The 56,762-nt window shown below is 61.7% G+C and carries 55 protein-coding genes and 1 tRNA gene (2 of these 56 cut by a window edge); 24 read left to right on the forward strand and 32 right to left on the reverse strand.

Going from position 1 to position 56,762, the window contains the following annotated elements; all coding sequences use genetic code 11:
* The 6 genes from JMY24_RS09240 to JMY24_RS09265 all read right to left on the reverse strand — a co-directional run.
* Positions 1-72, reverse strand: partial view of an ATP-binding cassette domain-containing protein gene (locus JMY24_RS09240; RefSeq protein ID WP_128598291.1) — the start only. It extends 747 nt beyond the left edge of the window; the window shows 72 of its 819 coding nt (coding positions 1-72); the start codon lies at positions 70-72; its stop codon lies beyond the left edge, outside the window.
* Positions 73-89: 17 nt separating this feature from the next.
* Positions 90-1,736 (reverse strand): cyclic peptide export ABC transporter, encoded by a 1,647-nt coding sequence (locus tag JMY24_RS09245; protein ID WP_128598292.1) that lies wholly within the window; start codon positions 1,734-1,736, stop codon positions 90-92.
* A 101-nt stretch (positions 1,737-1,837) separates the two neighbouring features.
* Entirely contained in the window at positions 1,838-2,740 is a 903-nt protein-coding gene (locus JMY24_RS09250; protein ID WP_128598293.1) for a YqcI/YcgG family protein, read from the reverse strand.
* Positions 2,741-2,955: 215 nt separating this feature from the next.
* On the reverse strand, positions 2,956-4,392 hold the full coding sequence (locus JMY24_RS09255; protein WP_201701897.1) for a cupin domain-containing protein: 1,437 nt from the start codon (positions 4,390-4,392) through the stop codon (positions 2,956-2,958).
* Between the two features lie 100 nt (positions 4,393-4,492).
* The gene (locus JMY24_RS09260) at positions 4,493-5,320 is read right to left on the reverse strand and encodes a thioesterase II family protein (protein WP_128597818.1); all 828 of its coding nucleotides are present in this window, start codon (positions 5,318-5,320) and stop codon (positions 4,493-4,495) included.
* Positions 5,321-5,338: 18 nt separating this feature from the next.
* Complete coding sequence (locus JMY24_RS09265; RefSeq protein WP_128597817.1) at positions 5,339-5,572, reverse strand: MbtH family protein; 234 nt, start codon at positions 5,570-5,572, stop codon at positions 5,339-5,341.
* Positions 5,573-5,915: 343 nt separating this feature from the next.
* Between JMY24_RS09265 and JMY24_RS09270 the strand changes: the two genes are divergently transcribed.
* Entirely contained in the window at positions 5,916-6,539 is a 624-nt protein-coding gene (locus JMY24_RS09270; RefSeq protein WP_128597816.1) for a nitroreductase family protein, read from the forward strand.
* Between the two features lie 249 nt (positions 6,540-6,788).
* Positions 6,789-7,304, forward strand: a complete 516-nt coding sequence (locus JMY24_RS09275) for a BLUF domain-containing protein (protein ID WP_128591057.1) — start codon at positions 6,789-6,791, stop codon at positions 7,302-7,304.
* Positions 7,305-7,357: 53 nt separating this feature from the next.
* On the opposite strand, the gene JMY24_RS09280 is transcribed toward JMY24_RS09275, so the two are convergent.
* The 4 genes from JMY24_RS09280 to JMY24_RS09295 all read right to left on the reverse strand — a co-directional run bounded on the left by JMY24_RS09280 (position 7,358) and on the right by JMY24_RS09295 (position 13,552).
* Complete coding sequence (locus JMY24_RS09280; RefSeq protein WP_201701899.1) at positions 7,358-9,010, reverse strand: D-alanyl-D-alanine carboxypeptidase/D-alanyl-D-alanine-endopeptidase; 1,653 nt, start codon at positions 9,008-9,010, stop codon at positions 7,358-7,360.
* Between the two features lie 313 nt (positions 9,011-9,323).
* The gene (locus tag JMY24_RS09285) at positions 9,324-10,799 is read right to left on the reverse strand and encodes an efflux transporter outer membrane subunit (RefSeq protein WP_201701901.1); all 1,476 of its coding nucleotides are present in this window, start codon (positions 10,797-10,799) and stop codon (positions 9,324-9,326) included.
* A gap of 16 nt (positions 10,800-10,815) precedes the next feature.
* On the reverse strand, positions 10,816-12,417 hold the full coding sequence (locus tag JMY24_RS09290) for an MDR family MFS transporter (RefSeq protein WP_128595274.1): 1,602 nt from the start codon (positions 12,415-12,417) through the stop codon (positions 10,816-10,818).
* Positions 12,410-13,552 (reverse strand): HlyD family secretion protein, encoded by a 1,143-nt coding sequence (locus JMY24_RS09295; protein ID WP_236597355.1) that lies wholly within the window; start codon positions 13,550-13,552, stop codon positions 12,410-12,412. Before JMY24_RS09295 ends, JMY24_RS09290 begins: the two co-directional genes overlap by 8 nt.
* A gap of 95 nt (positions 13,553-13,647) precedes the next feature.
* Between JMY24_RS09295 and JMY24_RS09300 the strand changes: the two genes are divergently transcribed.
* Positions 13,648-14,409 carry a CerR family C-terminal domain-containing protein gene (locus JMY24_RS09300; RefSeq protein ID WP_128595272.1) on the forward strand — a complete coding sequence of 254 codons (762 nt, stop codon included), beginning with the start codon at positions 13,648-13,650 and terminating at the stop codon, positions 14,407-14,409.
* A gap of 163 nt (positions 14,410-14,572) precedes the next feature.
* Here the strand turns inward: JMY24_RS09300 and argE are convergent, their stop codons facing one another.
* Genes argE through JMY24_RS09320 form a run of 4 tightly spaced genes read right to left on the reverse strand, consistent with a single transcriptional unit; the run spans position 14,573 to position 18,277 of the window.
* On the reverse strand, positions 14,573-15,736 hold the full coding sequence (gene argE / locus JMY24_RS09305) for an acetylornithine deacetylase (protein ID WP_128595271.1): 1,164 nt from the start codon (positions 15,734-15,736) through the stop codon (positions 14,573-14,575).
* Positions 15,729-16,406, reverse strand: coding sequence for a DUF1028 domain-containing protein (locus JMY24_RS09310; protein WP_128595270.1), 678 nt, complete (start codon positions 16,404-16,406; stop codon positions 15,729-15,731). The genes argE and JMY24_RS09310 overlap by 8 nt, the downstream gene beginning before the upstream one ends.
* Positions 16,407-16,416: 10 nt before the next feature.
* Entirely contained in the window at positions 16,417-16,854 is a 438-nt protein-coding gene (locus tag JMY24_RS09315; protein ID WP_128595269.1) for a RidA family protein, read from the reverse strand.
* A 55-nt stretch (positions 16,855-16,909) separates the two neighbouring features.
* A complete protein-coding gene (locus JMY24_RS09320) occupies positions 16,910-18,277 on the reverse strand; it encodes a flavin-containing monooxygenase (protein WP_201701903.1) in 1,368 nt (455 codons plus the stop codon).
* Positions 18,278-18,485: 208 nt separating this feature from the next.
* Here JMY24_RS09320 and JMY24_RS09325 point away from each other — a divergent pair, with 208 nt between their 5' ends.
* The 6 genes from JMY24_RS09325 to JMY24_RS09350 all read left to right on the forward strand — a co-directional run bounded on the left by JMY24_RS09325 (position 18,486) and on the right by JMY24_RS09350 (position 25,196).
* Entirely contained in the window at positions 18,486-19,412 is a 927-nt protein-coding gene (locus JMY24_RS09325; RefSeq protein WP_128595268.1) for a LysR family transcriptional regulator, read from the forward strand.
* A gap of 181 nt (positions 19,413-19,593) precedes the next feature.
* A complete protein-coding gene (locus tag JMY24_RS09330) occupies positions 19,594-20,757 on the forward strand; it encodes an SRPBCC family protein (RefSeq protein WP_128595267.1) in 1,164 nt (387 codons plus the stop codon).
* Positions 20,758-20,789: 32 nt separating this feature from the next.
* Positions 20,790-21,971 (forward strand): ABC transporter ATP-binding protein, encoded by a 1,182-nt coding sequence (locus JMY24_RS09335; protein WP_128584405.1) that lies wholly within the window; start codon positions 20,790-20,792, stop codon positions 21,969-21,971.
* Position 21,972: 1 nt separating this feature from the next.
* Positions 21,973-23,019, forward strand: a complete 1,047-nt coding sequence (locus JMY24_RS09340; protein ID WP_128584404.1) for an ABC transporter substrate-binding protein — start codon at positions 21,973-21,975, stop codon at positions 23,017-23,019.
* Positions 23,020-23,056: 37 nt separating this feature from the next.
* Positions 23,057-24,310: an ABC transporter permease gene (locus JMY24_RS09345; RefSeq protein ID WP_201701952.1), complete on the forward strand. Its 1,254-nt coding sequence runs from the start codon at positions 23,057-23,059 to the stop codon at positions 24,308-24,310.
* Positions 24,311-24,368: 58 nt separating this feature from the next.
* On the forward strand, positions 24,369-25,196 hold the full coding sequence (locus JMY24_RS09350) for an ABC transporter permease (protein WP_020069962.1): 828 nt from the start codon (positions 24,369-24,371) through the stop codon (positions 25,194-25,196).
* Positions 25,197-25,738: 542 nt separating this feature from the next.
* Here JMY24_RS09350 and JMY24_RS09355 read toward each other — a convergent pair.
* From JMY24_RS09355 to JMY24_RS09405, 11 genes are all read right to left on the reverse strand, one after another.
* Positions 25,739-26,296, reverse strand: a complete 558-nt coding sequence (locus tag JMY24_RS09355) for an antimicrobial peptide resistance and lipid A acylation PagP (protein ID WP_128584403.1) — start codon at positions 26,294-26,296, stop codon at positions 25,739-25,741.
* Positions 26,297-26,316: 20 nt separating this feature from the next.
* Positions 26,317-27,066, reverse strand: coding sequence for a carbonic anhydrase family protein (locus tag JMY24_RS09360; protein WP_128595281.1), 750 nt, complete (start codon positions 27,064-27,066; stop codon positions 26,317-26,319).
* A gap of 104 nt (positions 27,067-27,170) precedes the next feature.
* Positions 27,171-27,560, reverse strand: coding sequence for a BON domain-containing protein (locus JMY24_RS09365; protein WP_128584401.1), 390 nt, complete (start codon positions 27,558-27,560; stop codon positions 27,171-27,173).
* 28 nt (positions 27,561-27,588) lie between these two features.
* A complete protein-coding gene (locus JMY24_RS09370; protein WP_128584400.1) occupies positions 27,589-28,734 on the reverse strand; it encodes a porin in 1,146 nt (381 codons plus the stop codon).
* An 85-nt stretch (positions 28,735-28,819) separates the two neighbouring features.
* Positions 28,820-30,448 carry a 3-(methylthio)propionyl-CoA ligase gene (locus JMY24_RS09375; RefSeq protein WP_128584414.1) on the reverse strand — a complete coding sequence of 543 codons (1,629 nt, stop codon included), beginning with the start codon at positions 30,446-30,448 and terminating at the stop codon, positions 28,820-28,822.
* Between the two features lie 59 nt (positions 30,449-30,507).
* Positions 30,508-30,900, reverse strand: a complete 393-nt coding sequence (locus tag JMY24_RS09380) for a Rieske (2Fe-2S) protein (RefSeq protein WP_413231232.1) — start codon at positions 30,898-30,900, stop codon at positions 30,508-30,510.
* Entirely contained in the window at positions 30,887-31,447 is a 561-nt protein-coding gene (locus JMY24_RS09385; protein WP_128584399.1) for an RBBP9/YdeN family alpha/beta hydrolase, read from the reverse strand. The genes JMY24_RS09380 and JMY24_RS09385 overlap by 14 nt, the downstream gene beginning before the upstream one ends.
* 17 nt (positions 31,448-31,464) lie before the next feature.
* Complete coding sequence (locus tag JMY24_RS09390; protein ID WP_128595280.1) at positions 31,465-32,313, reverse strand: TauD/TfdA dioxygenase family protein; 849 nt, start codon at positions 32,311-32,313, stop codon at positions 31,465-31,467.
* Positions 32,314-32,323: 10 nt separating this feature from the next.
* Positions 32,324-33,304: a quinone oxidoreductase family protein gene (locus JMY24_RS09395; protein ID WP_201701905.1), complete on the reverse strand. Its 981-nt coding sequence runs from the start codon at positions 33,302-33,304 to the stop codon at positions 32,324-32,326.
* Between the two features lie 68 nt (positions 33,305-33,372).
* A complete protein-coding gene (locus JMY24_RS09400; protein ID WP_128584398.1) occupies positions 33,373-34,695 on the reverse strand; it encodes an MFS transporter in 1,323 nt (440 codons plus the stop codon).
* A 152-nt stretch (positions 34,696-34,847) separates the two neighbouring features.
* A complete protein-coding gene (locus JMY24_RS09405) occupies positions 34,848-35,903 on the reverse strand; it encodes a beta-keto acid cleavage family enzyme (protein WP_128584397.1) in 1,056 nt (351 codons plus the stop codon).
* 233 nt (positions 35,904-36,136) lie between these two features.
* Between JMY24_RS09405 and JMY24_RS09410 the strand changes: the two genes are divergently transcribed.
* Entirely contained in the window at positions 36,137-37,147 is a 1,011-nt protein-coding gene (locus JMY24_RS09410; protein ID WP_201701907.1) for an AraC family transcriptional regulator, read from the forward strand.
* Positions 37,148-37,259: 112 nt separating this feature from the next.
* Here the strand turns inward: JMY24_RS09410 and JMY24_RS09415 are convergent, their stop codons facing one another.
* Positions 37,260-37,412: a hypothetical protein gene (locus JMY24_RS09415; RefSeq protein WP_164853523.1), complete on the reverse strand. Its 153-nt coding sequence runs from the start codon at positions 37,410-37,412 to the stop codon at positions 37,260-37,262.
* A 70-nt stretch (positions 37,413-37,482) separates the two neighbouring features.
* Entirely contained in the window at positions 37,483-37,647 is a 165-nt protein-coding gene (locus JMY24_RS09420) for a hypothetical protein (protein ID WP_164853522.1), read from the reverse strand.
* Positions 37,648-37,927: 280 nt separating this feature from the next.
* On the opposite strand from JMY24_RS09420, the gene JMY24_RS09425 reads away from it, so the two are divergent.
* From JMY24_RS09425 to JMY24_RS09440, 4 genes are all read left to right on the forward strand, one after another.
* Positions 37,928-38,998, forward strand: a complete 1,071-nt coding sequence (locus tag JMY24_RS09425) for a phytanoyl-CoA dioxygenase family protein (RefSeq protein WP_201701909.1) — start codon at positions 37,928-37,930, stop codon at positions 38,996-38,998.
* Positions 38,999-39,001: 3 nt separating this feature from the next.
* A complete protein-coding gene (locus JMY24_RS09430; RefSeq protein ID WP_164853521.1) occupies positions 39,002-39,145 on the forward strand; it encodes a hypothetical protein in 144 nt (47 codons plus the stop codon).
* A gap of 78 nt (positions 39,146-39,223) precedes the next feature.
* The gene (locus JMY24_RS09435; RefSeq protein ID WP_128595278.1) at positions 39,224-40,885 is read left to right on the forward strand and encodes a hypothetical protein; all 1,662 of its coding nucleotides are present in this window, start codon (positions 39,224-39,226) and stop codon (positions 40,883-40,885) included.
* Between the two features lie 192 nt (positions 40,886-41,077).
* Entirely contained in the window at positions 41,078-41,548 is a 471-nt protein-coding gene (locus JMY24_RS09440; protein WP_236597356.1) for a tyrosine-type recombinase/integrase, read from the forward strand.
* A gap of 74 nt (positions 41,549-41,622) precedes the next feature.
* Here JMY24_RS09440 and JMY24_RS09445 read toward each other — a convergent pair.
* The 4 genes from JMY24_RS09445 to acs all read right to left on the reverse strand — a co-directional run bounded on the left by JMY24_RS09445 (position 41,623) and on the right by acs (position 46,337).
* Positions 41,623-41,713 (reverse strand) — tRNA-Ser (locus JMY24_RS09445).
* Positions 41,714-41,773: 60 nt separating this feature from the next.
* Positions 41,774-43,792 carry a sodium:solute symporter family protein gene (locus tag JMY24_RS09450; RefSeq protein WP_128595277.1) on the reverse strand — a complete coding sequence of 673 codons (2,019 nt, stop codon included), beginning with the start codon at positions 43,790-43,792 and terminating at the stop codon, positions 41,774-41,776.
* Between the two features lie 4 nt (positions 43,793-43,796).
* Positions 43,797-44,216, reverse strand: coding sequence for a DUF4212 domain-containing protein (locus tag JMY24_RS09455; protein WP_128595276.1), 420 nt, complete (start codon positions 44,214-44,216; stop codon positions 43,797-43,799).
* Between the two features lie 138 nt (positions 44,217-44,354).
* The gene (gene acs, locus JMY24_RS09460) at positions 44,355-46,337 is read right to left on the reverse strand and encodes an acetate--CoA ligase (protein ID WP_128595282.1); all 1,983 of its coding nucleotides are present in this window, start codon (positions 46,335-46,337) and stop codon (positions 44,355-44,357) included.
* 409 nt (positions 46,338-46,746) lie between these two features.
* Between acs and JMY24_RS09465 the strand changes: the two genes are divergently transcribed.
* The 9 genes from JMY24_RS09465 to JMY24_RS09505 all read left to right on the forward strand — a co-directional run bounded on the left by JMY24_RS09465 (position 46,747) and on the right by JMY24_RS09505 (position 54,590).
* Complete coding sequence (locus JMY24_RS09465; RefSeq protein ID WP_128595275.1) at positions 46,747-47,640, forward strand: DMT family transporter; 894 nt, start codon at positions 46,747-46,749, stop codon at positions 47,638-47,640.
* A gap of 442 nt (positions 47,641-48,082) precedes the next feature.
* On the forward strand, positions 48,083-48,649 hold the full coding sequence (locus JMY24_RS09470) for a TIGR00645 family protein (protein ID WP_236597357.1): 567 nt from the start codon (positions 48,083-48,085) through the stop codon (positions 48,647-48,649).
* Between the two features lie 52 nt (positions 48,650-48,701).
* Positions 48,702-50,225: a fumarate hydratase gene (locus tag JMY24_RS09475; RefSeq protein WP_128584388.1), complete on the forward strand. Its 1,524-nt coding sequence runs from the start codon at positions 48,702-48,704 to the stop codon at positions 50,223-50,225.
* Positions 50,226-50,409: 184 nt separating this feature from the next.
* On the forward strand, positions 50,410-50,889 hold the full coding sequence (gene bfr, locus JMY24_RS09480) for a bacterioferritin (RefSeq protein WP_020069969.1): 480 nt from the start codon (positions 50,410-50,412) through the stop codon (positions 50,887-50,889).
* 137 nt (positions 50,890-51,026) lie between these two features.
* Positions 51,027-51,914 (forward strand): glutamate racemase, encoded by an 888-nt coding sequence (gene murI, locus JMY24_RS09485; protein WP_128594757.1) that lies wholly within the window; start codon positions 51,027-51,029, stop codon positions 51,912-51,914.
* A gap of 219 nt (positions 51,915-52,133) precedes the next feature.
* A complete protein-coding gene (locus tag JMY24_RS09490) occupies positions 52,134-52,370 on the forward strand; it encodes a (2Fe-2S)-binding protein (RefSeq protein WP_128584386.1) in 237 nt (78 codons plus the stop codon).
* 282 nt (positions 52,371-52,652) lie between these two features.
* Positions 52,653-53,387, forward strand: coding sequence for an energy transducer TonB (locus JMY24_RS09495; protein WP_201701911.1), 735 nt, complete (start codon positions 52,653-52,655; stop codon positions 53,385-53,387).
* A 26-nt stretch (positions 53,388-53,413) separates the two neighbouring features.
* Positions 53,414-54,145 carry a MotA/TolQ/ExbB proton channel family protein gene (locus tag JMY24_RS09500; protein WP_027779251.1) on the forward strand — a complete coding sequence of 244 codons (732 nt, stop codon included), beginning with the start codon at positions 53,414-53,416 and terminating at the stop codon, positions 54,143-54,145.
* Positions 54,146-54,170: 25 nt separating this feature from the next.
* Complete coding sequence (locus JMY24_RS09505; protein ID WP_020069974.1) at positions 54,171-54,590, forward strand: ExbD/TolR family protein; 420 nt, start codon at positions 54,171-54,173, stop codon at positions 54,588-54,590.
* Positions 54,591-54,974: 384 nt separating this feature from the next.
* On the opposite strand, the gene JMY24_RS09510 is transcribed toward JMY24_RS09505, so the two are convergent.
* Positions 54,975-55,970 (reverse strand): LysR family transcriptional regulator, encoded by a 996-nt coding sequence (locus tag JMY24_RS09510; protein WP_128594755.1) that lies wholly within the window; start codon positions 55,968-55,970, stop codon positions 54,975-54,977.
* 122 nt (positions 55,971-56,092) lie between these two features.
* Here JMY24_RS09510 and JMY24_RS09515 point away from each other — a divergent pair, with 122 nt between their 5' ends.
* Positions 56,093-56,762 carry the 5' portion of a pirin family protein gene (locus tag JMY24_RS09515; RefSeq protein WP_128585444.1) on the forward strand. 209 nt of this gene lie beyond the right edge of the window, so only the first 670 of its 879 coding nucleotides appear in the window; its start codon is at positions 56,093-56,095; its stop codon lies beyond the right edge, outside the window.

Below are 56,762 nucleotides of genomic sequence, written 5' to 3' on the forward strand. Positions count from 1 at the left end.
CACGCCGTCGAGTTCGTACATCGGCTCGGCGTGCGCGACGCGCGCGGAAACAACGGACGGATTGGCATTCATGTGCGTAGGCATCCTGATCAGTTATATGCGGACCTGAGGTTCGCCGCATGCTCGGCGCCGGGGCCATCCTCGACAATCTGGCCGAAATCGAGCTTGATGAAGCGCTCAGCGAGATGGAAATAGCGGTCGTCGTGTGTGATGACGAGTACGGTCTTGCCCTTCGCCTTCAGTTCGGGAAGCAGACGCTTATAGAACACGTCCTTGAAGAGCGGGTCCTGGTCCGCGGCCCATTCGTCGAACACATAGAACGGCCGGTCCTCCAGATATGCGACGACGAGCGCGAGCCGCTTACGCTGCCCTTGCGAGAGATCGAGCGTCGAGAACTTGCCGTCCTTCACGCTTACCTTGTGGTCGAGTTGCAGATCGACAAGCAGTTGCTGGGCGAGCGCGTCGAGTCCTTCAGCGTGCATGCCGAGCAGCGTGTCGAACAGAAAGAAGTCGCTGAACACGACCGAGAAATGCTGACGGTACGCATCGCACCGCGCTTCGTCGATTGGCTCGCCGTTCAGCAATACCCGGCCGCTCTCAGGCACATACAGGCCGACCAGCATCTTTGCGAGCGTGGTCTTGCCGCTGCCGTTGCCGCCGATCAGATAAACGAGTTCGCCGCGCCGGAACGTGAGATCGATCGGCCCGAGCGTGAACACCTCGTTCTCCTTCTCGCGGAAGTAGCGGTGCGTGGCGCCGTCGAGCGCGATGGTGTCGAACGATGCGGCGACGGGCGGCTCGAGCATGACTTCGCGCGGCAGTTCCGCGTTGACCTGCTCGATGCGTTCGAGCGCGACGCGCGCCGAACTGAGGCTCGGAATCGCGGAGAGCACGGCTTCTATCGGCATGATCATGTAGACGAACACGATCGCGTAGCCGGACATCACATGCGGATCGACTTTGATGTAGCGCGCGAACACGAACAGCGTGAGGCCGATGAACGCGAACAGAATGAAGTTGCCCCAACTGGAAGCAGCCGCATACAGCATGTAGCCGCGCGTGCGCTGCACGCGCACCGCCTCGACATTGCTCGCGAGCGTGTCCTCGACGAACGCGTGTTTGCGGGCGCGATGCAGCTTCAGTTCCTTCGCGCCGTCGAAGAGCGCGCGGAAGTGCTTGACGAGATCGTCCTCGCGTTTGCGCGACGCGCGCAGATGGAACATCGCGCGGCCGTGCGCGTAGCGATAGCCGGCCATGCCCAGCACGATAGTCACGATCGCGACCAGCAGAATCGGCCATGACATGTAGCCGAGATAAGCAAGACAACCGACTATCACCGCGCTTTGCATCGCGAGCGACGGCATGCTCACGAAAAACACCACGATGGTGTCGAGATCCTGTGTGAGCACCGCGAGTGATTTCGCCGCGCCCTGCTTCTCCAGCTGCGCGAACGCGGCATCGCCGATACGACGAATCGTGCGCATGCGCAGCGTCGCCTTCGCCTGCTGGCCGAGCCACATGAAGAGCGACTGTGCGAGCGCGCGCATCGCCAGAACGCCGAGGCCGATCGCAAGGAACTGCCAGCCGAGGCGAGCGAGCCCCTCCGGCGTCGCGGCGAGCGCCTGATTGATGAGGGCGAGCAGCGCAGCATTGCCGAGGCCGCCGAGCACGCTCGCGATGAGCGCCGCAGCAATCATCCAGCGCGACTTGCTGACCAGTTGCAAAAGTACGGACATGAATCTCCTTTCGTCGCGGCGTTAGAGCAGGAGGACGACGGGACTGCTCCGGGCAGCGAATGCCGTGAGCGTCATGCAGACATCCTCGTGCGCCGGCCGCATCAGTTATCGGCGCCTCGCGTAGCGTCTTTTTGCGCGAAGCCTCCTTCGTATTCGCTGCGCGCGTCTTGCGGCGCCACCTGACGGCGCGCCTGCGTGGACTGCACTTGCGCTGACGATGCGTCGCGCGCCTGCGCGCGGCGTTTCAGAAACGGGCAGCGCTCCTCGATGGGCGCGTTTGCGTCGTCGAGAAAGTACTGCTTCCATTCGAGATTGCCCGGGTCGCCATAAAAGCCGAGGTCGGGATGCGCGGGAATCTCGTCCCATGTTTCCAGACGCTTGCGCACCTGATTGCGTGCCTCGCGGCCAATCACCTTGTTCGTGATCGTATCGACAAACACGGAACGCGGCTGAAACAGCAGCACCATGCCCGGGCCCAGGTTGCGGCTATGGCGCGCGCGAAACGACGGGCACGCGCACACCACGAACATCTGCACGCCCGCGTACGAGAACTCCCACGCCTCGTCCATCGGGTCCGGCTGCTGGTCGGCCGCCGGATCTGGATCGCCGTCGTGCAACTGCTGCAGGATGCCCCAGAACAGTGTCCGGTAGGCATCGTGCGTAAGCGGCTGCCGGTCCGGCTCGAAAAATACCGCGATGTTGTTTCTCCTGTACTCGGGCTGCACGGCGAGCTCCGCGAAGGTTTGCATCGTCGCGGGCAGATCGCGCAGATCGCGCCCGTTGACGAACGAGTAGAACATCTCGCCGCGCCGCTCGGCCATCGTGCCGAAAAAGCACGGATATGCCGGATCGAGTACCTGCTCGCGCAGCGTTGCATACGAAGCGTCCAGCCACGCGGGCGCGGACACCGCCGCGCCCGTCGCGCTGCCGGCAATGATCCGGCTCTTCCAGTCGCTGACCTCGAACCGATCGGCCTCTGCGATAGCACTGTTGCCTGCTTGCATCGTTCGCTCTCTCTTCCTGACCCAGTGTTGCGCGCGTCGAACGCGCGAGGCATCCCGGCCCGCGTGGCCGGAACGTCGATACTGCTGTCATGGGGAAGAGGCGCATTTGTTGTCGATCTCCGCCGTTAGCGCCTGCATGGTGCCGCCGATTTGTTGCTGGTTTGTTGCTAGCTGGTTGCCGATCTGTTACGGATGTACCGCGCGATCTGCTGCTGTCACGTCGAGGCCGCCGCCGGCTCGTCCAACTCGGCGACGAGGGCCTCGACCCACTCGTTCGGAATGATCGGCTGGTGATACGTGCATTCATTCGATACGACCGTCGAGCCGTGCAGCCGGCCATCCGGAATCAGCACCATGTCACCTTTGTGCATCGAAAGCTGCATGCCGACGTTGCCCCAGAACAGCATGTCGCCCTCTTCGATCGTGACGAGACGGTGATCGTTGTGGACGTGCGTCGTCGAACACATTTCGTGTGGCTCGACGAACGTCTCACGGTCGATGCCGGGACACTCCGCGTCGATGCGCGAGCTGATGCGATGCGCGAAGCTCACATAGTCGCGAATCGACGACAGCCAGCGCAGCTGCTCGCCGAGATCCCAGCGCCCGCGCTCCGCGAGGCGCTGGCCTGCGACAACGCCTTGCACGCATTGAGCGCGCGCCGGGTCGCCGAAGTCCTGGGCAACGCGCCGTAGTGCACGCGCGCAGCGCTGCTCCAGCGCTGCCCTCAATGCGTCGGAATCGGCCGGGCCGCGGCTCGCCGGTTGCAGATGCGCGCAAGCGCGTTCGAGCGCGAGCCCGAACGCAAGCCACTCGGCTTCGGCCGCGAACGCCGCGCCGATAAGCCCGAACGCGCGGTCCGGACGGCGAGCGAGCGTGTACAGCAGATTGCATTTCGCGGTGCTCGTCGGCAGATAGAACTGCCAGTAGGCATGCTGCCGGCGCGTAATGCAGCTTGCCTCGGCGACGCGCTCGAACAGCGCGTCGTCAGGCACTTGACGGTGAAGGCTCGGGCGCTCGTCGGGTGCGAGCATGTCGAAGAAGCCGCTTGCACCGGCCCGCGCGAGCGCGCGGCGCTTCGATACCGCGAGCGCCCAGCGCTGCACCATGATGAAACGCAGTCCTTGTTCGAGGTAGTCGTTGCGCATCAGCCGCTCGAACGTGGCGCTCCAGAATGCGAGTTCCTCGTCGACGATGTGCGTCAAGCGCGCGCTCACGGCGCGCGTGTCTTCGCCGGTATCGACGTCCTTCGTCAGGTATTCGAATGCGTACGCTTCCAGGAACGGCGCGATCTGCGCGCCGAGTTCGCGCGTGTCTTCGCGATAGAAATCGGCAAAGCGCTGCCAGTCAGCCGGCTCGCTACCCGCCGGCGGGCGCGCGACGTCGAGCTCATAGATCGACATCAGCGTGCGCCCGGACGCGAGCGCCGGCAGACGGCTCACGTTGTGTTCGCGCACGGGCTTCATGAACTTGAGGAAGTCGAAGTCCTCGGGCCGCAGCGGGCGCCGATGGAAGTCGTCGTCGAGCAGCAGTTCGTCGACCGTCGCGCTTCGAAACGGCCCGGCCGCCGCGAACTGTTTGATGAGCGCGACGTAGCGCTCGCTGTGGCCAACGAACGGCGAGAAATCGAAGATCGGCAGCGAAGCCTGGCTCATGGTCATTCGGTCCTTATCCGGGTTGCCTCAATACTGCAATTGATGATGACGAAGCGCTTGCCGTCCGCGATTCACGCAACAACTCCGCGCAACGGGTTCGTCATGCCGCGACGCCTCGTGCGTGTTGCACTCGCCGTCCATGCTGCATGAGCGCGTTGGCCACGACTGCGAGCACGGCTTCGCGCGCCGTGTCGATGAAGAAATGCCCGCCGTCGAACCAGTGGACTGCGCATGCGCCGCGCGTTTCCTCCGCCCAGGCATCGACGTCCGCGCGGTTGGCCGTGGCGGGGTCATCGCGGCCGACGAACACGTCGATCGGACAATCGAGCATGGACGATGTCGCCGTAGCTTCAGGCAGCATCGCGCCATAACCAGCGACACGCGTCGCAATGTGGGCCGGATGCACGCCGCACAGGTGGAAGTCGGCGCGCAGCAGCGGCAACATGAAGTCGACGAACTCGGCGTCGTCGAGCAACTCGGCAGGCGTGCCGCCGCGCTCCCGCAGGCAAGCAATCATTTCGTCATGCGAACAATTGAGCCAATGCGTTTCGTGCTTACGACGCGCGGGCGAGATGGTCGCCGACGCACCGAACCAGACAGGAGCACGCTCGCCGCGCTCGCGCAGCGCGTGCATCAATTCGAGTGCGACGAGCGAGCCCATGCTGTGCCCGAACAACGCAAACGGAGCGCTGCCATCGACCAGCGCGAGCAGTTCATCCGCGAGTTGTGCGATGAGCGCCGGCCATTCGGTATGCGGCGATGCGGACCGGCGCCTACCGTGACCAGGCAGCTCGAGCATGCGCACCTGCACAAACGACGGCAACCGAGGCTGCCAGTCCCGGTACAGCGCCACGCTGCCGCCTGCATGCGCGAGACACACGAGCGTGAGCGTGTTCGACGTGCGCGGCAGCCGATTCGGCGGGATCATCGGCTGGACGCCCGTTGATCACGCATTGGTGACGCCTTCGGGCGCAGCGCTCTCGGCCATGGCCTGGCGCAAGCTGAGCGGACGCATATCGGTCCAGACTGCGTCGATCCATTGCAGGCATTCGTCCTTCTTGCCCGACTTGCCGGCTTCACGCCAGCCGGCGGGAATTGCCTTGTAGTCAGGCCAAATCGAATACTGCTCTTCGTGATTTACAACGACAACGAAGTTGGTGTTTTCGTCACCCCAGCTCATCGCGGCTCCTGAATGAAGTTGTGTGCGTCGGTTGAGTGCCGAAGGCGCTGCGCCCCCTTCTGCGGGAGCGCCAGCGCATTGAATCCGGCCGACGTTTGAATCATCACGCATTAAATGCGAATCATTTGCATTTAAATTTACTCGTTGCCGACGGCGCATGTCAAGGACCTCTGCTCCGGCTGTCCTCACTTACCCAGCCTGCAACGACGGCGCGCAGGTGACGTACGGCGACTGAAACGCAGCTTAAGGCAAAACCATTCATCAGACAAGCAAATACGAATCATTTGCATTGCCATCCGTTTGTCGTCATCATCCGTCTGACAGAAAACTCAATCCGACCGTCATGGATACCTCGAAGATCCGTCAGAGCGACCACATCGTTTCGCCGTCGCAACAAGCGTTTCTTGACACGCTGCTCTCGCGCCAATCGTACTGGCCGCTGGCCGAGCCCGGACCAGGCGAGTCCGAGCTAAGCCTGATCTTCGACGCCGCGATGCGAGCGCCGGACCATGGTGCGCTGCGCCCCTGGCGCTTCGTTCTGATCCGCGACGACGCGCGCGCTGATTTTGGCGAATTGCTCGTCGATGTCGCGGCGCGACGCGAGCCGGCAACGCCCCGCGCGGATCACGAGCAACGCCGGCAACTCGCGTACACGGCGCCGCTCGTGATCGTCATAGCCGCGGCTCCGACTGCCGGCTCGCACATTCCGGAGTCGGAGCAACTGCTCGCGGTCGGCGCAGCGGCCATGAACATGCTCAACGCAATTCACGCGCTCGGTTACGGCGGTTTCTGGGCAACGGGCGTCGATGCGTACGACCCGAATCTTCAGGCGGCGCTCGACTTCGAGCCGGTCGAGCGCGTGCTGGGTTTTCTTTTCGTTGGGACACCGAAATCTCGTGAGCATGCGGCGGTTCGGCCGCCGCATTCGCTGTACGTGCGTGAGTGGTTGGGGCGTGCATCGGTGTGAAGATGTCGACATCGATTGAACCGACTACCCTGCTTCACTAGCAGATCCGCGAAACGCGACAGCAAGTGCAATTCCTCAGCAAGCGTTGAAGCACGCGACGCGATCGGCGCCTGCACGATTCGGACAAACGCATAACGTATGCCGTCAATTTCCGCCCTCATGGGCGCAGCCGGCTAACGTTGGTCGATCTTAGACAGCCGGCCCTGTACTAAAGTGGGAAACGCGCAATGTCTTTGCAGAGGTCTCGCTATGTTCTCAGACGAATCCGGACGTCTCGAAACGCGGGACAAAGACGAGACGTTATTCGGCGCGGTATATATCAGCAATGTCGCGTCGGGCGTAGGCATATCGGACGTGGAAGCGATTGTGTCGGTGTCTCGCGTTCTCAATCGCGCCGATGCACTAACCGGCTTTCTCGTGCACGCGGGCCGCAATTTTGTCCAGTACCTCGAAGGCGATCCGGCGGCAGTGAGGGAATGCCTGCGCCGCATCGGCAATGACAGCCGTCACTACGACATGAGGATCGTCGCAATCGGTTCGCTGGAGAACAGGCACTTTGCCGAGTGGTCGATGGGATATTTCACCGGTGACGTTCACGGCTCCGAGCGCATCGAAAATGTGCTGACGAACTGGTCAGGTACGGATCGCTCGCTTCTCGAGGAAGTCTGGCGCATCACCCAGGCTGCGAAAACGTTGCCGGAAGTGAGCGAATCGCATCTCGTAGCAGGCCGGTTCGACGTTCTGCTGCGGCGCGGCGCGAAATGAGCGGCCCCTGCTTTACGCCTCGCATCGTCTGTTCGAAGTACTGACAAGCTCCGTCATTGCATTTTCCATAGCATGGCAGCGATCGTGCCCTCGTCCTGGAACGCGGTCAGCACGTCGGGAATGCCCGTGATCGGCACATTGTTGACCGTCAGGAAGAATACGATGCGGCGGCCGCTCTTTGCGTCGATATAACCGGCGAGCGCCTGCCCTTTCAGGAGCGGCATGCCCGGCGCGGCCGGATTTTCGGCGACGTACGTGCCCGTCTTCGCGTGCACCTGGCCTTTCGCTCCCGCTAATGTCGAGTCGGCTTCGAAGTTTGTGATGGTGGCGAGCGATCCGTCCACGCCGAGCACCGGCATCGAATCGAAGTACGGCACGAAGGCAGGCTTCACGCTCATGCCGCGCAGCATCGCAATGACGGCTTTGCCGTTGGCCGTGGTCTCGCCGCCGCCGCTGCCGTCGATGAAGTGATATTGGCCCGGCGAAATGTTGAATGCCGTGGACAGCTCGCTCTGTTCCGCCGCAAGCGAACCGGCCATGGTGGTCGATCCGTTGTGCGCGAGGCCGAACTGCATCAGCGTCACGTCAGCGCCAATGTTGTAGCTGATTTTATTGACGTATCGGACGTGCTGCGCATACGGCGCCGACGTCAGTTGCGCAACCTGTTGCGCGCTCGAATACGAGCCCTTCGCGGGCAGCAACTGCACAGGATTCACCGCGACGGGCGCAGCCGTTACCGTCACGCCCGAGCGCGCGAGTGCTTCGATAAAGATCGTGCGCGCGTAGTTCGACGGCTTGCTCACGCGGAACGTGCGGATCAGCGGATACGCGTTGGTCAGAATGGGCACGTAACCCGCCGGCACGGTGCCGCTGACAATGCCCACACAATTAGCCGCGCCGATGCACTGCGGCGGCTCGGGTTGGAGCCCGATGGCGAGCGTCGACGTCGCGCTGCCGGTCTTCAGCGTCGATTGCACGGAGAAAGCCGCCGACTTCGGCCGCCAGTCGAACGGCACCGCGGCGCCTTCCGCGCTCTGCGAAAGAGTGACGTCGACGAGGTCGTCATTGACGAAGATCGGCCGCACGTCGAATTCACCGCGGAAATTAAACGGCTCGAAAAGACGGTCGTCGATCACGACATTGCCATTGACCGCAGTGATGCCGGCGGCCGCTACCTGCGCCGCCAGCGCGTTGTATCCCGCGAGCGGGTCCGGCGCCGACAGCACTGCATTGCCGAGCGAGTTCGCTTCGTTGTGGTCGAAGTCGGTGAGCGCTATCGTTCCATCGGGATTGGCGCGCCCGCCCATCGTCAGATCGCCGCTCGCAACCAGGACCAGATTGCCGTTGAGCGTGCCGTTCGGCGCGACACTGCCCTGCCGATAGACTGGCGTGACGAACTTGTGTTGTGCGCCGAGCGCGTTGAGCGCGTTGCCGGTCGAGAAGACTTTACGCACCGAGGCAATGAACATCTGCGAGTTGGAGTCGAGGTCGTAGATGACTCGCCCGGACTCGAGATCGACCACCAGCATCGACCAGCTCGCACTTTTATAGGCGGGCTTTTGCATCACCTGCATAATGGACGCAGGCACAGACGTATTCGACTCGATAGACCCGCCGCACGAGGCCAGCAAAAATGCACTTGCAATCACGGCGCAGTGTTTGGACGCTCCGCGGATTGTCCCCATTGTTGCGATCGTCGCGTTCATCGCAGGTCTCCAGATTCGATTTGTCTTTGCGAACTGAATGGCTCGGATCAACGCATTGCGCGCCGATGACGACGATTGTTCGCGCCGACAGACCCAAGACCCTGCCCACTATATTCCGCCGATAGCAGGCGCATTCGTCTTTTTGCAGCCAAAATCCAGAAAGCCGGCCCTGTCCGGCGTGAGGCGCTGCCGCTCGCGCGCGAACTGGGAAGTCAGGCAGCGCACCGTGCAAAAGTGACGCACCGCAATAAAGACTCGCGCTTTTGCGCCACTATGAAAGCCTCGCACCAACCAGGCGAGTCGCGCGGCCGCACTACCCCTGCGGCCCTTGCCAGCCGATGCCAAGGCTCTTCTGCAGCGACACGAAGTCCTTGAGCAATTCGGCCTGCCCTGCCACGACATTCTGCTGCGCGCTGAATTCCTGGCGCTGCGTGTCGAGCAAATCGATCAACGTCGCGACACCCGCCGAGTAGCGCTGCCGCATCAGCGTGGCGGAGTGGGTCGCGGACGCCTCCACTTTTAGCAACGTTACGACATGCTCACGCTGATGCCCATAGCGCGATAACGAAGAGTTCGCGTCCTGTAGCGCGCCGAGCACCGTCTTCGTGTAACGAGCCTCGGCTTCGTCTCGCGACGCCTCGGCGGCGTGTACGCTGCCGAGCGTGCGACCAAAATCGAATGCGTTCCATTGCAGATACGGTGCAGTAATCCAGCTGAAGTTGCTCTTACGTATGAGATGGCCCGGATCGCTCGCGCTGAAACCGATATCGCCGAACAGTGTCACTTTCGGGAAAAAGTCCGCCACGTGTTCGCCGATCTGCGCGTTGCTCGATGCAAGGCGCCGCTCGGCGGCTCGGATGTCGGGACGCCGCTGCAACATCGCCGACGGATCGCCAATGGCTACTGTCTCAGGCATAGCGGGCAGCGGCCGGGCGGGTGCCAGTTGCTGATCCAGCGCGCCGGGTGCGCGCCCCGTCAGCACGGCGAGGCGGTCGAGCGAATCGCTCATTTGCGCGTCGAGCGGAATCAGCGTCGAACGCGTGTTTTCGACCTGCGTGGTGAGACGTTCGACATCGATATCCGCAGCCGTGCCGCGCTCACGGCGCTGCTGCGTCAGCGTCAACATTTTCTGTTCGGTGTCCGCCTGACGCCGCGCGATTTCAAGTCGCGTCTGCTGGTCGCGCAGGTCGATGTAGGTCTGCACCACTTCCGCGGCAAGCGACACCTGGGTGTCGGCGAGATCCGCGTCGACAGCTTCAGCATTGGCCGATGCCGCTTCGATCGCGCGCCGCGTGCCGCCAAACAGGTCGATTTCCCATGTGGCGTCGAAACCCGCCGTGTAAAGCTGCAGCGGCCCCCTTCCCGACGACGCCGAACCGCTACCGGACGAGCCTGCCGAATTGAGCGCGCTCAGATCGGGTTCGCGCATGCGCAGCGCAGCCGCGTTGGCCGAAACCTTCGGCAGAGCGTCTGCGCGCTGCGACTGCAGCTGCGCGCGCGACTCGCGCAGGCGCGCCTGCGCAATATGCACGTCCGGGCTATGTGCGAGCGCGGCGTCGATCAGATCGTTCAGTTGCGGGTCGTTCAGTGCGAGCCACCATTCACGAGGCGCCGGCGTCGCGGTCGTGCCGGCCGTAGGCGTGCGCACGAACGCGGCGCCGCGAGCATCCTGCGCGAGCGGCGGCGCACCGTGATAGTCGGGACCGACTGTGCAGCCCGGCAAGACGGACAACGAAGATAGAAGCGCCGCGGCGGCCAGGGCGAAACTCGAGGGACGGTTGAACATCATGTGAGATCAGAAAACATTAGTGTCCGGCGGACGGAGGCGCCGGCGCGTTCCTGCGCGGCGTCTTCAGAAGCAACGCAAGCGGAATACAGGCGACGAGCGCGATGGCGAGCAGATAGAAAGTTTCCGAATAGGTCATCACGATCGCCTGCTGCTGGATCTGCACGCCGAGCTGCCCGAGCGCGCGCATCCGCGAGTACGCCATGTCCCCGGTATGGGTGAACCAGTTCGCCGCGTTGGCCGCAATGCTGTCTTGACCGATCAGTGAATTCGCACTGACCGATTCACGGATCATTGCCGTATGAAACGTCGTGCGCCGGTCGATTACAGTGCCGATGATCGCGAGACCGATCGACCCGCCGAGATTGCGTGCCATGTTGTAGAGCCCCGCGGCGTCGCCGGAATCTTCGCGCGACACGGCAGCCATGGACGCCTGATTGAGCGGCATGATTGCAAGCATCTGTGCGGTGCCGCGTATCAGTTGCGACCAGACGAAATCGTGCCCGACGCTTTGCGCCGTCAGGCTGATGTCCAGCATGCAACTGATCGCGTACAACACGAGCCCGGTGATGACCAGAAGCCGGAAATCGAATTTGCCAAGCAGGCGCGGCAACACCGGCATGATCAGAAAAGCCGGCAGCCCCGAGAGCAGCATGATCGCGCCCGACTGCTCCGCGTTATAGCCCGCGACCACGCCAAGAAACTGCGGCAGCAGATACGACACGCCATAGAGCGCGGCGCCGACCGCCGACACGATCACGATCACGCTCGCATAGTTAGGATTGCGCATCAGGCCGAGGCGCACGATCGGCTTCTTTGCCGTCATTTGCGAGGCTGCGATCAGGATCATCCCCATAACCGATACACAGGTGAGCGCGACGATTGTCGACGACTCGAACCAGCGCTCACGCTGCCCTTCCTCCAGCACCACCGTGAGCGAACTGAGCCCAATCGCGAGCCCGACGATGCCGAGCCAGTCCGCCTTGAAAAAAGCTTCCCAGTGCGGCCTGTCCGACGGCAGGCCGACGATCAGCAGTGTCATCAGCGCAAGGCAGATCGGCAGGTTCATGAAGAAGCACCAGCTCCAGCTGACGTTCTCCGCGAGCCAGCCGCCGACCACCGGCCCCAGCAGCGGCCCGAGCAGCACGATCAGGCCGAACATCGTCATGCCGACCGGCAACTGCGAAAGCGGCAGCCGCGTGCGGATGATGGTCTGAGCAGTGGGAATCAGCGCGCCGCCAGTGAAGCCCTGGCCGATGCGGCCGGCGATCATCATGGGCAGCGTGTGCGACCAGCCGCACATCATCGAAAATGCAATGAAGAGCGCTGAGTTGGTCAGCAGGAAGTTGCGCAGGCCGAAGACGCGCGTGAGCCACGCCGCGAGCGGAATCATCACGATCTCGGACATCAGATAGCCGGTGGAAATCCACGTGCCCTCCGTTCCCGTCGCGCCGATTTCGCCCTGGATTTGCGGCAGCGCGGAGTTGGTGATGGAGATGTCGAGCGTCGCCATCAATGCGCCGAGCGCGCCGGCGGCGACGGCGATCCAGTCGCCGACGCTCGCCCGCTCTTCACCGTGCGGTGCGGTAGGTGCGGCAGGCGCCGCAGTCGAGTCAGCCACGATGGTTCTCGGCATCGATGCGTGCATCGCGCTCACGCGCAGACCGCGTGTCGACATCGACCGTCACGGACAGACCGGGCAACAACACGCTGCGCGTCTCCGCCCCGGTGTCGATACGAATCCGCACGGGCACACGCTGCACGATCTTCGTGAAGTTGCCGGTCGCATTCTCCGGCGGCAGCAATGCGAACTGCGAGCCGGTGCCGGGCGAAAAACTGTCGACCACACCATGCAGCGTATGACCAGGCAACGCGTCGACATGCATTTCCACGGGCTGGCCGACACGCATGCGGCCCACCTGCGTTTCCTTGAAATTGGCCAGCAAATAGGTGCTCTGTACGGGAACGACCGTCAGCATCCGCGTGCCCGGTTGCACGTATTGACCGACGCGCACGGTGCGGTCCCCGACCTTGCCGCCCAGCGCGCTGCGCACCACGGTGTTCTCGAGATCGAGCCGCGATTGTTGTGCGCTTGCCTCGGCGGCTTCGAGTTGCGCGCGCGCCTGTGCGAGCTGCGCGGTGGCAGAGCCGATCTGCGAACGTGCGGCGTCGACCGCGGCTGCGTTTGCGGCAAGTGTCGCATTCGCCTGATCGCGCGTGCTGGTCAGCTCGGCCATGCGTTCACTGCTTTCAGCGCCGGTTGCGATGAGCGGAGCGTAACGCCGCACTTCGTCGCTCGCATGCTGTGCACTCACGCGAGCCACCCGCTCTTGCGCCTGTGCCTGAGCAATGTTGGACTGCTGCTGTTTGATCTCGGCCTGTGCTCGTTCTATGTCCGCCTTGCGCGCGTCGATGGTGGCAAGCGCCTGGTCGAGCGCAACCTGGTACTGGCGCACGTCGAGATGCACGAGCGGGTCGCCCGGCTTCACCATCTGATTGTCCGCGACATAAACTTCCGTCACATAGCCAGACACCTTGGGAGCGACCGTGACGCTGTCAGCCTGCAGATAGGCGTCGTCGGTGCTTTCGATAAAGCGGCCCACGGTCCACCAGCGCGCGAGCCAGAGACCTCCGGCAAGCAACGCGACGATGCCGAGCGCGATCAATACCGTGCGCCTGCTGGGACGGCGCGTGCCTGAAGGCTGCGACTCTTCAGCGGGTCGGGGACGGGAGGGGGAACCTGCGGTCGTTGACATCTCAATGGTCCAATTCTTTCCAGTTGGCAGAATTATTCCAGTCGATAGATTTGTGTCAAGTGATATATTTGTGTGGAAGTAATGGAGAGAAATGCATGAACCCCGCACAGAAAGTGCGTCGGTCGCCGGAAGGCGGCTACGCGCGCGGTGACGAGACGCGTCAGCGAATCATCGAAGCAGCGATCCAGCTGTTCGGCGAACACGGATTCGAAGGCGCGTCGACGCGCGAGATCGCGGCTTGCGCCGGCGTCAACGCGCCCGCGCTGCAGTACTACTTCGAGAACAAGGAAGGGGTGTATCGCGCGTGCGTCGAAGCACTCGCCGACGACGCATGGAGAACCTTCGGCCCGGCCATCGAACATGCACAAGCCGTGTTGCGCGAAAACGCCGGGACGGAAGTGTTGATCGACGCTTTTATCCGCATTCAGGAAGCAATGGCGGACGGCGCGTTCACGAAAGCAAGCAAACCGGGCCGGCGGATGTTCTTTGCACGCGAGCAGGCCGGCTACGAGCCCGAGAGCGCCACGCAGATTCTCGCGTGCCGGATCCGTCAGCCTTTGAACGACGCGAGCGCCGCGCTGGTGGCGCGCATCTGCGGACTAGCAGCCGACGACCCCGTCACGCAGATTCGCACTTTCAGCCTGCATGGGCAGCTGGTGATCTTTCACCTCGCGCATCGCTCGACGCTGTCGGTCCTCGGTTGGAAAAGCATCGATGCAGAGAAGGCCGAGCAGTTGAAGTCCACGGTACGCGATCAGACACGCATATTGCTCGAACACTGGAGCCGGGAACGCGACGCGCGGCAAGCGACAGGTGCGAAAGTCGCGAGCAAAGCGCGCTCGCGCAAGCAGGTCTGAGGCGATGGCGATGGCACCTGAAGCGCGGCCCGCGAATCAACCGGAACCGGATATGACGCGGCGAGCGCCGCGAGTCCTCTGTGCGACCGCGACCGCGACCGAGGCTTCAGCGCCAGGAACAAAGGCCCGCATCGCGACGCGCGCCCTCCCCGGTGCATCCGTTTCAACCAGTAGCCGAAAGGTAATCCGCCAGACGAGCGAGCATTGCATCGCAATCGCTCAATTGCTCGCTGGTGAGAAACTCATCCGGCTTATGCCCCTGGTCCATACTGCCTGGTCCGCAGACCACGGTGGGAATGCCCGCCTTCTCGAAGAGCCCGCCTTCGGTGCCGAACGCCACCGTGCCGAACTCATTTGAACCGGTCAGCAACGTCAGAAGACGCGCCGCTTCGCTGTCGGGCGACGTAGCCAGTCCCGGATAGGCGGAGAGCGACTGAAAACGGATGTCGGCGTCGGACTTCACGGCGCGCATCCTGGGCAGCAGCTCGGCTTCGGCATACGTTTGCAACTCGTCGGCGACCTGACCGGCATCGAAACCCGGCAGCGCCCGCACTTCGAAATCGAACTCACATTCTGCGGGCACGATGTTCAGCGCACGCCCGCCTCTGATCACCCCAGTCTGCACGGTCGAAAACGGCGGATCGAACCGTTCGTCGCGATACTCGGGCTGCGCGAGATGTTCGCCAATTTCCTCCAGACGGCTGATCATTCGCGCCGCGTACTGAATGGCGTTGACACCATACGGCGCATAGGCCGAATGGCAGGCAGCACCCTTGACCTGACAGCGCATCGCCAGTTTGCCCTTGTGTCCGAGCACCGGCTTGAGTTCGGTCGGCTCGCCGATCATACACAGCACCGGCTTATGCGGACGCCGTTCCAGTTCAGCGAGCATAGGCCGCACGCCGAGGCACCCCACTTCCTCGTCGTATGAAAAGGCGAGATGCACCGGGAGCTTCAAATCGCGTTCGACGAAGCCCGGCACCGCCGCGAGCACCGATGCGATAAAGCCCTTCATGTCGGCCGTACCGCGGCCATACAGCCGCCCGTCGCGTTCGGTGAGACGGAATGCGTCGACACTCCACGCCTGGCCTTCGACCGGCACCACGTCGGTATGGCCTGACAGCACAATGCCGCCTCGCTCACGCGGACCGATGGTCGCAAACAGATTCGCTTTGGTACGCTCGGCGTTGTAGAACAGTTCGCTCTCTACACCCAGTTCGTTCAGGTAATGTCGAATGAACTCGATCATGTCCAGATTCGACTCGCGGCTGACCGTGGCAAAGCCGATCAGCGTGGCGAGCAGCGCGCGGCTGGACCTGTCACTCATTGCCGGGCACCCCGTAGCTGGGCGCGGCGGTCGGATTCAATGCGCGCGTCAGATAGTCCTGCATCTGCGGCTGATACGCGCGCCACAAACCGTCGAGTTGGCCGATGGGATCGTCGTCCGCCCAATCGACCCGCAAATCGACGATCGGCCAGCTCACGTCACCCGCGATTCTGAGCGCCGCCGAATGCACGGGCCCCGCCTCACCGCCCGCGGCCATCGCCGCATGCATGGCCGCGAGGAGCCGATCGGCAAGCGGGCCTGCGGCCTGCTCGAACGCAGGGACCATTGCCTCGATCACTTCGGCGCCGGCGAGCATATTGCCCGCCGCCACGCATTGGCTGCCCGCGACGGCGTGATACGTGCCCAACGCTTCCTTGCCGCTGAAGAACGCCGTACGGCCCTGGCTGTCGACCACCGTGACCTGCCGATATTCGCTCCACTCGTTCGCGCCCAGCGCACGGTCCAACGCGGCGGCGGGATCGAATTGCCCGCTTTCGATAAGATCGAGAATCTGCGGGCCCAGTGCCGGCAGTGTGACGTTTTGCGTCGCGACCACGCCGACGCGTGCACGCACCCAGGGGCAGCGGGCGCCCACTGCAATGCTCGAAGAACTGATCGCAATACCAAGCTGCCCCGACTGCGCGCAGCGTCCGACAATAGAGAATGTCATGTCCCGCTCCTTAGGCTTGCGGCCGCGTCCATCCATCCGGAATGACGGCGATCACGTCGATCTCCATCAGCCATTGAGGCTGACCCAGCGCAACCACGACCAGGCCAGTGGAAATGGGAAATACGCCCTTTAGCCACTTGCCGACTTCCTGATAAACGGGCTCGCGATAACGGACGTCGGTCAGATACGTTGTCGTCTTGACGACGTGAGACAAGTCGCTGCCCGCCTCTTCGAGCAGTTGCTTGAGGTTCTTCATCGCCTGCTCGGCCTGGGCGCGCGGATCGCCCAGGCCGACCAGACGGCCATCGAAATCGGTCCCCACCTGGCCGCGTACATACACCGTATTGCCTGCTCGCACGGCCTGACAGAGGTCGTTGTCGAGCGTCTGGTTTGGATACGTGTCCTTCGTGTTGAACATGCGAATACGGGTATGCGTAGGTTGGCTCATCAGTGCACCTTTTAATATGGGGAGAAGTGGATCGCGGATCGAAGAGACGCGTGAATCAGTTCACGCCCATTTCGCTGACTTTGTGAACCCTGGAACTGGCGGATGCGCCGTCGGCGCTTTCAGTACTTCCTGTGCTTTCGTCGCCGCGGCTCGCTGCGTTGGATTGCGATCCATCGTAATACGCCAGATATTTGCGCTGGGTGGCGATGTGATCGGCGACGTGCTTCGCGTCGTGCCACACCCCCCAGATAAATGCAGAGCCGCGACGCGACAACCACGGCAGTCCGAGAAAATAGATGCCCGGCTCCTTCGATACGCCGCGCTGATGCGCCGGCTTACCTTTTTCGTCGAAGGCGTTCACGTTCAGCCAGCCGAAATCGACTGCATAACCGGTTGCCCAGACAATCGACGTCACACCGGCTTCTGCCAGGTCGAGATCGCGAAGCGGATGCGTGACGCACTCGGGGTCGGCGGGAATGACGCGCGCCTCCGGCTCTTGCGGAAGATCGAGACCGTTGCGCTCGGCATACGCGTCGGCCGCATCCAGCAGCGACAGATAGTTCTCGTCGCCGCGCGCAATGTTCGCCGCCAGATCGTCTTCAAAGACAGCGACGCCATTGTCGAAAGACTTCGTGAGACCCACGAGCGTAATGCCCTGATGCGCGAGACGCCGGAAGTCCACCGTATGACCGCCGCGCGAGCCGCTTACCGCAATCGTCACGTGTTCCCTGCCCGGCTTCATGACCTCCGCGTCCCATTCGCCGAGCACGCCGAGCCACCAGCAAAAATCGCGACCGCGATAAGCGCGCGGCGGACGATCGTGCGCGCCGACCGACAGATAAACACGCTTGCCCGCGCGTTGCAATTCGTCCGCGATCTGCACACCGGACGATCCAGCGCCGACCACCAGCACGCCTCCTTCCGGCAATTGCCCCGGATTGCGATAGTCGGCGGAATGAATTTGCGTCAGACGCGTGTCTTGCGGCGCGATCGGCGGAATGACGGGGCGCTGGAAAGGTCCTGTCGCGACGACCACGCGATTAGCCTCGATCGTGCCCTCCGACGTTTCGACCGTGAAGCCCGGCCGCCCCGCATTGCGCACGACGTGCTTCACCTCGACGCCAGTGCGGATCGGCGCATCGAACTTTCTTGCGTAGGCGACAAAGTAATCCGCAACCTGCTCCTTCGGCGCGAACGCGTCCGGGTGGACGTCCGCGAACTCCAGGTTGGGGAAACGATCGTGCCATGCGGGACCGTTCGCAACCAGCGAATCCCAGCGCCCGGTACGCCAGCGCTCGGCGATACGGGCGCGCTCCAGCACGAGGTGCGGCACGCCGAGCCTTGTCAGGTGTTCGCTCATGGCGACGCCGGCCTGGCCTGCGCCGACCACCAGCGTATCGATCGACGTTGTTTGGAGTGTCATGACGGTGTCCTTCAGAAGAGGCTATAGCGAATCGTGCTTGCCGATGGCGTGTGCCGCCGGGCCGTTCGTCTCCCGTCAAAATCTACCCGCCCGTTCCGAATCCGAAAAACATATTAAAAAAATGCAGCGCATCGGTTTTTCCTATGCAGCACTTTTTGACCGCCTCACAATGCCGCCCATTGAAGACCTTGAAGATGGAGTGTCGTCGATGGAAAGTCACCCGTTGCGCTACTCATTGCGCCAGTTGCGCTATTTCGTCGTGACGGCGGAAGCGCTGTCTTTCACGGCGGCGGCAAAGCGTCTGCATATCTCGCAACCGTCGATCTCGACGGCGCTTGCGGATCTCGAAGTCTCGTTCGGCGTGCAACTCTTCATACGACATCATGCGAGCGGTCTCTCGCTCACGCAGGCCGGACGCGATCTGCTCGGCCAGGCGCGCAATCTGCTGAAGATCGCGGAGGAACTGCAAACGACCGCGAAGGAAATGGACGGCGGCATGACGGGCGCCATTGCGCTCGGCTGTCTCGTCTCGCTCGCGCCGCCGCTCATGCCGGGTCTGATCAGCCGCTTCACGGGCGAGAACGCGGGCATTTCGTTTCGCACCGTCGAGGCGCATCAGGACGGCCTTTTGCGCGGCCTGCACGATGGCTCGCTCGACATCGCCCTCACCTACAGCCTCGACCTCACCGAGGACATCGCCTTCACGCCGCTGCTCTCGCTGCCGCCTTACGCGATCCTGCCGCGGACGCATCGGCTCGCCCGCGCGCGCAAGGTATCGCTCGCCGACCTTTTGCCCGAGCCTTATGTCATGCTCGACTTGCCGCACAGCCGCGAGTATTTCGCCGCGCTTTTCGATGCGGTAGGCAGCCGGCCGGTGCCCGCGTTCCGTTCGTCGCAGCCGGAGGTCGTGCGCGGCATGGTGGCGAACGGTCTCGGCTATAGCCTGCTCAACTTTCCGCTCAAGTCCAATCGCACGGTGGATGGCGAAGAGTTCGTCATTAAACGCTTCAAAGACAACGTCAACGCAACGATGCTAGGCATCGCGCAATCGCGCACGATGAAGCCTCGCCAGGTGGTGCATCGTTTTGCGTCGTTCTGCGAGAACTACATCCGCCGACTGCACATCGACGCGTGATTCAAAGCGGTCAATCGTCTGCTTTCAGATTGCGTTCGCTGCATAGACAAAACCTTTGCTTTGTATCTGAAAACAATATTTTGGCTTGCAAATTGGCTTGATAGATTGATGGCCATGTTGAGCGCCACGTCGCGAGGCTTCACGTCGGCTCGCTCTTACCGTCACGAATCGAGGGGGACGCATGACCGACCTGCCAACGACGAGCGCAGTGCATGCACTGGTCGAAGACCTGCAGACGGGTTGCGAACGGCCATTCGGCGATGCGCATGCAATGCCGCCCGGTGTCTATACGTCGCCCGAATTCCTCGCGCTGGAAGAGCGCACCATCTTCGCGCGGGAATGGCAATGCGTCGGCCGCGCGAGCGCGCTCAAGGCAACCGGCGATTACCTGAGCGCGCGCATCGGCGCGCAACCCGTCGTGGTTCTGCGCGACGAACAGATGCAGCTCAGGGCGATGTCGAATGTGTGCCTGCATCGCATGTCGGTGTTACTCGAAGGGCGCGGCAACGTGCGCCGCATCGTCTGCCCGTATCACGCATGGAATTACTCACTGGACGGCGCACTGCAAGGCGCGCCGCTCATGGACAGGCAACAGGGCTTCTGCAAGGAAAACTACCGGCTGCCCACAGTGCGTTGCGAAGAATGGCAAGGCTGGCTCTACGTGACGCTCGACGAAAACGCGCCGCCCGTGCGCGAGCAGCTCGCCGATTTGAGCAAGCTGATCAGCGCATACGGCATGTCGGACTACATCGAAACGTTCTATGAAGAGCACGTGTGGGACACGAACTGGAAGATCCTCGCGGAGAACTTCATGGAAAGCTATCACCTGCCCATGCTGCATCGCGCGACGGTAGGACCGCATTCGCGGCTCGAAGAAATGGAATGCCCGCCGGGTTATCCCGCGTTCAACTATCACTGGATCACGAAGGAAGCGTCTTTGCCGATCGGCAACGCGCATCCGGGGAACACGCGTCTTACCGGGCATTGGCGCAAGACCACCGCGCTGCTCGCTATCTACCCGACGCATCTGGTCACGCTTACCCCAGGTTACTTCTGGTATCTCGTGCTGCAACCTCAGGGCGTGGGGCGCGTGCATATCCGCTTCGGCGGCGGGCTTGCGCCGGAGTTCATCGCGGACCCCGAGGCGAACGCGCACATGGCGACGCTAAAGAAACTGCTGGACGACGTGAACGCCGAAGACAAACGCGGCGTGGAAGCGGTCTTTCGCGGCGTGCATGCGCCGCTCGCGAAACCGGGCCATCTGAGCCATCTCGAACGACCTAACTATGACTTCGCGCGCTACATTGCCAGCAAGATCGCCGCGACGCAGCCCGGTACACATTGATTACGACGCACCATCGACAGGACGCGATCACGATGTCAAACCCTTCCTTCATTTCGCTCTCGCGCGTGAGCAAATCGTATGACGGCGCCCAATATGTCGTCGATGACTTGAATCTCGAGGTGGGCAAGGGAGAATTTCTGTCGCTGCTCGGGCCCTCCGGCTCGGGCAAGACAACCACGCTGATGATGCTCGCGGGATTCGAAACGCCCACTCACGGCGAGATCCGCCTCGACGGCCGCCGCCTCGACGACAAGCCGCCGCATCAGCGCGACATCGGCATGGTGTTTCAAAACTACGCGCTCTTTCCGCATCTGACCATTGCGGAGAACGTCGCCTTTCCGCTTTCCGTGCGGCACGTGAGCCGCTCCGAGCAGAAGGCGCGAGTGAAGCGTGCGCTCGACATGATCGAACTGCCGCATCTGGCGAACCGGCGTCCTGCGCAACTCTCCGGCGGACAGCAGCAGCGCGTCGCGCTCGCACGTGCGCTCGTGTTCGAGCCGAGTGTCGTGCTAATGGACGAGCCGCTCGGCGCCCTCGACAAGCGCCTGCGCGAAACCATGCAGTACGAAATCATGCGCCTGCATCGTGAACTGTCGCTCACGATCGTCTACGTGACGCACGATCAGGCTGAGGCGCTGACCATGTCGAACCGTGTGGCCGTGTTTTCCGATGGCCGTATCCAGCAGGCCGCCACACCGAGCGAGCTCTACGAAAACGCACAGAACGCGTTCGTCGCCAACTTCGTCGGCGAGAACAACGGACTGACGGGGCGCGTCGCGAATACGGGCGAAGGTTCGGCAACGCTTGCGCTTTCGGACGGGAGCATGATTCGAGGCCGTTGCGAAGAGGGCCTGCGCGCCGGCGACGAAGCGATGCTCGCGTTGCGCCCGGAACGCGCGCATATCCCGAGCGCGGAAGGCACGCTCGCCGCCGAACACGACAACGTAGTGCGTGCGCGCGTCGACGAACTGGTGTATTGCGGCGATCATCACCGTGTACACCTGACGCTCGGCTCGCGCGATTCGATCGTCGTGAAAGTGCCCAACACCCAGCGCCATGCGCTGCCCTCACCCGGCAGCACCATCGACGTCGCGTGGCGCCACGACGACTGCAAGATCCTCGCCGCACCTGCGCCGCGAAGCGCGCCCGCGATCCACGTATCCACACCGCCCTCACCTTCCATAATCACGACCGCACCAGCAGGAGCCAACTGACATGCGCACCCTCATCAAAGCACAATGCGCTGCACTCGCCGTAGCCGCATTCGCCACCGTAACCACCCAGGCAGCGGAGACCCTCTCCGTCGTGACCTTCGGCGGCGCGTACGAAGCGGCGGCCAAGAAGGCCTACTTCGAACCGTTTACGCAGGCCACGGGCATCGGCTTCTCGACCGAATCGTATGACGGCGGTCTCGCCAAGCTTTCCGCGATGGAGCAGGCCAAAAACACCACGTGGGATCTGATCGACCTCGAAACCAACGATGAGATCACCGCCTGCGAGGAAGGCCTCCTGCAGAAGTTCGACAAGAAGACAATCGGCAAGACGAGCGACTTCATTCCCGGCTCGATCAGCGATTGCGCGGTCGCGAGCATGGTCTGGTCGACAGTCTATGCGTACGACGCGAGCAAGCTCAAGACAGCGCCGACCACCGTCAACGATTTCTTCGATTTGCAGAAATTCCCGGGCAAGCGCGGCTTGCGCAAGTCGCCGAAGGTGTCGATGGAATGGGCGTTGATCGCGGACGGCGTCGATCCGAAGGACGTCTACAAGGTGCTCGGCACGCCCGCCGGCGTGGACCGCGCGTTCAAGAAGCTCGACACGATCAAGAAGAGCATTGTGTGGTGGGAGTCGGGCGCGCAGGCGCCGCAGTTGCTCGCAGACGGCGCGGTCGTCATGACACAGGCCTACAACGGCCGCATCTCCGATGCCGCGAAGAAGGACAACAAGCCATTCAAGGCGGTCTGGGACGCGCAGGTCTACGACTTCGACTGGTGGGGCGTTCCGACGGGCGCGAAGCACGCGGACGCGGCGGCAAAATTCATCGTCTCCGCTTCGCAGCCCAAAGCCTACGCGGACCTGTCGAAGTACATCGCATACGCGCCGCCGCGCAAGGACGCAATTGCGCTCATCGACAAGCAGCGTCTTGCCGATCTGCCGACCGCACCCGAGAACTTCAAGCGCGCGCTGCAGATCAACGCGAACTTCTGGGCCGACAACGCGGACCAGATCAACAAGCGCTTCCAGGTGTGGCTGACGCAGTAACGCCATCGTTCGACGAGAGCCCAACTTGACTACCAGCATGCCCGCTTCCGCCCAAGGCACGGTCCCGGGCTCTCCGACGAGAGCCGAAGGCCGCGCGTCGTTTCAGAAGGCACGCCGCCGCGCATCTTTGCAGGCGCTGCTGCTTGCGCTGCCGTTGCTCGTGTTTCTGCTTTCGACGTTCATTGCGCCGATCATGTTGCTGCTCGCGCGCAGCGTCGAGAACCGCGAAGTGCCGGACAGCATGCCTGCACTGACGCGTGCGCTCGATGCGTGGGACGGCCGCGGCGTGCCGGACGAAGCCACGTTCGCGCTGCTGGCTGCGGGGCTCAAGGAGGCGCAGCAAAGCGGACAGCTCGGCACCGTCGCGCGGCGGCTGAATTTCGCGCAGCCGGAGTTTCGCAGCCTGCTCATGCGCACCGCGCGCCAGCTGTCGGGCGATGCGCCGCCGGCGTGGAAGCCGGCGCTCGTCGAACTCGACGAACGCTGGAACTCGCCCGAGACCTGGCGCTTGCTGAAGCGAGGCGCAGCGTCGCCGACGCCTGACTATCTGCTCGCCGCAGTCGATGCGCAGGTGACGCCCCAGGGCACGCTCGCGTTCGTCGCGGACAACGCTTCGGTCTATCGGCAAGCGTTCGTGCGGACCATCTCCATCAGCGCGACGGTCACGTTGCTGTGCCTCCTGCTCGGCTACCCTGTCGCGTGGCTGCTCGCAAACTTGCCTGCGAAAAGCAGCAACCGGCTGATGCTTCTCGTGATCGTGCCGTTCTGGACTTCGCTGCTCGTGCGCACGACAGCATGGTATGTGTTGCTGCAACCGGGCGGCGTCATCAATAGCCTGGTGATGGGTCTCGGCCTCGCCACTCACCCGCTGCCGCTCATCTTCAATCGTGCAGGCGTTCTGATCGGCATGACACACGTGCTGCTGCCGTACATGATTCTCGCGATCTACTCGGTCATGAAAAGCGTGTCGCCTGTGTACATGCGCGCCGCGCAATCGCTCGGCGCACATCCGTTCACCGCGTTCGTGCGGATCTATGTGCCGCAGACGCTGCCGGGCGTCGGCGCAGGCTGCTTCCTCGTATTCGTGCTCGCGCTCGGCTACTACATCACACCTGCGCTGCTCGGTGGCGCCGGCGACGAGATGATCAGCCAGCTCATTGCCATGCAGACGAACACGCAGCTCAACTGGGGCCTCGCCGGCGCGCTCTCGGCCTATCTCGTGATCTTTACGGCGATCTTCTATTTCATCTTTAACCGCGTCGTCGGCATCGACCGCTTGCGCTTCGGTTGAGCACCGTTCGAATACGCGCGCGACGAAACACGACGAAGGGACACGACGAAGGAACGATATGCAAGATCAACGCAACAAGATGCTGACCGAACGCGTGGCCGCGCGCTGGGTGCGGCTGCATACCGCGCTCGTGCTGTTCTTCCTGATTGCGCCGATCCTCGCGATCATCCCGCTCTCGTTCAATTCGGGTTCCTACTTTTCGTACCCGATGCAAGGCTTTTCGCTGCGCTGGTATGAGCAGGCGCTCACGAGCGCGGACTGGCAACGCTCGCTGCTGAATAGCCTCGGCATCGGCGCGGCTTCGACGGTGATCGCGACATGTCTCGGCACCCTCGCCGCACTGGGGCTCTCGCGCTCGCAGTTTCCGCTGCGCTCGCTGATCATGCCGCTCATCATCTCGCCGATGATCGTACCCATCGTCGTGGTCGCCGCAGGCTTCTATCTGATCTTCGCGCCGCTCGGACTCGTGAACTCGTATCCCGGCGTGGTGCTCGCGCACGCAGCTCTCGGCACGCCATTCGTCGTGATCACCGTGACCGCGTCGTTGCTTTCGTTCGACCACAGCCTGTTGCGTGCCGCTTCAGGGCTCGGCGCGCCGCCGTGGGTGACATTCAGGCGCGTGACCTTGCCGCTCATCATGCCGGCGATCGCCACCGGCAGCGTCTTCGCTTTCGCGACGTCATTCGACGAGGTGATTGTCATTCTGTTCATCGGCGGCCCGGATCAGACAACCGTGCCGCGGCAGATGTGGAGTGGAATTCGCGACTCGATCGACCCGTCGATCCTCGCCGTGGCGACAATGCTGATCGTGTTCGCAGTGCTGCTCTTTGCGAGCATCACCTGGCTGCGCGGCCGCGCGGCCGCCGCCAGCAATGCTCTTGTTTGACGCAGTGGAAGCGGCGCACGCCGTCCGTCGAAATGTTCGCGAGGATAGAACATGAGACGCAGCCATGGTATCGGACCAAAGGCTCATTGCTTGCACTCACGCGCCCGCATACTCTGGTTATTCATCTGATGTGGCCGTGGCGGCGCTCGCTTTTCGAGCCGGCTAACCGAAGCTGCACCATCGGCGATGGAGATAGCGATGCGTTATGAGGCGAGTACTTTGCGCTCGCTGGTCGAAAAGTGGCTTTCGCCGGTACCGATCATGCCGGTCCAGGTCACGCGATTCGGAGCGGCGGGAAAAGGCCAACACCGCTACGTGTATGTAAAAGCAGGCGACGCGGTCTGCTCTCACGCGTTGTTCTTCTTTCGAAGCGATGACGGATCGTGGAGTGTCTTTCCTCCTGACGACCTTCGACCACCCGCGCTGCAAGCCCGAAGCGATGAACGGCAAGTCTCTGCTGATGCAGCGACTCATTGACGTTATTTCCGCGAGCCGAAGGGGCGTCCATAGCGCTCATGCGGTGTAGACAGAAGAGTGGGCACTCAGAACTGGTAGCGTGCCCAAAAGAACACGACGTCGCCTTTGCTGACTCCGGGAACACGGGGAATAAATGTGGCCATGATCGAAGCCTTCTGATAGCGCAGCGACCCTATCGGCAACACCAGCGGAACGGGCACATAGTGCGCGATGTCTTCACGCGCGGTGAATCCCGCGAAGAACCCGCCGCCAAGAGACAATCCACCTAGAACCGGATCTGTGAACCATTGCCGGGCGTACCCGCCAAGCGGTTCAAGATGCTTGTGCGAGTCGAGAAAGACCACCAGGAACAGGTTGTCCTCGTTGCCGTTGTGATCCGTGAAGTGCTTCCCTGCGCCGCCTCCCCATGAATTGGAATTGATCTCGCTCTCCGAGTATCCGTCGACATGCCATCCGTATCCTGTGAGATACATATCCCACGTGCCGTACGTCGTGATATTGGTTAGCCGTGTACAGAAGGAGGTCATCCATTGCGATGAAAAATCGCAATTCGCCGATGCCGCTTGCAGCGACACCATCACCGTACACAACGCAAGAAGATTCTTCAGAGCGCCATTTTTCATGGTTCAGGCAAGACCGGCAGTCAGCCAAAGAACTCCACTTCGCCGGTCTTCAGGTTATACATCGCGCCCGCTATCTTGATCGCCCCCTTGGTTTCAAGCTCTGCCAGCACCGGGCTACCGCTACGAATGTTCGCTAAAGTCATCGCGACGTTCTTGCGTGCGACGGCGTCCACGAACGTGTAATTCGATGCTGAGCGCTCGCCGCTGTAGGCCGTTGCCTCCACCGCCGGCTTGATCTTGCCCAGCAATCCGGTCAGATTGCCCAACTCTGCGTTGTCAATCGCTCCCTTGATCGCGCCACAGGATGTGTGGCCCATCACGAGTACTACCTTGGCACCAGACAGTGCACACGCGAACTCCATGCTGCCGAGGATGTCGTCGTTCGCGACGTTGCCTGCCACACGACAATTGAAAATATCGCCGATGCCGAGATCCATGATCACCTCGGCCGGCGCGCGCGAGTCGATACAGCTAAGCAGTACTGCCGCGGGATACTGACCACTCGCGCTTGCCTTCTGCTCGCCCAGGTAATTACGGGCTTTCCTCTCGCCCCTCCGGAAACGCGCGTTACCTCGCTTCATCGCCTTGATGATCTGGTCCGGCGTCATGCTGTCGCGCTGCTCTTTGGTCAGCGCGTCGGCGCGTGCGGGACTCGCGACGAGCGCGCCGCCCGCAGCCGAGCCAACCATGGCCGCAGCGCTGGTCAATTTAAGGAAGAGGCGACGACCTGTACCGTTGCCTCGCCGGGCAGATTCACATGTTTCGCACATGACCCGAGTTCCTTTTTTGAGTGGAACGAGATCCTCTCCAATAGCTTATTCGTCGTGGGGTTCTTGCGGTATCGGACTTTGGTCCAATACCGCAAGACCGCGACTTACATGCCGCCAAACGGTTTCTTGACCACCAGTTTGTTGGTTACTGAAGCAACTCCAGAAACGCTCTTTGCGATGTCCGCCACTGCACTGATCTGGGCGGCATCCGTGACCGTCCCATTGAGCGTCACTGCACCGTCTTTCGCGATCACACTGATGTTTCCCGCGTCGATTTCCTTGTGCTTTGCAATCGCCGCATAGACCTTGCGGCGCAGCGCGCGATCTGCTTTCCTGCCAGTCGCCGGCGACGTTGCGCTCGACGCTGTCATCGCGGATGAACCCGTTGCACCCGCGGGCGCGCTGGCCATGCCGTTCGTCTGCGACCATGCGCTCATGGACGTCGCGATGATCGCCGCTGCCACGGCGGATTGAAATACCGGATTGATTTTCATGAATTGTTCTACTCGATGATTGACGGAATCAGAAGGTATGGCGAATGCCGACCATGGCGGCAGTCGTGGACACGCCGGGCGCGACCGGTGCGCCATAAATGATCGTCTGGTTCATGGTCCCCTTGTTGTCGACATACCCGACTTGCGCATACGCACGGGTTCTCTGCGACACGTTGTATTCGGCGCCCACCGCAAATTCCGTGGAATGATTAGCCGAACGATTCCGGTCCTTCAGATAGTAGACGCCGGACGTGATCTTGAAACGCGGATTGAATTGATAACCGATGCCGCCCGATGCCATTTCGAAATCCGCAGTGTTGCTATTGGCCGGATTCTTGCCGATGCCGTATGAGCCGGACACCGAAAAGCCGGCGATCGTGTACATCGCGCCGAGGTAATAGAAACGATTGTTCGCCACACCTGTCGCGGGCGCCGCCGGTGCTGCCGGGTAGTTGATCGGATACGGATTGGTGTCGTGTCCGTTGTAGTACACGGCGGACACATTCAAGCCGTAGTTCGAATACTTGAGCACCGCCGATTCGCGCGTGCCCCCTTGGAAGTGGCCGGCGACGCCGCCCGGCGCGTACTCGAGCGCAAGCGATGCGCCGTAGAATTTCGGCGAGTTGTAGACGAGCGCGTTGCTGTCGTAGAGGGCACCGATCGGCGCGTTCGTGCTGGTGCCGGGCCAGCCCGCCGCCTGATTCATGCCGAGCCACGCGGTCAGGATACTGCCGAAATACTGCGCACTGCGGACGTCGGTTTCCGCCATCGCGTAGATCATCGGGATGATCTGCCGGCCGGCATCGACTGAACCAAACGGTCCGGACGCTCCGATCGTCGCGAACTGGTTGAAGATCGCGGTAGTGCCCGGCGTGTCCGACAGGCCGAACTTGCCGTTAGTGACGTTGAAGGTTCCTTGCAGCTTGAAGTTGATCCTATATCCGCCGCCGATGTCTTCGCCTCCCTTGAGGCCCCAGAAGCTGGAATAGATGCCGCCGTCCTTCAACTGATAGACATGTCCCAGGTTCGGCGCCGTGCGCTGGAACGTTGCTGCGGAGGTGCTTTGATACAACAGCCCATTATCGAGCACGCCATACAGCGTGACCGACGATTGGCCGTGGGCGGCGGCGGCGAACATCAGCAGCACCGCGGTGCCGCTCAACTTCAGTTTCATTCTGTGTCTCCAATGTGTACCGGGCGAGCCGGCGTTTCTTTTCTCTTTTTTGCTTCGATAAAGCTCTTTGCTGCACGTCGGCGTGTCAGGTCGACAGATAGTGGTTTCCGAACTGCTCGCGCAACTGGTGCTTGAGCACCTTGCCGGTCGCGCCAAGCGGAACCGATTCGACAAAGATCACCGCATCGGGCTTCCACCACTTCGCGATCCGGCCGTCGAGGAAGTCAAGCAGTTCAACACCTGTTAGCTCGCTGTCCGGCTTTTTCACGATCAGCAACAGCGGCCGTTCGTCCCATTTCGGATGCCGCGCTGCGATACAGACCGCGGCCGTGACGTCCGGATGCAGATATGCGATGTTTTCGATGTCGGTGGAACTGATCCATTCGCCACCGGACTTGATGACGTCCTTGCTGCGATCGGTGATCTGCATGAAGCCATCGGGATCGATCTTCGCCACGTCGCCGGTCGGGAACCAGCCGTCGCACAACGGCGACGCGTCGTCGTTGCCAAAGTACTGCCGTGTAACCCAGTGACCGCGCACCATCAGGTCGCCCGCCGCGTTGCCGTCCCACGGCAACTCGGCTCCGTTAGCGTCCACGATCTTCATGTCGACGCCGAAGAGCGCCCGCCCCTGCTTCGCCTGAACCGCATATTGGTCGGTCATGGGTAGCGACAACTGAGCCGTTTTGAAACTGCAGACAGTGCCGACCGGGCTCAACTCCGTCATGCCCCATGCGTGCAGCACGTCGACCCGATGGCGCTGCTGGAACGCTGCCGTCATCGCCGTGGGACAGGGAGCGCCGCCGATCACCGTGCGCCGCATCGACGAAAACGTCGCGCCAGTCGCATCCGCATGCGTAAGCAATCCTTGCCACACAGTCGGAACGCCAGCCGACAGCGTCACCTGTTCCGCCTCGATCAATTCGTAGAGCGACTTGCCATCAAGCGCCGGCCCCGGAAACACCAGCTTCGCGCCAACCATGCAGGCGATATACGGCAGCCCCCACGCGTTCACATGGAACATGGGTACGACCGGCAAAATCACGTCGCGCGCCGAACAGTTCAGCGAATCGGGCAGCGCTGCACCATAGGTATGCAGTACCGTCGAGCGGTGGCTATACAGCACACCTTTCGGATTCCCCGTGGTGCCCGACGTGTAGCACAGCGACGATGCACTGTTCTCGTCGAACAGCGGCCAGTCGAAAGCATCGTCGTGAAGATCGATGAGATCCTCGTAGCACATCAACTCGACAGACAGGCCGTGAACCTGCGGCATGTGCGCTCGATCCGTCATTGCCACGAAAACCTTCGGGCTTTTAACGCGCGGCGCCACGCTCTCGATCAGCGGCAGAAACGTGAGATCGAAGAACACGACGCGATCTTGCGCATGCTCGATGATGTATGCCAACTGGTCGACGTGCAGCCGGGGATTGAGCGTATGCAGCACAGACCCGGACCCCGACACCGCGAAGTACAGCTCCATGTGCCGATAACCATTCCATGCCAGCGTCCCTACGCGCTCGCCCTTTTCTATGCCAAGGCCGGCGAGCGCGTTTGCCATGCGGCGCGCGCGTTGCGCAAGGTCGCGGTAGCGATACCGGTGAATGTCCCCTTCGACTCGCCGTGATACGATTTCCTGAGTGCCGTGATGGCGCTCGGCGTGCATCAGCAACGAAGCTACCAGCAGCGGTTGCTGCATCATCAAACCTTCCATCTTTACTTCTCCTGAATCGTTGCTGGACGCAGCGCGCTGCATGACGTCGTTGAACCGGTCTACGCGCCTGTGGAATTCGCGGACAGGCTCTCAAGGCTGACAAGCAGATTCCCGTCGACTGTCTGGACGGGGATAGTCGTCAAAGTCAACCCGCTGCCTCCCGGCATGCAACCGGTTCGCACGTCGAAGCGCAGCCCGTGCGCCGGACAGCGCAGCACGCACCCTTCCAGTTGACCGCTGGCGAGCGAGGCGCCGTTGTGCGGACATGAGTTTTCAATTGCGTGGACCATGCCGTCGATGTTGAAGAGCACAATGCTGCGGCCGCCGATAAAGGCCAGCTTGCGCTGACCGGGTGTAAGCTCAGCGGCGGCGCCGACCGCGATCCAATGCGATGTCGCGGTTCCCGTTCTATCGGATCGACCCGGGCCGCGTTCGAAGTCAGAACAGCTCACGAATTAGCCGCTCGCCCATCGGCCATTCACCGAACCCAGAGGTCGGATTCAGGTGCCCCACTTCGCCCAGGTCGACGAGGCGGCTGCGCCAGTCTTGCGCCATTGCGGACACACGGTGGAAGCGCGCCAGCGGATCGTTGCGGCTCGCACCGACGATGCTGCGAAACGGCAACGGATCGCGCGGGGCCGGAAGCCAGCCGTTGCGCGCGAGCAAATCGATGCTCGGGTAGCCTGCCGGCAGGGGCGTATCGAGGTCGGCCGGAGTCACGAGCAGCGCACCATGAATCTTGCGCTTGTGCTGCCTTGCCCAGTGCACGGTGATCATCACGCCAGCGCTGTGCGCGACCAGGATCACGGGGCCGTCGATCGTCGCGAGAGCGGCATCGAGCGCCGCCACGCGTGCCGCGCAACTGAGCTTGTCGTTCTCCAGCGGCGGCACGGAGGCGGCTTTTGGCAGCTTATCCTGCAGCAGGGTTTGCCAGTGCTGTGCAACGTGGTCGCGCAAGCCGGGCACCATCAGAATGGTCGGATTTGTATCGAGAGTCACGACGGTTTCCTGAGCGGTTAATACGGCTTGCTGCCGACGATGCCGGCGCGTTCCATCTTGCGATGGCACGGCGGGTAGTCCATCACTGCGTAGTGCTGCGTGCTCCGGTTATCCCAGATCGCGATGCTGTTCTTCTGCCAGCGCCAGCGCACCTGATACTCGGGGATATACGCCTGGCTGATGAGATAGCGCAGCAGATCGCCGGCGCCGGGATTGGCGTCCTGTCCGAAGCGCACCCGAGCCGGCGTGTGATAGTTGGTGAAATGGGTGGTGAAGGCGCTCACGAACAGCACTTTCTCGCCGGTCTCCGGATGCGTGCGCACCACCGGGTGCTCCGCGTCCGGAAACTGAGCCTTCAGCGTGAGACGTTTCTCGATATGCATCGCCGCGCCGAAGCTCGCCTCGATACTATGGCGGCCGCGCAGATCGGCAATCTGGGCCTTGACATGCTCCGGCAGGTTCTCGTACGCGAGGACCATGTTCGCCCACATCGTGTCGCCTCCAACCGGCGGGCATTCCACGCAGCGCAGAACCGCGCCGAACTGCGGCACTTCGCGCCAGGTCGCATCCGCGTGCCACGCGTTCTCGTACCGGTCGTTGGGCTGATCCGGGGTCTTGTAGATGCGCACGAGCCCCGGATGTTCCGGATCGCTGCCCGCCACCGGATGATCTTCGAGTTCCCCGAAGCGGCGCGCAAATGCCACATGCTCCGCGCGCGAGATCTCCTGGTCGCGCAGGAACAGCACGCGGTGCTGAAGCAGTGCCGTCCGGATCTCGCTAAAGAGGCCATCGTCGTGGATTGCATCGGCCAGATTCACGCCGATCAGTTCAGCGCCGAGCGCACACGTCAATTGTTCGACTCGCATGGCTTGCTCCTCAGATAACGAAGACCGACGAACCGGTCGTCTTGCGCGATTCGAGATCGCGGTGCGCTTGCACCGCATCCTCGAGTGCATAACGCTGGTTCAGTTCGATTTTGATTCGACCCGCTGCTACATGCCCGAATATCTCGTCGGCCAGTTCTTTCTTCTCGGCGGGGTCGGCAACGTAGTCCGCGAGCGCCGGACGCGTCAGGTAAAGCGAGCCCTTCATCGCGAGAATCTGCGGATTGAATGGAGGCACCGGACCTGACGCCGTGCCGACGCAGACCATCAGGCCACGGCGCTTGAGCGAGTCGAGCGACGCGTCGAAGGTGTCCTTGCCCACGCTGTCGAACACCACATTCACGCCAACCCCGTCGGTCAATTCGCGCACGCGCTTCGCAACGTCTTCGCGGCTGTAGTAGACGATGTGATCGCAGCCATGCGCGCGCGCCACTTCGCCCTTGGCTTCGCTCGAAACCGTGCCGATCACGGTGAGACCGAGCAGCTTCGCCCATTGCGAGACGATCAAACCGACGCCGCCAGCGGCTGCATGCAGAAGGAGTGTGTCGCCCTTTTTGAAGTCGTAAATACGACGCATCAGATAGGACGAGGTCAGGCCCCGCATGGTCATGCCGGCCGCCGTTTCGCACGAGATCGCATCGGGCAGCTTGATGAGCGGCGCGGCGGGAATCAGACGCTCGGTGCTGTATGCCCCCAGCGTGTTGACAAAGCCGGTGTAGGTCACGCGGTCGCCGGGCGCGACGTTCGTGACATCCGGGCCGATAGCCTCGACCACGCCCGCGGCTTCGACGCCCATGCCTGCAGGCATCGGGATCGGGTACAAGCCGCTGCGAAAATAAGTGTCCGCAAAGTTCAGCCCGACTGCCTCATGGCGCAGGCGGACCTGACCGGGCCCCGGGTTGCCCACTTCGACGTCCTCGTAACGCAACACGTCGGGACCGCCCGTTTCGTGGAAGCGAACTGCTTTGGCCATGTCAAATCTCCTATCCGTTACTCAAACTGCAAAATTGATTGGGTGTGCCGCGGAGTTGCTATCCGCGCTCAACGCATAGCCTGCTCGCGCAGCGCGTTCAGACGATCGAGGTCGCCGGCGTAGTTCCGCTTGCCGATCACAAACGCGATAGCCGCGATGAGTGGAGCGAAAGGCACAAGTTGCAACGCGCCGAGCAAGCCGATCCGGTCGGCGATGATTCCCGTCAGAACGGCAGCGGGCGCGAGCCCTAGCAGATTATTTGCGAGCGTCAGGGTTGCAAACGCCGACGCATGGATCGATGGCGGCGTCAGGTTCGCGACCATCGCACCCGAGGGACCGCTTGCGCCAGCGCTAAAAAACATGCCGGCGCCGATCACGATGAGTTGCAGCGGACCCGCCGGCATGCGCAAACCAACTGCAAGCAGCACGAAGCACAGCAGGCAGAAGGCGATTGCGCTGCCCCACTTTCTTTCGCGTGCATTTTTGCTGAGCCGGTCGGCGAGATTCCCGCATACCACCATGCCGAGGCCCGTCACCAGCACGAACACTGCTCCGCCCATTGCCGCCTTGCCGGGCGCCATGCCGTAATAGCGATTAAGGAAGCTCGGCATCCACGCCCAGATTGCTGCCGGAACGAGCAGATGAATACCGCTGCCGACGTACGCGCATACGACGGACTTCGTCGAAAAGAGTCCTCTCATCAGCGCCCGCAGCGTCATGCGTACACCGAGTCCCTCTGCGTGCTTGCCGGCACCTGCCGGTTGCAGCGGCGCGAGACGCTTCTCGGTCACCACGAGCCTGTAAAGGATCACCAGCACGAGCCCCACGGCCGCCATTGCGCCAAACGCCGGACGCCAGCCGAGGCGAGTGGCGATCGCACCGCCGAGCGCCATGCCCAGCACCGAGCCAAGCGCTCCGCCTGCCATGAAGCTGCCGGCGAGCGTCGAGCGCAGGCGCGCCGGAAAAATGCTCAGGACAACTGCGATGCCGACGCTGCCATACGCCGCTTCGCCGATGCCGACGAACGCACGCGCAAGCAGCATCTCGCCGTAATTCGTCGCGATCGCGCAGCCGAGCGTCGCGACACTCCACATGGCCGCCATCAGCACGATGCTCTTTACACGGCCCCAACGGTCGGCGAGCACGGACAGCGGAAAGGTCAGGACGCCGACCATCAACGCGACGACACTGCTAAGCGACCCCAGGCGTGTGTCGGAAAGACCCCATGCGGATTTGAGCAGCGGAAACACCGCATTGAGCACCTGACGCGACATGTAATCGGACAGAAGCAGCCCAACCGTCAACGCAAACACGACCCAGGCATAGGGGCGCACGTCCGCTTGGGTCACCGCGACGTTGCCCGTCACGGGCTCGGCATGCTGCATCAACATAATTGGTCTCCTTCACATCTCATTCGTTAGCGGTGATCTTTCCCGCGCGGCAATGGCCGATCATGGTTGGCTCATCACCGTTTTCCGGCGCACGCCGCTCAACATCACTTTCGAAGCCCGGCGCAGTCGCAGCGTCGACCGGGCTCGCTGCTTCACGCCGCTCGAAGCGGCAGATTCCTGACACCGGCCTGACGGTTCGGCGCCATACCGTTGGCGGCTAGCGTTTCGTCGACCGTTTCATACTGCACACCGATACGGTAGATCTCGCGTGCTTCTTTCCCGGTGGCAATTTCCCGACCGAGTTCGCGCGCGAGACGCACGCATTGTTCGATCTGCTGCACCGATGTGAAGCGAGCGCCGCGCTGGTCGATGATCGTGTCCTCGATGCCGCAACGCGGATGCAGGCCCATTGCCATCGCCATCATGTTGAACGGCAGCACGTTCTTGAGCAGCGATTCCGCCGTGAGCGTGCAGCCGTCCGGCGCGCGATGGACGAAGTTGAAGAAGTTAAACGGATTCGGGCCGTCAAAGCCCCCGCCAATGCCGATCCACGTCAGATTCAACGGGCCCTTGTAAGCGCCCTTGCGCACCAGGCGGTCGAGCGTTTCCAGTGCGTGTATGCCTGTCAGCTGAAAGTGCGGCTGGATGCCAGCGGCCTGCAGGCGGCGCAGATGCTCTTCGACCCAGGCCGGTCCTGCGGGCACCGTCATTTCACTATAGGCCGCCATGAACGCGGGATTGGATAAAGAGGTGCCTTCCAGGTATTCCGGATAGAGCAGCTCCATGATGTTCATCTGCGTGGTGTTGATCGCAACCGTCACCTGATCCGGCTTCGGTTGCAGGTCGGCCAACATGTGACGCGTGTCATCGGAGAGCCATTTCGCGCTCTGGCCGTCGTCTTCCGGTGCAAACGAAATCGAGCCGCCGACCTGGATGATCATGTCGGGCACAGCGGCGCGCACGCCGGCGATCAGTTCGTTGAATTTCGACAGGCGTTTCGATCCCTTGCCGTCCAGTTCACGCACGTGCAGGTGCAGCACGGTGGCGCCTGCGTTATAGCAGTCGACGGCCTTCTGGATCTGCTCGTCCATGGTCACAGGAATGTCTGCGGGGAAGTCTTCCGGCATCCATTCGGGGCCGTACGGGGCGGTCGTGATGACGACCTTGTCCTGGTTCTCGGGGTGCAGCGAATCGTCGAGAAATTGCATGTTTGTCTCCGGCAGGGTGATGGTGTTGCGGGCCGCGAGTTCGCGTGAGAACTCGAGGCAAGATAACGAATCGTTAGTCGCACAATACGGCAATCGCGCGCTACACTTTTATGATTGGGCGCCGTTGTTTTAGCAATCCATGCCACTGCGTGTTAACACCAGGATTTGTGCGCGGTAGGCGTTTCATTAGCGAAAAGCGGCGGCGTCCTTATGGAACCTGAGAAGGGCTTGCGATGGAAACGATGCTGCGATCAGTAGCCATGAGCGGCTATTTCGATGTGACGCGGCGGCTCGGACTCAATCCGGCCGCGCTTGCGCAGCAAGCCGGAATAGATGCCGCCGCATTAGCGAATTCGGACGATCGCGTGCCGGCCGCCGCTTGTTGCCGGCTGCTCGAACTCACGGCTGAAAAGGCGGCGTGCCCGACTTTTGCGCTGCTCATGGCAGAGACGCGTCAGAAGTTCGGGACCGGCGTGGTGAACGTGCTGCTTTCACATAAGCGGACTCTGCGCGAGGTGTTGCTGGCCGCAGTCGAATACCGGCATCTGCTTAACGAAGCCCTGGCCGTCTACGTGGAAAATGCCGGGGAGACCGTCACCATTCGCGAGGAGCTCGTGGTTGAGCCTGGTACTCCTACGAAGCAGGCAATCGAACTTGCGCTCGGCGTCCTCGCTCGCCACTCGAGTGCCCTGCTCGCCGATCACTGGAAGCCGCGCGCGGTCCATTTCACTCATGCGGCGCATGCGGACCTGACGTTTCATCGGCGTTTTTTCGGCTGTCCATTGGAATTTGGCAGCGATTTCAACGGCTTCGTTTGCGCAGCGGCGGATCTCGACTACCCGAATCCGGCCGCCGACCCCGAACTGGTTCGATATGCCGAGAGTCTTGTCGCCCCACTCGATCCGATGGGTACGGATTCCACCGCGCTCGAAGTGCGCAAGGCGATCTATCTGCTGCTGCCCCTTGAACAGGCTACGGTCGAGCCCGTTGCCCGCCATTTGCGACTGAGCGTGCGCACCATGCAGCGCCAGCTCGAGTTGGCCGATACCAGCTTCTCGGCGCTGGTCGAGGAAGTCCGGCGTGAACTTGCCGTGCGCTATATGAGCAACCCGCGTTATCCGATTGGACGGGTCGCGGCGCTACTGGGCTACGCGCAGCAGGGGTCGTTCACAAACTGGTTCGCGTTGCGATTCGGCATGACGCCGCGCGATTGGCGCAATTCGGTTGATCGGCGGGGTAAGTAGGTGGATTTTTTTCTGCGGATGGTTCGGGGGGTTATCGGGGATGTGCGGGATTGGATGTGGATTGCAAACCCACTAACGAGCAACTGCCGTGACGGGATCTTTGCGCGCCCGGTTAGAACATGGAATCGTCAGGGTCACGACCGTAGCCCATGACCGGGCCGAATGCAGAGATAGCGGCGAGCGCGCTCGACAGGATCACCGTGCCTAGCTCGTGAAGCTGCTGCCAGCCATCGGCCAGCGTGATTTTGAGTTTTATTTCGTCCATCCTCGCGTTTCCGGACGCACGCCCGCGCGGTCATAAGAGGCCGGTCCAGCTTCTCGTTGGTCGCCTTGAGTTACTCCTTGTTGTCCGACTTCTGTTCGCCCTGGTCTTTCTCCGCGTGGCTCGCCCGGTCCTCAAGACTGTTGATGCGCCGGTCGAAACTGAGGTAGAGGCCGAAGCCCGAGCCCAGACAGCCGGCCAACAACGCGACCAACGTCATGAGCGTCGGAATGTTCACCGACCTGTCGAACCACCATTGCCGCCCTCCTGCCTGCAGCGCCGCCCCGCTTGCCGTTCTTGCGTCATGCGCCTCTCCTTTTAAAAATGCGCGGCCATAAAAAACCGCCCGAAGGCGACCAATAGAAAAACAGCTCAAAGGCTGGCTACTTCCACTTCTATCTCTGTCCTTACGCCTACTGCGTATGAATGTCCGGCGCACAACTTGGGGCATCCACCTTTACTGTAGAATTCCCCGGCCCGTTTTTGCGCCCTGCGATGTCCATAGAGGTAAAAAAAGAATGTCAGGAAAATTCACGAACTTGCTCCCTGGTGTGCCCAGCGTTGAAAGCCCCTTTTTCAAGCAGATTTTTGCGGACCCGTCGATCGACGCTGAAACGCTGAGGGTCGCCACTGACTTGAATCGCGATGGCTATGCAATTATCAAATTCCCCGACGACGACTTTGATGCGATCGCAGCAGGCATTAAGTCAAGTCTCCACGATCAGTACGATTGGGCGACGTGGCGCGAAAAGTGGTACGACGCAAAAGTCGGCCTGAGAGTCCTCGATGCATGGAAGACCGACGAAAACGTTCGTCGGATCGCCACGAACGCGAAAGTGATCGACTTGCTGTCGAAGCTTTTCGGACGCCAAGCCTGGCCGTTCCAAACCCTAAATTTCCCTGTCGGCACGCAGCAGCATGTCCACTCTGACTCGATTCACTTCAGTTCAGTGCCGGAGCGCTTCATGTGCGGCGTATGGACCGCTCTCGAAGACATTGGTGAAGATGCCGGCCCGCTTCTCTACTATCCCGGCTCACACAAATGGCCCGTCTACACGAACGAACACATCGGCTATTGCGCCACAGAGCCAGTCACAGAAACAAACAAGATGGACTACGAGACGATGTGGGACGCATTGATCGAAGCCCATGGAGCAACGCCGGCCATCTTCACGCCTAAAAAAGGCGAGAGCGTCATCTGGCTCTCAAACTTGTTGCATGGCGGTCTTGAGCACAACAACAAAGAAAAGACTCGCTGGTCCCAAGTGACACACTACTACTTCGAAGGCTGCGCCTACTATCGCCCGTTCAGATCCGACCCATTCTATGGCTCGATCTATTTTTCGAAAATGAACGACATGATCATCGGCAAGCCGGTGAAACACCAATACAGCGGCTTCGATATTCCTGAGAGCTTCATAGACTCGTCTTTCAACAACTGCAGCGCACAAAAAGCGGTGATCCCCGCAGACTTTGACCCGCAGCAGTACCTGCTAGCCAATCCCGACGTCTTTGAGGCCGGAGAAGATCCAGTCTTGCACTACCGGCTGCATGGTTGGCGCGAAGGGCGGCGGCTCAGGCCAGAATGACCGGTGGCAGACGCACCTCAGACGACGATGGTGGATGCCCCGCTCGTTGTCGCTCTGTACCTATGCGCGCCGATCGGAGCCAAGGAAGGGAAGAACGTCCCCGCTGGCATCAAGGGCGAGTGGGTGCTGTCCATCAATTACGCCTAGTAAAGCAGAGACGTCGGGGGTGCCGAACTGGACCTCCGCGTGCGCTACACTCTCGGCTCGAAAAGGAGACTGCCGCCAGTGCATGCAATTGAATCGAGAGGCCGAAAGGTAGAAATACTGTCATTTCTCGTTTTTCTCATTGGCGCGATGGCAGCGGTTGTCACGCTTGCGGAAATAATTGGAACTCACGTTCCGCTCTTTTCGGGCGATTATGAGCAGGTGTTCTTTAGAGCCGCCCAACTGAAGCACGGGGAGATCAGCGTCGCCGATTTCATCCTTCGTCGGCAGGTCGATCATCCACACCTCCTCGTCTTCGGACTTGCGTATCTGGACGTCACATTCTTCAGCGGCCACACATGGCTACTGTATGCGGCAAGCTTTTTATTCTGCGGTGCCATGATCGTCACGTTTGCATTGACCGTGCGCCGATCTCAATTGGATCGCAGCACATCAGTGGTCGTGGTGGGGATCGCAGTTTTTCTACTGTGCGGCCCTCAGAACCTAGGCGTTCTTTCTTGGCCCTTCCAGGTTACATTGGTGGGCACCGCGTCGCTAGTGGTGGTCGCATCCTATCTGCTGGCAAACGCCAGTCACATGCGAGGTCTGATCGCCGCTTGGCTATTGCTGGCCGTTGCTGTCATCAGTCACGGAGCCGGAGTTCTGGTAATTCCTGTCCTCTGTGCGTTCTTCCTGCTGACGCGCCGTAAACGCTACGGCATCCTCGCACTCCTGCTCGTCGCCGAATTCACGCTCTACGCTGCCCACTATCCGACGACCCCTCACATCCGGCTATCGGCACTTATCACGAAGATGGTTCACGCGCCATCGGAGTGGATCGGTATTCCAGCATACGTCGCATACTTGCTCGGACACGGCATCACCTTTGGCCTAGTCGGAAACATCGTCGACGCGCTCCTTGGTGCCATGGGGCTTTTTGCATACGCATATTCAGTTGTTCAGTTCGTGCGCTTCAGAAAGGGAAGTCCCAGCCTCGTATTTCTTTCGACCTTCGGGCTACTCGCCTGCTTGACGAGCATCACACTGAACATCGCCTACGAGGATCTCCGTAAGGCTACCGTGAACCTCAATTATTTTTTCGCTGACCGGTACCTGCCTTGGACCGCTTTTTTCTGGATTGGCACCTTCACGAACATGCTTGGCATCGTTCGCATCGGGCGCGCCTCGGTATCGATAGTCGGGGCAGCAACAGCCGTGTTTCTGGTAGTCGCATCGGTGCCTGCAATTCAGAAAAACAACTCCATCTTGCTGTCTCGCGTTGCTGTCACGGACAACTTCGGCTGCCTGGGGAAGGTATCTGCCTGCATGCTTTCCAGGGCGGTCGGACTGCCTGTGGATTCGGTACGCCCTTGGAGCACTCTCGTCTTCGGCTGGCAGAGGGAAGTGGGAGCCCTGCACATCTCTAACCCGAAGGCCTGCGTCGGCGGCGCACAAACGCTCTTCAAACGAGACTCAATGCTGGACCAAGTCAGTCGGTTACAGGCCGCTGATTTTACGGACGTGAACTGGGACGAAGGCATTTCGCGAACGCGTGCTGGTTTCTTTGTGACCGACGCATCGACGATCGCGACGTTGAGTCAGTGCGACGCGGTCAAGCTTGCCGATGGAAGCGTCCGCGGAGTGACGGAGATCGATGGGAGAAACGTATATCTTGAAGGATCTCCTCTGTCGTCTGCATCTGGATACCCATCACACATCGAAGTCGTGCATCACTGGCGATGACGGCGAACCGGTCACTCCGCTACAGGAGCCGGCAGAAATTGTGGCATGAAGGCATCCTGCTCTTCATAGTAAGCCTTCCAGATTTGGTCGCTTGAATTGAGCGTCCCATAGTTAGGCCAAGTGTCGGGGTCCTGAGGGCTGCTGAAATACGAAACGATGGTCTGTTTCGTCGAGTTCGCAAACTGTACGTATATGCGAATCAAGCTGCTGACCGGGCTGCGTCGCGGCGACCTGCTGCGCCTGACGATGTCCGACCTTAAAGACGATGGGATTCACGTCACGCCCGGCAAGACCGAGAACACGACAGGCAAGCGCCTGTTCTACGAATGGACCGACGAGTTACGCGAAGCTGTCGCGCTCGCTAAGGGCGCGCGGCCAGTGTCTATCGCCCCCTGGCTGTTCTGCAATCGTCGCGGCGAATGCTACTTCAGCGAGCAGACCGGCCGCGCCGGCGGGTGGGACACGATGTGGCGCACCTTCATGGAGCGCGTGCTGGAAGAGACGAAGGTCAAGGAGCACTTCACCGAGCACGATCTACGGGCGAAATGCGCCAGTGACGCAGAGACGTTGGAGCATGCGCAAGCGCTTCTGGCGCACGCCGACGGCAAAGTCACGGAGAGGATTTATCGGCGGAAACCGGAACGCGTGAGGCCGCTTCGTTGAACAAGCTATGGCACAACCCCGATTCTATGGCACAGCTCGGAAATTGGATCGGCTGGAAAGCCTTATGGGAAGGGTGGCGGAGAGACGGGGATTCGAACCCCGGATAGGCTATTAACCTATACACGCTTTCCAGGCGTGCGACTTAAACCGCTCATCCATCTCTCCGGCGGGGAGCCGAATTATAGCAAACTTCGAGCCGTTCGCTACACCCTCGCGCAAACCCCTCTATGGATGCCGGATATAGTCCACCAGCGCCACCGTATAAGCATCCGGTTTGCGGTCGAAAAGGCTTACGCCGATCGCCACCAGAAAGCCCGCCGGCACGCCGAACACGCCCGAGCTGATCGGCTCGATGCCGAACCACCGCGGTCCCGCGAAGCCCGTCATCTGCGTGAAGAAGGGATAGGTCGAGACGATGTAGTAAATGCACACGAGTAGCCCCGCCAGCATGCCGGCCACCGCGCCGAGCCGCGTCGTCCGCTTCCAGAACACGCCGAGCACCAGCACCGGAAACAGGCTCGACGCCGCCAGTGAAAATGCCGCGCCGACAAGAAACAGAATGTTGCCCGTGTTGAGCGACGCCACATACGACGCGAACAGCGCCACCCCGAGCAGCAGAATCTTCGAAATGGTCACGCGCCGCTGGCTCGACGCTCCCGGGTCGACCATGTGGTAATACACGTCGTGCGATAAGGCGTTCGCAATCGTGAGCAGCAAACCGTCAGCCGTGGAAAGCGCCGCGGCCAATGCGCCCGCCGCGATCAGGCCTGACATCACGTACGGCAGTCCCGCAATCTCCGGCGCGGCAAGCACCACCATGTCGGGCTGCATCTGGATCTCGCTCCATCGCACGATGCCGTCGCCGTTGGTATCCGCGAGAGTGATCAGGCTCGGCTCCACCTTGCGCCATTGCGTGAGCCATTGCGGCAAATCGGAAAAGTGATGACCGACCAGGTTCGTCAAGATCTCGTATTTGATCAGCACCGCGAGCACCGGCACGGTCACATAAAACAGTGCGACGAAAAAGAGCGTCCAGCCGACCGAGCGTCGCGCGGAAGCCACCGACGTCGTCGTGTTATAGCGCGTCAAAATATGCGGCAAGCTCGCCGTGCCGAGCGACAGGCACAGCAGCAACGAAAGAAAGTTGCGCTCGTGCATGCGCCGGTCTTCGTCGCTCGCTGTGGGGAACGGCTCGTGCATCGGCAACGGCGCGGAGGCGCGCATCAGCATCTCGTCGCGCTGCTGGGTCCAAACGATCTGCGCGGCGGCGGCATCGCGCGGAAACTGCTCGAGCGCTTTCTCGCGCTCCTTGATCTCGCGCAGCGGACCATTGCGTCGGCGCAGATCGGCCACTTCCTGTGTGAGCCTCAGCTTCTGCGCGACGAACGAATGCGGCAGCATGTCGAGCCGCTGCTGCATCAGCGCGGCTCGGCGGCGATAATCGTCGCGCACGGTCTGCTCGAGCGGCTCGTCGCGCACCTGCTTCTCGAGGCTCTCCATACGCTCCATCAAACGGCCGTAACTGAATTGCGGCACCCAGCCGAGGCCGTCCTTATGCGCGATCATCGAAACAGGAATCAGGATCGCCGCAATCAGGATGATGTATTGCGCAACCTGAGTCCAAGTCACCGCGCGCATGCCGCCGAGAAACGAACACACCAGAATGCCCGCGAGTCCGCAGAAAATGCCGACGGCAAAGTCGACGCCAATGAAGCGCGTCGCAATCAGACCGACGCCCTGAATCTGCGCGACCAGATAAACGAACGAACACAGAATCGCCGACAACGCCGCGAGGCCGCGCACGGCGTTGCTCGAAAAACGTGTGCCGAGGAAATCGGGAATCGTGTAGCGGGCGAGCTTGCGCACGTATGGCGCGAGCAAAAACGCAACGAGGCAATAGCCGCCTGTCCAGCCCATCAGATAGGCCAGACCGTCATAGCCGGTTGCGTAGATCGAACCAGCCAGGCCGATGAACGAAGCCGCCGAAAGCCAGTCCGCCGCCGTCGCCATGCCGTTGAACGCGGACGGCACGCGCCGCCCCGCCACATAATATTCGACGAGATCCGAAGTGCGCGACAGCAAGCCGATCACCGCGTACACGGCAATCGGCACGAACAGGAACACATAGCCGATCCACATGCCCGGCCCGGTCGTGCGCTCGATGCGCCACATCACATAGATGAAAAGCAGGAAGCCGAGCGTGTAAAACGCATATGAGCGGATCAGCCTGTTCGTGAGCTTCATCGGCTCAGGTTCCGCGCACGCCGGCATCGGCGGCGGCAGTCGGGCTTGCAGCGACACTTGCGCTTAAAGCGGCATCGGTATCGCCAGCGGTATGAGTGTCGGCCTCGAACGCGCGTTGCAAATGGCGGTCGGCCCGCTGCATCGACACGATGTACACGACGATCAGCGCGAGATAGATCAGGATCGCACCCTGTGCGCCGAAGTAAAACGGCAACCTGAAGCCGGCAAAACGCAGATGCGCGAGAGCGGGTGCCGCGAGCGGCAACAGGAACGATACCGCGAAGCCCACCGTCATCAAGGCCGCGATGAGCGCGAGATTGAAGCGCCAGTACTTCCGATGTGTGCGAGCAAGCGCCGCCGACACCGCTGGCGGTTCGGGCGCGGGATTCTGCGTAGCGTGAGAGGAGTGGTGAGGCGCGGCCATGCGCCTATGTATCAAAAAGGCACCGGGCAGGCAATCGGGATTGTCCGTGCGAGGGCCGAAACTGGCATCCGGCGAGGAGCGCATCCTTCGATACGCTCCTGCCTTTTCACCTGCAACGTGCAGGCAAACGCATGCCTTTTAGAGCGACTCGCCAAGCTGATCGAGGATCGCCGGGTTCTCCAGCGTCGACACGTCTTGCGTGATGGCCTCGCCCTTTGCAAGCGAACGCAACAGACGGCGCATGATCTTGCCCGAACGCGTCTTCGGCAGATTCTCGCCAAAGCGGATGTCCTTCGGCTTCGCGATCGGACCGATTTCCTTGCCGACCCAGTTGCGCAATTCGTTGGCTAGCTTGACCGCCTCTTCGCCTTCCGGACGCGCGCGCTTCAACACGACGAATGCGCATACCGCTTCACCGGTCGTTGCATCGGGACGCCCCACCACCGCCGCCTCGGCGACGATCGGGTTCGATACCAGCGCCGACTCGATCTCCATCGTGCCGAGACGGTGACCCGACACATTGAGCACGTCGTCAATGCGGCCCATGATCGTGAAGTAGCCGGTTTCCTTGTCGCGCACCGCCCCGTCACCGGCGAGATACAGCTTGCCGCCGAGTTCCTCGGGGAAATAGCTCTTCTTGTAACGGTCCGGATCGCCCCACACGTTACGCAACATGGAAGGCCAAGGCCGCTTCACCACCAGAATGCCGCCCTGCCCGTTCGGCACGTCCTGGCCGGTTTCGTCGACGACCGCCGCCATGATGCCGGGCAAGGGCAGCGTGCACGAGCCCGGCACGAGCGGCGTTGCGCCCGGCAGCGGCGTGATCATGTGGCCGCCGGTTTCCGTTTGCCACCACGTATCGACAATCGGGCAGCGCCCGCCGCCGACGTTCTCGTAGTACCACACCCACGCTTCGGGATTGATCGGCTCGCCGACCGTACCGATGATGCGCAGCGTCGACAGGTCGTAGCTCTTTGGATGCACTTTCGCGTCGGCTTCCGCGGCCTTGATCAGCGAGCGGATCGCGGTCGGCGCGGTATAGAACAGCGTTACCTTGTGCTTCGCGATCATGTCCCAGAAGCGGCCGGCGTTCGGATAGGTCGGCACGCCTTCGAACACGACCTGGGTGCCGCCGAGCGTCAGCGGACCATAAGTAATGTAGCTGTGACCCGTGATCCAGCCGATGTCCGCGGTACACCAGAACACGTCGGTGGACTTCCAGTCGAAGGTCCACTTCATGGTCTGCGCGGCCCACAACAGGTAGCCGCCCGTGCTGTGCTGAACGCCCTTCGGCTTGCCCGTCGAACCCGATGTGTAGAGGATGAAAAGCGGATGCTCGGCGCCGACCCACTCCGGCACGCATTGATCCGACTCGGCTTGCGCGATCTCGTGCATCCACAGATCGCGGCTTTCGTTCCACGCAATCTTGCCGCCGGTCCGCTTGTAGACGATCACGCTCTTGACCGCGTCGCAGCCGCCCATTGCGAGCGCTTCGTCGGCGATGTTCTTCAACGGCAGCGCCTTGCCGCCGCGCATCTGTTCGTCCGAAGTGACGAGCGCGACCGCGCCCACGTCGACGAGCCGCTCGTTGAGCGACTTCGACGAGAAGCCGCCGAACACCACCGAGTGCGTCGCGCCGATCCGCGCGCATGCCTGCATTGCGACAATGCCTTCAATCGACATCGGCATATAGATCACCACGCGGTCGCCCTTCTTCACGCCGCGCGTCTTCAGCGCATTCGCAAAGCGCGACACACGTTGCAGCAGATCCTGATAGGTGACGTTGGTGACGGTGCCGTCGTCGGCTTCGAAAATGATCGCGACGCGCTCGCCGTTGCCCGCCTCCACGTGACGGTCGATGCTGTTGTACGACGCATTCAACTGGCCGTCTTCGAACCACGTGTAGAACGGCGCTTTCGATTCGTCGAGCACCTTCGTGAAGGGCTTGTTCCAGCTTAGCGTCTCGCGAGCGAGGCGCCCCCAGAAGCCTTCGTAGTCTCGTTCCGCCTCGGCGGTCAGCGCATGGTAAGCGTCCATGCCGGAGATCGTGGCACCGGCCGCTGCTTCGGCGGAGGGCGGGAAAACACGGCGTTCCTGAAGAACCGATTCAATCGCAGACATCGACAACCCCTTGGTGAAGATGAAACGTAAAACCTGTGCCGGCGCGCCGTTGGCGCGCCATGTCATGTTGACGCCGCAATCAGACGCGATTGCACGCGCGTGTCTCCCGCCTCGCGCACCGGCCGTTTGAGGCCGCTGCGCCGCGGACCGTGCCGTCAGCCTGTGCCTATGCCGCAACGCAACATAAACACAAACGAGACAACGTCCGCTCTCGTGTTCAACCATAAGCGGTGCAACTTACCGGCCACTTACGCGAGCGGCATCGGCTTGCCCGCACAAACCCTTACGCGATTCGTACGACGCTTTCAACGAGCCACGCAATGCTGCGCCATTCGCGCACGTTACGCAGGTTACGCTGCGTTGCGAGCCCTAATACAATGCTAACTGAACTAGCTGCCCGGATTCCAGTTTGAATCGCTACTCCCTGCTTCTTATTACCTCGATGCTGCTCGTCGGCAGCAATGTCGGTATCGGCAAATCGATTGTCGAGTACGTCCCTGTTCCGCTGTTCGCGCTGCTGCGCTTCGTGATCGCAATGGCCGTGCTGTGGCCGCTTCTGCGCATCGCGAAACTGCGTCGCGTGAAGCGCGATGAATGGCTCAATCTGTTTTTGCAGGCGCTCTTCGGCACCTTCGGGTTTACGCTGTTGATGCTAAACGGCGTGCAGCGCACGAGTGCGGTGGCGGCTGGCGTCATCACGAGCACGATTCCGGCGGTCGTCGCGCTGCTGTCGTGGCTTATTCTCAAGGAGCGTCCCAACGGGCGCGCGCTTGCGTCGATCGCACTGGCCATTGCGGGCGTGGTCGTCATCAATCTCGCACATGTCAATGCGAGCGCGCACGGCGAAACATCGTTCACCGGCAATCTGATGGTGCTCGGTGCCGTGTGCTGCGAGTCGCTCTACATCATCCTCTCGCGACGCCTCACGCAAACGCTGGCACCTATCGACATCTGTGCATACACGCATATGTTCGGCCTGCTGTTGATGCTGCCGTTGGGCGCGACCGCGCTCGTCGATTTCGACTATCGCGCGGTGCCGCCCGGCGTGTGGACGCTGGTGCTGTGGTACGGACTGTCCGCAAGCATCTTCTCTTTCTGGCTCTGGATGAAGGGCATCCGCCACGTCCCGGGCAGTCTTGCGGGCGTATTCAGCGCCGTGCTGCCAGTCGCGGCGGCCATCTACGGCATTACGTTTCTCGGTGAGCGCCCGACGCTTGCGCACGGCGTCGCGCTTGCGTGCGTGATTGCGGGCATTGGACTCGCGAGTTTGAAAGTGAAGCGCGTACCGCCGGTCGCATCGTAAGCGTTGTGTCTATACGCTGGCGGCTGCGGCGCGGTGATGCACAGGACTCACGCAGCCGTTGCGTTGCGCAGGCCAGCGATTGCGCGCGCGCGCAATCGCCACCAGCTATGCTGCGCGGCCGCCCGTGCGTCTATGCTGGCGCCGCGGCCCCGCCCACGGGCATTGACGCTCGCGCCTCGACCGTGCCCGCCGCGGCGCAGCAAATCCGCCCAACGCTGTACAATAGCGCGCGCTGATGCGTGCGTTGCCGGCCCGCTGCCGACCCATAATGGGCTTGCTTCCCGCCCGTGCCGCGCCTTGCGCACCTCGCTTTGCGTGCCCGATCCGCGCGCGTGATTCGCACGCTGTCCGGCGCATTTGGTCCACGTTCCGTCACCTGCGTTCGATCCGATTCCTGCCTATGTCCGCTTCGCGAATCAATTCCCCGCGCCAACGCCGCCCCATGCGGCCGCTGCCCGTCATCATCTTCATGAGTCGCTGGCTGCAGGTGCCGCTCTATCTCGGGTTGATCGTCGCGCAGGCCGTGTACGTGGTGCTGTTCCTGAAGGAAGTCTGGCATCTTGTCACAGCGTCGATGACGCTCGACGAAACCAACATCATGCTGGTCGTGCTCGGTCTGATCGACGTGGTCATGATCTCGAACCTGCTGATCATGGTGATCATCGGCGGGTATGAAACGTTCGTGTCGCGCCTCGGTGTGGAGGGCCATCCCGACGAACCGGAATGGCTCGACCACGTGAACGCCGGCGTGCTGAAAGTGAAGCTCTCCATGGCGCTCATCAGCATCTCGTCGATCCATCTGCTGAAAACGTTCATCAGCCCGGACCAGAACTCGACGCACACCATCATGTGGCAGGTCATCATCCACGTCGCGTTCCTCCTCTCGGCACTGATCATGGCCTTCGTCGACCGGCTGACCACGCACACGCATCCGACTCATTTTCAGGAACCCGCGGATTTGCAGCCGCTGGGTTCCAGCGGTTCCACTCCCCTGAAAGCGCACGACTGACCGCACTGCCTGCGAACAGAAAAAAGCGCTACCGTCCCCACCGAGCTTAGCCATGACCGTCATCAAACAGGAAGATCTGATTCAGAGCATTGCTGATTCGTTGCAATACATCAGCTACTACCATCCGCTCGACTACATCCAGGCCTTGGGCCGCGCGTACGAACTCGAACAGAGCCCGGCCGCGAAAGATGCAATTGCGCAGATTCTCACCAACAGCCGCATGTGCGCCGAAGGCAAGCGTCCGATCTGTCAGGACACGGGCATCGTTACGGTGTTCGTGAAGGTCGGCATGGACGTGCGTTGGGACGGTGCGACGATGGGCGTCACCGACATGATCAACGAAGGCGTGCGCCGCGGTTACCTGAACCCGGACAACGTGCTGCGCGCGTCGATCGTGAGCCCGCCGGAAGGTGCGCGCAAGAATACGAAAGACAACACGCCGGCCGTGATTCACTACGAGATCGTGCCGGGCGATAAAGTCGACGTGCAAGTCGCGGCCAAGGGCGGCGGCTCGGAAAACAAGTCGAAGTTCGCGATGCTGAATCCGTCGGACTCGATCGTCGACTGGATTCTGAAGACCGTGCCGACCATGGGCGCGGGCTGGTGCCCGCCGGGCATGCTCGGCATCGGCATCGGCGGCACGGCTGAGAAAGCGATGGTGATGGCGAAAGAATCGCTGATGGACCCGATCGACATTCAGGACGTAATCGCACGCGGCCCGAAAGACTGGATCGAAGAACTGCGCGTCGAACTGCACGAGAAGGTCAACGCGCTCGGCATCGGCGCCCAAGGTTTGGGCGGCCTCGCCACCGTGCTCGACGTGAAGATCATGGCCGCCCCGACGCACGCCGCGTCCAAGCCGATCGCGATCATCCCGAACTGCGCGGCCACGCGTCACGCGCACTTCACGCTCGACGGCTCGGGCGTCGCCAAGCTCGAAGCGCCGTCGCTCGACGCATGGCCGAAGGTGCAATGGGAACCGAACACGGAGACCAGCAAACGCGTCGATCTGAACACGCTGACGCCGGAAGAAGTCGCTGCGTGGAAGCCGGGCCAGACGCTGCTGCTGTCGGGCAAGATGTTGACGGGCCGCGACGCCGCGCACAAGCGCATCGCGGACATGCTGGCCAAGGGCGAGAAGTTGCCGGTCGACTTCACGAACCGCGTGATCTACTACGTCGGCCCGGTCGATCCGGTGCGCGACGAAGCTGTCGGCCCCGCAGGCCCGACCACCGCAACGCGCATGGACAAATTCACCGAGACCATGTTGTCGCAAACGGGTCTCATCTCGATGATCGGCAAGGCCGAGCGCGGACCGGTCGCGATCGAGGCGATCAGGAAGCACAAGGCCGCGTATCTGATGGCCGTGGGCGGCGCGGCCTACCTCGTGTCGAAGGCGATTCGCAGCGCAAAGGTGCTTGCATTCGAAGACCTCGGCATGGAAGCGATCTACGAGTTCGACGTGCAGGACATGCCGGTCACGGTGGCGGTCGATTCGAGCGGCACCTCGGTGCACCAGACTGGCCCGAAGGAATGGCAGGCAAAGATCGGCAAGATTCCGGTCGCGACCGTCTGATTCGCCGCTGACGCGCATAGCGTGTCTTGAGAAGCCGGGGCCACGGTCCCGGCTTTTTTCATGGATGGCGCGCATCACGCGCATGCCCGGGACCGACGTCGAAAGATGTTCTGTTCTCTTGGCTTTTTAAGGCATGGCGTTTATTGTTGTTGGAAATTTGAAGTCCCCCCAAAAAGGAAAGATCATGCAAGGCGACAAGAAAGTTATCGAGTATCTCAACGCGCAGTTAAAAAACGAACTGACCGCGATCAACCAATACTTCCTGCACGCGCGGATGTATAAGCATTGGGGCCTCGAGAAACTCGGCAAGCATGAATACGATGAGTCGATCGGCGAAATGAAGCACGCCGACTGGCTGATCGAACGCGTTTTCATGCTCGACGGTCTGCCGAACCTGCAAGACCTGCACAAGCTGCTGATCGGCGAGGAAACGAAAGAAATTCTCGAATGCGATTTGAAGCTGGAGCAGATTTCGCAGAGCACCTGCAAGGAAGCCATTGCGTATTGCGAATCGGTTCGCGATTTCATCTCGCGTGAAATCTTCGTGAAGATTCTCGACGACACTGAAGAGCACATCGACTGGCTCGAAACGCAACTGGACCTGATCGACAAAGTCGGCATTCAGAACTACCAGCAAACCGCCATGGGCTCGGTTGAGTCCTGAGCGGACCGCGCGGGCACGCTCACGCGCTGGCGCACGTCCCAGCGCATACGAGATAGCATGCGCCGCCCTGACGATATACTTGCTCGCTCGCTTTCCCCAACTCTTCCTGAACGCCGCGCCGCCTGCCCCGATCGCCTATGCCCGAAGAATCGTCGTCTCTCAATGCGTCAATTGGCTCCCTGAGAGCAGATTCGCGCGCGCCGGTCGGCATTTTCGACTCGGGCCTCGGCGGGCTGTCGGTGTTGCGAGCGGTTCGGGCGCAGTTGCCTGACGAGGCGTTGCTGTACGTTGCCGATTCGCTTTATGCGCCGTACGGCGAGCGCGACGACGACTTCATCGCCGACCGCACGCTGGCTATCGGCGAGTGGCTCGTCAAACGGGGCGCGAAAGCGCTAGTCGTGGCCTGCAACACGGCGACCGCGCAGTCCATCGCGCTGGTTCGCGAGAAACTGCCCATTCCGCTCGTCGGCGTCGAGCCGGGCATCAAGCCCGCAGCGCTCCAATCGAAAACGCGGGTCGCCGGCGTGCTCGCCACGCAAGTCACATTACGCAGCGCGCGCTTTCAGGCGCTGCTCGAACGCTACGCCGCCGATTGCCGCTTTCTGTGCCAGCCCGGCCACGGGCTCGTGCAGGCTGTCGAGCGCTGCGACGTCGGTTCAGCGGAGCTGCGCGCGCTGCTGCGCGGCTATCTTCAGCCGATGCTGGACGCGGGCGCCGATACGCTCGTGCTTGGCTGCACGCACTATCCATTCTTCGACGCCGCGATTCGCGACATCGTCGGCGACCGGCTCGCGCTTATCGACACCAGCGTGGCTATTGCTCGCCAGTTGGAGCGCGTGCTCGAACAACACGGCATGCGCGCCGCGCGGCATACGGCGGACGCCGCGCTGCCGCGCTTCTATTCCACGGGCGACGGCACGCATCTGCGGCAACTTGTCGCCACGCTGTTGCACATTGACGCAGACGTCGAGCGCGTGCTAATTCCCTCGCGCCGTACGGTGGCGCTGTCCTCGCAACCGGCCTGAAAGCCTCCCCGGGCGCCGGTTCCAAAGCCTTCCTCGCGCTTTATGCGCCGCCTCGATCCCGTGTTTGGCGCCGCCAGACGCTCCTGCCTGGCCGCCGTCCGCATAGTCGAAACCCTTCTAAGAGTCTGGTTTTGTTACAAAAAACCGTTGGAGACGCTTGCCAAACTGCCCAAACAAAATGATAATAATTCGCATTAACGTTAGCTATGACGCCCTGCCATGATTGTCTGTGTCTGCAAGTCTGTTTCTGACCGAAAGATCCGTGCCTCGATCGCGGAAGGCGTCGATTCGTTCGACGAATTGCAATTCGAACTCGGCGTCGCCTCCTGCTGCGGCAAGTGCGCGGATTCGGTGCGCGACGTGATGATGCAAAGCGGCGTGTGCGCAAGCCGCTGCGGCTTCGAGCACCAACCGCAAGCCATGCCGATGACGTTTTACGAGCGCAAGGCGGCGTAACGTACCGTTCGAAGCGCGGCGCGGGCCATCTATCGGTGCCTGCGCCGTGTCGTTAGCCGCTGCTCACGCTGTTTCCGGTGCCGATTCAGCGCTTTTAGTTAATCCCACTGCCGTCAGCAAGCCAGTATCCCTGCCAGCCAGCTACCCGCTCACCCATCATTGGAGTTCGAGATGGAATTGCTGATTGGTTTCGTGACCACATTGTGTATTTCGCTGGTGATCTTCCGAACATGACGATGTTTTGTCAGAAGCGCTGCCTCGACAGCGCGCCGTCACGCTAACATGCAGGCTTCGCATACCGCTTTAGCCGGTGCCGCACCGGCTTCGTCCACCCGAATGAATTCCCGCGTCCTCACGGCGACCGCCGTGGTTGCGGCGGTGCACGTCGCGTTGCTGGCCGTCATCCTGACGCTGCGTCACGCCCCGGTCGAAGCAACCATCGAGTCGCACGTGATGACCGCCCAGTTGCTGCCGCCGGCGCCGGTTGCCGCGCCGGTTGCGATGCAATCGGTCGCGCCGCCCGCGCCGGCGCCGCCGGTTCGCACCAAGCCGAAGGTGCAGCCTAAGCCGACACCCACGCCGAAGCCGGCGCCGCTGCACGAGGCGCCCGCGCCGTCGCCGACGCCCGTGGCGGCTGCCGAACCGACGCCCGCCGCACCGCCCGCTCCGGCGGCGCCGCCAACGCCGGCCGCACCGGCCGCGCCAGCAATCGGCCATCAGACGATGGAAATCTCCGCGCCGAAAAACGTCTCGCATCTCGACTGCAACATCGCCAAGCCCGACTACCCGGCCCTCTCGCGGCGCCGCGGCGAAGCCGGCACCGCGTATGTCAGGTTCGTGGTGGGCCTAACCGGCAAGCTCGAGAACGTCGAGTTGAAGAAAAGCAGCGGTTTCAGCCGGCTCGACGACGCCGCGCTAGCCGCCGCGCATTCGAGCGCGTGCAAACCCTATCTCGAAGACGGCCAGCCGGTTCGGGCCGCGTACACCCAGCCTTACAACTTCAATCTCGAAGATTGAAGCGGATTTCAAAAAAAGGAATTGCAATGCAAAACTACGGATTGGCGCACGTGTGGGCGCAAGGGGATTTCGTCACGCGCGGCATCGCGCTCGCGCTGCTGGTGATGTCGGTGATGTCGTGGAGCGTGATCGTCATCAAAGGCTGGAACGTGATGCGTTTGAACCGCCTCACGAAAAACGCCGAGCAGGCGTTCTGGCATTCCGACGATCTCGCTGACGGCGTGAAGAAGCTCGGCGCCGGATCGTCGACGCCGCATGACAATCCGTTCCTCGCGCTCGCGCTGTCGGGCCAGGAAGCGGCCGATCATCATCACCAGACGCAGCCGCACCTGCACGACCGCATGGACGTGTCCGATTGGGTCACGCGCTGTTTGAAGGACACGATGGACGAGAGCGTCGCGCGCATGCAGAGCGGACTCGCGATTCTCGCGTCGATCGGCAGCACGGCGCCGTTCGTTGGTCTCTTCGGCACGGTGTGGGGCATTTATCATGCGCTGCTGGCAATCGGCGCGAGCGGCCAGTCGTCGATCGACCAGGTGGCGGGCCCGGTCGGCGAAGCGCTGATCATGACCGCATTCGGTCTCTTCGTTGCAATTCCGGCCGTGCTGGGCTACAACGCACTGACGCGTGCGAACAAGGCGATCGTCGCCAAGCTGAGCCGTTTCGCGCACGGCTTGCACGCATTCTTCGTGACGGGCGCGCGCCTGTCGTCGTCCAAACGCGGCGACGGCCTGCGTCTCGCGACTCGCGCGAACTGAAGCGCCAACTGAACGAGGCATACAGATGGCAATGAGCCCCTTCGCCGGCGACGATGACGACGGCCTGATGAACGAAATCAACATGACGCCGCTCGTCGACGTGATGTTGGTTCTCCTGATCGTTTTCATGGTGACGATTCCGGTGATCCGTCATGCGGTGAAAATCGATCTGCCGCATGCAAGCAGTCAGAAGGAAGACACCAAGCCTGCTCAGGTCACGGTCGCAGTCGACGCTGACGGTAACGTGCTGTGGAACGACAAGAAAGTGGACGAGGCCGAACTGAGCGCGAAAATTGCAGAGGCCGCGCAGGCGAATCCGCAACCGGAATTGCATCTCGATGCAGATCGTAAAGTGCCTTACGAAAAGGTCGCGCAGGTAATGTCCGCAGCGCAGGCCGGTGGCCTGACGAAAATCGGTTTTGTCACGCAACCCAAAGGCAAGTGAACGTTCTGAGTTCGGTGGGCGGCAGCATCCGGAAGTGAAGAAGAGCCCTTGAGACAAGGGCTGAAAAGTAAAAGGCCTTCATCGTCTGATGAAGGCCTTTTTTTGTGCGCGCTCGGCGCCTTCGGGCGGCGGGATTATTTGCCATCGGTCGAAGACTGCTGACTAGAATCACCGCATGCGACAGCCGTGCTCGACACGGACAGCGCGGTCAGCCCTATCAGGCCGGCTATCATAGCGGCCATGAGTTTTCGCATAAGAGACTCCTTAGCGAAGGGATTTCAATATAGCCCCATGAGCTCGCGCGCACAAGCAAACGGCCATTGAAAGTACTCATGACAGTCCGCGCTTCAATGCTAAAAGCGATGCTCCGAAGCCCGCGCTCTGCTAGGACGCCAAAGCGGCCGTCGCGCGCGCGGGAGCAAGCTGCTGGCGCGTTTCGGACGCCGGGCATTCCGCCATGATGTGCTTGCCTTCATCGGGATCGAGCATCTCCACCAGATAATCGACGAAAGCGCGTACGGCCGGCACCATTCCCTGGCGCGAGACGAATACGGCATACAACTGCGGCATCGGAAAAGTCCAGCCGGGCATCACCGGCGACAACTGGCCCGCGCGCAACGCGGCGCCGTACATCATCTCGGGCAATGCGGCGATACCCACGCCGCGGAGCACGGCTTCGCGAATCGTCAGCAGATCGGCGGTCACGAGACGCGGCTCGTGCTCATGCGCGTGACGCGTGCCGTCCGGCGCGATCAGGTTATAGACGTGCCGTCCGTCGCCCGTGGGCACGTCGAGCGTTTCGAAGCGCGACAGATCGTTCGGTTGTAAAGGCGGCGCATTCTGTTGCAACAGACTCGGCGCGCCGACCAGCATCTGCTGCGTACGCCATAGCGGACGCACGACAATGTTGGCGTTTTCCGGAGGATCGGAGCGCACGCGCAACGCGACGTCGATTGAATCTTCGAACAGATCGACCACGCGGTTGGTCACGCGCATGACTACGCGCACTTCCGGATAGCGATGCATGAATTCCGGCAGGATGGTCGACAGTATCGTCTGCGAAATCGTGACCGGCACGCTCACGCGCACCGTGCCGCGCGGCGACGAACGCAATTGCTGCACGACGTTGACGGCCGCCTGCGCCTCGCTCAACATCGCCTGGCAATGCTGGTAGAAAAGCTGGCCGGCCTCTGTTAGTGCGAGCTTGCGGGTCGAGCGCTGCAACAGCCTCACGCCGAGCGACGCTTCGAGCTCCGTCAAGCGGCGCGACAGGCGCGACTTGGAGATACCCAGCACACGTTCGGCGGCGGAAAAACCGCCATGTTCGACGACCTGCGAGAAATACATCAGGTCATTCAGATTGTGTGAATCGATCTTCATCTCATCGTTCCAGTAATAGAACAATCCATTGCGTGACAGCGGCTGGCACCCGAAAAAACGGTCCCTATAATAGCTCCATGTTTCAAAAATAACGCTATTCCCCATTTTTCGAGGTGACATTGATGACCGCGACACGCACGATCGAACGCACGTATCCCGCCGTTCGCACGACCGAAGGTGGCGGTTTCGTCGTCCACCGCCCGTTTCCCACGCGCATGTTGATGGACTTCGATCCGTTCCTGTTGCTCGACGAAATGGGCCCGGTCGACTACGCGCCCGGCGAGGCGAAAGGCGCGCCCGACCACCCGCATCGCGGCTTTGAAACGGTCACCTATGTGCTCGAAGGCCAGTTCGGCCACAAGGATTCGGCGGGCCACTCCGGCACCCTGCATGCGGGCGACGTGCAATGGATGACTGCCGGCGCGGGCGTCGTGCACAGTGAGATGCCCGACCCGTCGTTTGTGCGTACAGGCGGACGCGTGCATGGCTTGCAACTGTGGGTGAATTTGCCGCGGCGCGACAAGATGATCGCGCCGCGCTACCAGGAGATGCCGTCGTCGCAAATTCCGGTGGCGGCCTCCGCCGACGGCAAAGTTCGCGTGAAGGTGATCGCCGGCGAGGCGCTCGGCGTGAAAGCCGCTGTCGAAACACGCACGCCGATTCTGTACCAGCACTTTTCGTTGCAGCCGGGCGCGACGATCCGGCAGCCGGTGCCGGCCGACTATCGCGTGTTTGCATACGGCCTGTCGGGCAAAGGCTTTTACGGCGAAGGCGACGCACGCGAGGAAATCG

This window comes from Paraburkholderia kirstenboschensis (assembly GCF_904848585.1).
GTDB lineage: Bacteria > Pseudomonadota > Gammaproteobacteria > Burkholderiales > Burkholderiaceae > Paraburkholderia > Paraburkholderia kirstenboschensis.

What these genes read in the sequence shown, in the direction of transcription:
- JMY24_RS09260 (WP_128597818.1), bottom strand. Translation starts at nt 5,320, where the DNA reads ATGATCCCGCCGAATCGGCTGCCGCGCACGTCGAACACGCTCACGCTC.
- JMY24_RS09325 (WP_128595268.1), top strand. Translation starts at nt 18,486, where the DNA reads ATGGAAAGTCACCCGTTGCGCTACTCATTGCGCCAGTTGCGCTATTTC.
- JMY24_RS09500 (WP_027779251.1), top strand. Translation starts at nt 53,414, where the DNA reads ATGCAAAACTACGGATTGGCGCACGTGTGGGCGCAAGGGGATTTCGTC.
- JMY24_RS09510 (WP_128594755.1), bottom strand. Translation starts at nt 55,970, where the DNA reads ATGAAGATCGATTCACACAATCTGAATGACCTGATGTATTTCTCGCAG.
- JMY24_RS09295 (WP_236597355.1), bottom strand. Translation starts at nt 13,552, where the DNA reads ATGTCAACGACCGCAGGTTCCCCCTCCCGTCCCCGACCCGCTGAAGAG.
- argE (WP_128595271.1), bottom strand. Translation starts at nt 15,736, where the DNA reads ATGAGTGACAGGTCCAGCCGCGCGCTGCTCGCCACGCTGATCGGCTTT.
- JMY24_RS09450 (WP_128595277.1), bottom strand. Translation starts at nt 43,792, where the DNA reads ATGAAGCTCACGAACAGGCTGATCCGCTCATATGCGTTTTACACGCTC.
- JMY24_RS09275 (WP_128591057.1), top strand. Translation starts at nt 6,789, where the DNA reads ATGTTCTCAGACGAATCCGGACGTCTCGAAACGCGGGACAAAGACGAG.
- JMY24_RS09375 (WP_128584414.1), bottom strand. Translation starts at nt 30,448, where the DNA reads ATGGAAGGTTTGATGATGCAGCAACCGCTGCTGGTAGCTTCGTTGCTG.
- JMY24_RS09355 (WP_128584403.1), bottom strand. Translation starts at nt 26,296, where the DNA reads ATGAAAAATGGCGCTCTGAAGAATCTTCTTGCGTTGTGTACGGTGATG.
- JMY24_RS09350 (WP_020069962.1), top strand. Translation starts at nt 24,369, where the DNA reads ATGCAAGATCAACGCAACAAGATGCTGACCGAACGCGTGGCCGCGCGC.
- JMY24_RS09415 (WP_164853523.1), bottom strand. Translation starts at nt 37,412, where the DNA reads ATGGACGAAATAAAACTCAAAATCACGCTGGCCGATGGCTGGCAGCAG.
- JMY24_RS09470 (WP_236597357.1), top strand. Translation starts at nt 48,083, where the DNA reads ATGCGGCCGCTGCCCGTCATCATCTTCATGAGTCGCTGGCTGCAGGTG.
- JMY24_RS09340 (WP_128584404.1), top strand. Translation starts at nt 21,973, where the DNA reads ATGCGCACCCTCATCAAAGCACAATGCGCTGCACTCGCCGTAGCCGCA.
- JMY24_RS09280 (WP_201701899.1), bottom strand. Translation starts at nt 9,010, where the DNA reads ATGAACGCGACGATCGCAACAATGGGGACAATCCGCGGAGCGTCCAAA.
- JMY24_RS09475 (WP_128584388.1), top strand. Translation starts at nt 48,702, where the DNA reads ATGACCGTCATCAAACAGGAAGATCTGATTCAGAGCATTGCTGATTCG.
- JMY24_RS09270 (WP_128597816.1), top strand. Translation starts at nt 5,916, where the DNA reads ATGGATACCTCGAAGATCCGTCAGAGCGACCACATCGTTTCGCCGTCG.
- JMY24_RS09255 (WP_201701897.1), bottom strand. Translation starts at nt 4,392, where the DNA reads ATGAGCCAGGCTTCGCTGCCGATCTTCGATTTCTCGCCGTTCGTTGGC.
- JMY24_RS09360 (WP_128595281.1), bottom strand. Translation starts at nt 27,066, where the DNA reads ATGTGCGAAACATGTGAATCTGCCCGGCGAGGCAACGGTACAGGTCGT.
- JMY24_RS09410 (WP_201701907.1), top strand. Translation starts at nt 36,137, where the DNA reads ATGGAAACGATGCTGCGATCAGTAGCCATGAGCGGCTATTTCGATGTG.
- JMY24_RS09405 (WP_128584397.1), bottom strand. Translation starts at nt 35,903, where the DNA reads ATGCAATTTCTCGACGATTCGCTGCACCCCGAGAACCAGGACAAGGTC.
- JMY24_RS09490 (WP_128584386.1), top strand. Translation starts at nt 52,134, where the DNA reads ATGATTGTCTGTGTCTGCAAGTCTGTTTCTGACCGAAAGATCCGTGCC.
- JMY24_RS09365 (WP_128584401.1), bottom strand. Translation starts at nt 27,560, where the DNA reads ATGAAAATCAATCCGGTATTTCAATCCGCCGTGGCAGCGGCGATCATC.
- JMY24_RS09315 (WP_128595269.1), bottom strand. Translation starts at nt 16,854, where the DNA reads ATGAGCCAACCTACGCATACCCGTATTCGCATGTTCAACACGAAGGAC.
- JMY24_RS09320 (WP_201701903.1), bottom strand. Translation starts at nt 18,277, where the DNA reads ATGACACTCCAAACAACGTCGATCGATACGCTGGTGGTCGGCGCAGGC.
- murI (WP_128594757.1), top strand. Translation starts at nt 51,027, where the DNA reads ATGCCCGAAGAATCGTCGTCTCTCAATGCGTCAATTGGCTCCCTGAGA.
- JMY24_RS09505 (WP_020069974.1), top strand. Translation starts at nt 54,171, where the DNA reads ATGGCAATGAGCCCCTTCGCCGGCGACGATGACGACGGCCTGATGAAC.
- JMY24_RS09440 (WP_236597356.1), top strand. Translation starts at nt 41,078, where the DNA reads ATGCGAATCAAGCTGCTGACCGGGCTGCGTCGCGGCGACCTGCTGCGC.
- JMY24_RS09310 (WP_128595270.1), bottom strand. Translation starts at nt 16,406, where the DNA reads ATGACATTCTCTATTGTCGGACGCTGCGCGCAGTCGGGGCAGCTTGGT.
- JMY24_RS09395 (WP_201701905.1), bottom strand. Translation starts at nt 33,304, where the DNA reads ATGGCCAAAGCAGTTCGCTTCCACGAAACGGGCGGTCCCGACGTGTTG.
- JMY24_RS09455 (WP_128595276.1), bottom strand. Translation starts at nt 44,216, where the DNA reads ATGGCCGCGCCTCACCACTCCTCTCACGCTACGCAGAATCCCGCGCCC.
- bfr (WP_020069969.1), top strand. Translation starts at nt 50,410, where the DNA reads ATGCAAGGCGACAAGAAAGTTATCGAGTATCTCAACGCGCAGTTAAAA.
- JMY24_RS09335 (WP_128584405.1), top strand. Translation starts at nt 20,790, where the DNA reads ATGTCAAACCCTTCCTTCATTTCGCTCTCGCGCGTGAGCAAATCGTAT.
- JMY24_RS09245 (WP_128598292.1), bottom strand. Translation starts at nt 1,736, where the DNA reads ATGTCCGTACTTTTGCAACTGGTCAGCAAGTCGCGCTGGATGATTGCT.
- JMY24_RS09300 (WP_128595272.1), top strand. Translation starts at nt 13,648, where the DNA reads ATGAACCCCGCACAGAAAGTGCGTCGGTCGCCGGAAGGCGGCTACGCG.
- JMY24_RS09345 (WP_201701952.1), top strand. Translation starts at nt 23,057, where the DNA reads ATGCCCGCTTCCGCCCAAGGCACGGTCCCGGGCTCTCCGACGAGAGCC.
- JMY24_RS09390 (WP_128595280.1), bottom strand. Translation starts at nt 32,313, where the DNA reads ATGCGAGTCGAACAATTGACGTGTGCGCTCGGCGCTGAACTGATCGGC.
- JMY24_RS09285 (WP_201701901.1), bottom strand. Translation starts at nt 10,799, where the DNA reads ATGATGTTCAACCGTCCCTCGAGTTTCGCCCTGGCCGCCGCGGCGCTT.
- JMY24_RS09370 (WP_128584400.1), bottom strand. Translation starts at nt 28,734, where the DNA reads ATGAAACTGAAGTTGAGCGGCACCGCGGTGCTGCTGATGTTCGCCGCC.
- JMY24_RS09330 (WP_128595267.1), top strand. Translation starts at nt 19,594, where the DNA reads ATGACCGACCTGCCAACGACGAGCGCAGTGCATGCACTGGTCGAAGAC.
- JMY24_RS09400 (WP_128584398.1), bottom strand. Translation starts at nt 34,695, where the DNA reads ATGTTGATGCAGCATGCCGAGCCCGTGACGGGCAACGTCGCGGTGACC.
- JMY24_RS09495 (WP_201701911.1), top strand. Translation starts at nt 52,653, where the DNA reads ATGCAGGCTTCGCATACCGCTTTAGCCGGTGCCGCACCGGCTTCGTCC.
- JMY24_RS09250 (WP_128598293.1), bottom strand. Translation starts at nt 2,740, where the DNA reads ATGCAAGCAGGCAACAGTGCTATCGCAGAGGCCGATCGGTTCGAGGTC.
- acs (WP_128595282.1), bottom strand. Translation starts at nt 46,337, where the DNA reads ATGTCTGCGATTGAATCGGTTCTTCAGGAACGCCGTGTTTTCCCGCCC.
- JMY24_RS09265 (WP_128597817.1), bottom strand. Translation starts at nt 5,572, where the DNA reads ATGAGCTGGGGTGACGAAAACACCAACTTCGTTGTCGTTGTAAATCAC.
- JMY24_RS09425 (WP_201701909.1), top strand. Translation starts at nt 37,928, where the DNA reads ATGTCAGGAAAATTCACGAACTTGCTCCCTGGTGTGCCCAGCGTTGAA.